The organism is Paraburkholderia nodosa DSM 21604 (genome assembly GCF_000519185.1).
Classification (GTDB): domain Bacteria; phylum Pseudomonadota; class Gammaproteobacteria; order Burkholderiales; family Burkholderiaceae; genus Paraburkholderia; species Paraburkholderia nodosa.
The window spans coordinates 285,196-341,948 of sequence record NZ_JAFA01000004.1; the positions used below are offsets into that span (position 1 = coordinate 285,196).

The window sequence follows — 56,753 nt, forward strand, 5'->3', positions numbered from 1 at the left end:
ACAACCTGCTCAAGACGGGTGCGGGCAGCAATGTGGCGGTCGGGCCGTTCCTGCTGGGCGTGAATGCGCCGGTGAACGTGCTGACGTCGAGCTCGACGGTGCGACGCATCATTAACATGGCCGCCTTGACCGTGTTGCAGGCGAACCGCGACTGAGTGCAGGCACCGGACGCACGCAGTGCGTCCCGATGAAAAACGCGCGATGGCTTCTGGCTGTCGCGCGTTTTTTCTTTTCGGTCAGGCCGGCGTATCGGCGAGCTGTTCGTCGATCAGGCGGCAGGCCGCGCTGTAGCCGCCCATCAAGGCGTCGATATCGGAGTGGAAGGGCAGCCCGGCGGCGTTGTCGATTTTCAGGGGCGAGGGCGAGGCGCGCTCGTCGATCGCCGCGATGCTTACCAACGCTGCATAGCGAGGCCGTTCGATTTCCAGGCGCTCGAGCGGGATCGTGCCATTCGCTTCGACGCCAACGCGGATTGCGTAGCCGCGATATTCATAAGTGCGATTCATGACTGCATTGCCGTACGGATTACAACCTTCAAGCGTACGGCGCGCGAGCTTAAGTCAACCTTACGTAAGCACGGTATGAACGGGAAGAGACCTTGTCATATTGCGCACGAATCGAGGCAAGACGAAAGGTGCTGAAAGGTGTTGGTTGGCAGGGTGCGCAAAGGATTATCGTCCGACGAATAAAGCGTGTTCGCAGGCGCCTTCCCTTAAGGTTCTCTTCAGCTTGGAGCAGGCACGATCTCATACCTCTGCCCAGCGTCGCGCATTGCCATGCGCTTGACATTCTCGAGGCGTAGGGTGGACCCAGCCAGACTGGATATCGTTGTCCGCGCAACTTTCTGGAGTGCAGCCCCATGAAGCCGCCGACCGATCGCCTGCACGCCTACCTGTTCGTCGCTTCGCTTTCGGCGATCCTCATTCAGGTCGCCGTGTTCATTTCGATTCTCCTGCTGCACGTTCCGGAACGCGCCTTCGAGTCGTCGCCGTTTCGCGTGGCCGTGGTCGCGGCAATAGGCTGCGTGCTGCTCGTCGTGCGCAGGCAGGCGCGGCGCGCCACGCGCGAGGCCGAGTCCCGCAACCGCAGTCAGGCGAAGCTGCGTGCCACGCGCGCAGCGTGCGCTTCGAAGCGCGCGGCCCGTGCACCGCTGCGAGCGCGCCATATCCGCGGTGCCATGACGGCGGCTGCGGCCCGCTCGAGCGCACGTTGAGGCGCCGGGCGCGCGCGCCTCAGCCGTCCACCGGCGGGGCGGGCATCGCCAGATTGAGCTGGTAAAACGCGGCGTCGAGCCAGCGTCCGAACTTGAATCCCGCTTCCTTGATCGTGCCCGAGTGCGTGAAGCCCAGCTTGGCGTGCAGCGCGATGCTGCCGGCATTGGTGGCGTCGATGCAGCCCACGAGCACGTGAATCTGTTCCTCGCGGGCGCGGCGGATCAACTCCAGCAGCAGGCGCTCGCCAAGGCCACGGCCGCGCTGGTCGCGGTGCACGTAGACGCTGTGCTCGACCGTGTACTTGTTGGCGGGAAACGCGCGAAACGTGCCCCAGCTCGCGAAGCCGAGCAGCGTGCCGGCCTCGTCTACGGCGCCCACGACCGGAAAGCCGTTCGTGCGCTTGGTGCCGAACCACGTGGCCATTGCCTCGGGCGGACGCGGCTTGTAGTCGTAGAGCGCCGTTGAATTGACGATCGCGTCGTTGAGGATCTCGAGAATCGCCGACGCATGGTCCGCTTCGTTGCAATCGATGAAGCGCACGCCATCGCTCTGTGAGTTCGAATTCATAGGGAATCCTCTTTAAATGAACAAGGTGGAAGATCGGCGAATGACGCGGGTTCAGATACCGCTCACGTCGCAAATCGCGACGACGTAGTGCGCGGCCTGCGAGCCTGGATTGCTGAAGATGAGCGGCTGATCGAGCCGCATGGCGAGGCAATCGCCTGCATGAAGCGAATGTCGTTGATTGCCCAGCTCCACGTCGATCCGTCCTTCCATCACCCAGACCTGCTGGTGAATCACAGTCTCGCGGCTGCCCGTTTCGTAGGCTACGCGCGCGCCGGCCGGGAAATCCACTTCGACCAGCTGGATCGGCGAAGGCCAGTTGGGCGGCGACACGCTCCGGCGCGTATAGCCCGACTGCGGGTCGCGCCACTGCGCCTGCTGCGCGCGGCGCACCAGCGGCTCGGCGGGCGCGCTCTCGCCGCTTGCGCCGAACAGGCTCGCCATCGAAACCGACAGCCCCGCCGCGAGCTTTTCGAGCACCACGGCCGTGGGGCTGGCGGCGCCGCGCTCGATCATCGAGATCATCGAACGGCTCACGCCGCTGCGCGTGGCCAACGCGTCGAGCGTCAGGCCGCGTGTGGCGCGCAGGTCGCGCACGCAGCGGGCAATGCGCTCGTTGATGCCGGCGTCGGTCGGGGTGTCCATTGAGCCTGTTTCCAAGATGATGGAGTCATTATCCAGTAAATTGGAAATCATGGTCAATGAAAAAGCGTGCGGTCCGGTATCGGGGCCACACGCCCGGCAGGGTTACGGCTTTTCCGGCAGGAACCAGTTCATCACGAGCGCGCAGATGCCGCCCGTTGCAACGCCCGACTCCAGCACGTTCTTGAGCGCATGCGGCAGGCTGGTCAGAATCTCCGGCACCTGCGAGACGCCCAGGCCCAGCGCCAGCGACACCGCGATGATGAGCAGCGCGCGGCGGTCGAGACGCGTGCCCGCGAGGATGTTGATGCCGGAAGCGGCCACCGCGCCGAACATCACCATGGCCGCGCCGCCCAGCACGGGTTCGGGCACGGCCTGCAGCACGCCGGCCACGGGCGGGAAGAGGCCCAGCACGACGAGCATGCCCGCGATCCAGAGGCCCACGTGGCGGCTGGCAATGCCGGTGAGCTGGATGACGCCGTTGTTCTGCGCGAACACGGAGCTGGGAAACGTGTTGAAAAAGCCCGCGATCAGCGAGTTGAAGCCGTTCACGAGCACGCCGCCCTTGATGCGACGCATCCACACGGGACCTTCCACCGGCTCTTTCGACACCTTGCTGGTGGCGGTGACGTCGCCGATCGCTTCGAGCGAGGTCACGAGGTAGATGATCAGCATGGGGACGAAGAGCGACCACGAGAAGCCCAGACCGAAATGCAGCGGGGTCGGAATCTGGAACAGCGCGGCTTCGCGCGCGCCGGTGAAGTCGAGCCGACCCATTGCGCCCGCAACGATGTAGCCGATGGCGAGCGCAATGACGAGCGCCGTGCTGCGCACCCAGACGACGGGCACGCGGTTGAGCACGATGATGGTGCCGAGCACGAGGCCCGAAAGCGTGAGGTTCTGGACGCTCGCGAAGTTGCCTTTGGCGATGGCGCCATAGCCGCCGCCCATGCTGATGAGGCCGACCTTGATGAGCGTGAGACCGATCAGCAGCACGACGATGCCGGTGACGAGCGGCGTGATGAGGCGCTTGATGAAGGGCAGGATGCGCGACACCGCCATTTCGACGAACGAGCCCGCAATGACGACGCCGAAGATGGCGGCCATCACGGTTTCGACGGGCGTGCCCTGCTTGACCATCAGGCTGCCGCCCGCGATCAGCGGGCCGACGAAGTTGAAGCTCGTGCCCTGCACGATGAGCAGCCCCGCGCCGAGCGGCCCGACGCGCTTGCATTGCAGGAACGTGGCGATGCCGGAAATCACCAGCGACATCGAGACGATCAGCGTGGTGTCGCGGCTGGAGACGCCCAGCGCCTGGCAGATCAGGAGCCCCGGCGTGACGATCGGCACGAGGATCGCGAGCAGATGCTGAAGCGCGGCCACGAAGGCGATGGTGGGCGCGGGGCGGTCGTTGGGGCCGTAGACGAGGTCGTGGGTGAGTTCGGTGTCGTGCGCGCCGCGGGTGGCGGCGGGCGAGGTCGATGAGGCGGATTGCATCGGGCGCGGCGGGTGAAAAGGGAAAGCGCAGCATTTTAACGGAAGCTACGGGGGAGCCCTGGGGGCGCCCGCGGCCCGTGAATCCCTCGCGCTCCCTTGCCCGCCATCACCGGCCGCTATTTGCCGTTGCGCGCTCGCGCCTGCTCGGCGAGCGCCTTGTAGTCGTAGGTCGGATAAAACTCCGTGCGATAGCCGCCCCACGCGGTTTGCTCGATCGCGCGGTTCACCTCGCGCAGCCGGTCGGCGGGCACACGCAGCGTCACGACCTGGCCGATCCCCATCATCACGTACCACGAGACCACTTCGATGCCGGGCGGCGGAAAGGCCTTGTAGAAGCCCTGCTCCGCGAGTTGCTGATTGATCTTCGGCAGCGGCTTCGACTCGTCGTGCTTCAGGAAGATCGTCAGGAGGAAGGTGCCGTCGCCAGCGGGTGTGGCGGAGGCGGCGGGCGCAGCGGGGGGCGTCGCGCCGGGGTTCGTTTGCGCGGCGGCGGGCAGGGGGGCCAGCAGCGGGGCCAGCATGGCGGTCACGGCGATCACGGCGGCGCCTGCTATCCATTTGCGTACGGCATGCATCGGCTTTCTCCTGAATCGGGTGGGCAAGCCCTTACAATAGGTCGGTCCTCACTTGCATGCCAAACGAGCCAATGACACGAGATCCTCGCCTCACCCTGAACGCGCGCCAGCAGGCAATGCTCGAATGGGTGCAACGCGACGGCTTCGTCACGGTCGACGATCTCGCCTCGCATTTCGACGTCACGCCGCAAACCATTCGCCGCGACGTGAACTGGCTCGCCGACATGAATCTGCTGCGCCGCTATCACGGCGGCGCGAGCCTGCCCACGAGTTCGGAGAACGTCTCGTACAGTGCGCGGCAGCACATGTTCCATGATGAGAAGCGCCGCATCGCGGCCCTTGCAGCCCAGCACATTCCCGATCAGGCATCGCTCTTCATCAACCTCGGCACGACGACCGAGGAAGTCGCGCGCGCACTCAATCATCATCAGGGCCTGCGCGTCGTCACGAACAACCTCAACGTAGCGAGCGTGATGAGCGGCTACCCCGACTGCGAAGTGATGATCACGGGCGGCGTCGTGCGGCCCTGGGACAAAGGGATCGTCGGCGAGCACACCATCGACTTCATCCGCCAGTTCAAGGTGGATTACGCGATCATCGGCACCTCGGCCATCGAGACCGACGGCACGCTGCGCGACTTCGACACGCGCGAAGTCCGCGTGGCGCAGGCCATCATCGAGCATGCGCGCACGGTCTACCTCGTGGCCGACCATTCGAAGGTCGGCCGCCCGGCGCTCGTGCGCCAGGGGCATTTGAGCCAGATTCACGCGCTCTTCACCGACCAGCCGCTGCCCGAGGAAATGAACGAGGCGGTGCTCGCAGCGGGTACGCAGGTTCACATCGCCGCGTAAGCCGCGGGATTGTCGTCCGCGCTTGTTCTGAGCGCGTCGTCCGCGCGGTCTCTCTATTTCCGATCTGAAGTCCGGCGCGCTTCGCGCGTGGGCGGGACGTTGTCTGGCCCGGAACGCGCTCGCGCCCCGTTTTCATTCGCACCTGCCGAACGTTCGAAACATGTTCGATGAATGTTCGTTTACGCACTGCTTTCGATCAATTCCCCTTAAATCGAACCTTTACTTTTTCGTTCGTGTTCGATAAATTTCGAATTCGAACATTTCGAGGTTCGTTTTTCTTTCAGGGACACAGCAGGGTGACTCAACAGAACCGGTACGATCTGCTCGTCGTGGGCGGCGGGATCAACGGCGCGGGCATCGCGCGCGACGCGGCCGGCCGCGGGTTGTCGGTGCTCCTTTGCGAGCAGGACGATCTCGCCTCGCATACCTCGTCGTGCAGCACCAAGCTGATTCACGGCGGGCTGCGCTATCTCGAGTACAAGGAATTCGGGCTCGTGCGCAAGGCGCTGCAGGAGCGCGAAACGCTGCTGCGCGCCGCGCCCCACATCATGTGGCCGCTGCGTTTCGTCATGCCGCACATGCCGAATCTGCGTCCCGCCTGGCTCATTCGCATGGGCCTGTTTCTCTACGACCATCTTGCGAAGCGCGAATTGCTGCCGGGCTCGCGCGGCATCGACATGCGCCGCCATGCGGCGGGTGAGCCGCTCATCGACTCGATCCAGCGCGGCTTCGTGTATTCGGACGGCTGGGTCGACGACGCGCGCCTCGTCGTGCTCAACGCGCTCGACGCGCAAGAGCGCGGCGCGCAAATCCTCACGCGCACGAAGCTCGTTTCCGCCGTGCGCACGAATGCCACGAACGGCGCGGATGGCGAATGGCAGGCGCTCCTGCGCCGCCCGGACGGCAGCACCTTCGACGTGCGCGCTCGCGCCATCGCCAACGCGGCCGGCCCGTGGGTGGGCGAGGTGCTGCATGGTGCGCTCGGGCGCGGTGCGCAGCACAGCGTGCGGCTCGTGAAGGGCAGCCATATCGTCACGAAGCGCCTGTTCGATCACGACCACGCGTACATCTTCCAGAACCCGGACAAGCGCATCATTTTCGCGATTCCGTACGAGCACGACTTCACGCTCATTGGCACGACCGACGTGGAGTATCACAACGATCCCGCGAAGGTCTCGATCGACGGCGACGAAACGCGCTATCTGTGCGAGTCGATCAATCATTATTTCAAGCGCAAGATCTCTCCCGCCGACGTGCGATGGACCTACTCGGGCGTGCGTCCGCTGCTCGAGGAAGAGGGCGCGGAGAATGCGTCCGCCGTCACGCGCGACTACAAGCTCGAACTCGACGAAACCGCTGGCGCGCCGCTGCTTTCGGTGTTCGGCGGCAAGATCACGACCTTCCGCAAGCTTGCGGAAGAAGCTTCGGACATGCTGTGCCGCGTGCTCGACCACGCCGCGCCTTCGTGGACGGCGGGCGCGCCGCTGCCCGGCGGCGATATCGCGAACGCGCGTTTCGAGCCCTTTGCACAGGACTTCGCCAGACGCCATGCGTGGCTTCCCGCCGCGCTTGCGCGCCGCTACGCACGCGCATACGGCACGCGCGCCGAGCGACTTCTCGGTAATGCGCAATCGCTCGCGGACCTCGGCGCCGAAGTCGCGCCGGGCATTTACGAGGCCGAATTGCGCTACCTGCGCAACGCCGAATGGGCCACGCGCGCCGAAGACGTGCTGTGGCGCCGCTCGAAGCTGGGCCTCCATGTCGCGCCGGGCACGCTCAATGGCGTGGCCGCCGCAATCGATCACTGGTTTGCCGCAACAAGCGCGATGGCGACCGCGCAGCACTGAAGTTCGCCGGCATCACGCAAGGTAAGGTACGTACCCCCACGCGCCGTCCCCGCGGCGCGTTATCACAACTAGTACAGACGGAGATGAGAGACATGCAGGAACAGTACATTCTTGCGCTCGACCAGGGCACCACGAGTTCGCGCGCCATGCTATTCGATCGTCAGGGCAACATCGTTTCGGTTGCCCAGAAGGAGTTCGAACAGATTTATCCGCAGCCGGGCTGGGTCGAGCACGATCCCCAGGAAATCTGGTCGACCCAGGCGGGCGTCGCTGCCGAGGCCGTGACGCGGGCCGGCATGAACGGCACCAACATCGCCGCGATCGGCATTACGAACCAGCGCGAGACGACGATCGTCTGGGACCGCGAGACGGGCCATCCCGTCTATAACGCCATCGTGTGGCAGGACCGCCGCACAGCCGACTTCTGCGATTCGCTCAAGGCGCGCGGCCTCGAAGAGAAAGTGCGTGCGAAGACGGGGTTGCCGATCGATTCGTACTTCTCGGCAACCAAGATTCGCTGGATTCTGGACAACGTGCCCGGCGCACGCGAAAAAGCGCGTCAAGGCAAGCTCGCGTTCGGCACCGTCGACAGCTGGCTCGTTTGGAACTTCACGAAGCACGAACTGCACGTGACCGACGTGACGAATGCGTCGCGCACCATGCTCTTCAATATTCACACGCGCCAATGGGACGACGAGTTGCTCGACGCCCTCGAAATTCCGCGCAGCATGCTGCCCGAAGTCCGTTCGTCATCCGAAATTTACGGTCCGACCAAGACCACGGTGTTCGCCTCGAAGATTCCGCTGGCCGGCATCGCGGGCGACCAGCAGGCCGCGATGTTCGGCCAGATGTGCACGAGCACGGGCATGGTGAAGAACACCTACGGCACGGGCTGCTTCCTGATGATGAACACGGGCACGCAGCCCATCGAGTCGAAGAACAACCTCGTCACGACGATCGCGTGGCAGATCGGCGACGAAGTCAACTATGCGCTCGAAGGCAGCATCTTCATCGCCGGCGCGGTGGTGCAGTGGCTGCGCGACGGCATGGGCATCATCAAGAGCGCGCCGGAAATCGAAGCGCTCGCCGCGAGCGTGCCGCACACGGACGGCGTGTACCTCGTGCCGGCGTTTGCGGGCCTCGGCGCGCCGCACTGGAACGCGCACGCACGCGGCACGCTGTTCGGCGTGACGCGCGGCACGACCTCGGCCCATCTCGCACGCGCGGCGCTCGACTCGATCGCGTACCAGTCGCTCGACGTGCTGGCGGCCATGGAGGCGGATTCGGGCATCAGCGTGGGCGAGCTGCGCGTGGACGGCGGCGCGAGCGCGAACAATCTGCTCATGCAGTTCCAGGCGGATCTGCTCGGCGTGGATGCGGTGCGCCCGAAGATCACCGAAACCACGGCGCTCGGTGCGGCCTACCTCGCAGGCCTCGCAACCGGCTACTGGCAGAACGTGGGCGAACTGCAGAGCCAGTGGAAGCTCGACCGCCGTTTCTCCCCGTCGATGCAGGCCGCGCAGGTCGACGCCTGTCGCGCGGGCTGGCAGCGTGCGGTGCGTGCGGCCAAGGCCTGGGCGGACGACTCGCACTGAGCAACGCAGTCAGCTTTTCAACAAACAAGCATAACTAATTAACATAACCCGCAGCGGGATGGCATGCGCTTCGTGCGCATGCACCGCGCGGGCAGAGAGAGACTACGACAATCATGTCACCCTATATTGCGGAGTTCATCGGCACGGCCATTCTCGTGCTGCTCGGTAACGGCGCCGTTGCAAACGTGCTGCTGGCAAAAACGAAGGGCAAGGGCGCCGACCTCATCGTCATCGTGATGGGTTGGGCCATGGCCGTGTTCGTGGCGGTCTACGTGACTGCCTCGTTCAGCGGCGCGCACCTCAACCCGATCGTCACGATCAGCCTCGCGCTCGCGGGCAAGTTCGCGTGGTCGAAGGTCGGCGGCTATATCGCGGCGCAGATGCTCGGCGGCATGGCGGGCGCGCTGCTCGTTTGGCTTGCCTATCGACAGCACTTCGCGAACGAAGCCGACCCGGATATCAAGCTCGCGGTGTTTTGCACGGCGCCCGCTATTCGCAGCAAGCGCCACAACGTGTTGACGGAAGCAATCTGCACCTTCGTGCTGATCCTCGGCGTGCTCTATCTGGCGTCGCCGCAGGTGGGACTCGGCGCACTCGACGCGCTGCCCGTGGGCCTGCTCGTGCTCGGCATCGGCATTTCGCTCGGCGGCCCGACCGGCTACGCGATGAGCCCGGCGCGCGATCTCTCGCCGCGCATCATGCATGCGTTGCTGCCGATTCCGGGCAAGCGCGACAGCGACTGGCGCTATGCGTGGATTCCGGTGTTCGGTCCGCTTGCCGGCGGTGCGGCTGCGGCCGGTCTCTATCACTACCTGCACGCCATGCACTGACTGCGCTGACCCATACCGCGCCTGCGAGACAGGTGCGTTGCAGTGCACCAAGCCCGCGTACGCCATGGCGTTCGCGGGCTTTTGTTCGTCTGTATACCCACGGCGCATAACACTGCAAAGGGCGCGATCCGGTTTCGCTATCGCCTCATGCGGCTTTCGGATTGTTCGGCTATCGCGGCACACCTATATTGGCTGTCAACGATCCATTCCAATATCAGGAGACGCCGCATGAAGCTGGTCCGCTGGGGCAGTAAGGGAGCTGAAAAGCCGGGTGTGATCGATAACGAGGAGCGCGTGCGCGATCTCTCCGGCGTCACGCCGGACGTGGCGGGCAAAGGTCTGGGCGCGGCCGCGCTGCGCCAGCTTGCCGGATACGATCTCGCCACCTTGCCGCTCGTCCCCGCCAACACCCGCCTCGGCCCCTGCGTGGGCAGCGTCGGCAAGATCGTCTGCGTGGGCCTCAATTATTCCGACCACGCCGCCGAATCGAACATGCCTGTGCCCACGGAGCCCGTGCTCTTCCTCAAGGCAACGAGTTCCATCACCGGCCCCAACGACGACGTGCTGATTCCCCCGGGCGCGAAGAAGGTCGACTGGGAAGTCGAGCTGGGCGTGGTGATCGGCGAAGCAGCGCGCAACGTACCGCGCGAGCGCGCGCTCGACTACGTGGCCGGCTATTGCGTGGTCAACGATGTTTCCGAGCGCGCATGGCAGATCGAGCGCGGCGGCCAGTGGGACAAGGGCAAGGGCTACGACACCTTCGCGCCGCTCGGCCCCTGGCTCGTCACGCGCGACGAAGTCGCCGACCCGCAGGCGCTCGACATGTGGCTCGAAGTCGACGGCAAGCGCTACCAGAACGGCAACACGCGCACGATGATCTTCGACGTGGCCACGCTCGTTTCCTATATCAGCCAGTTCATGAGCCTGCAGCCCGGCGACGTGATCTCGACCGGCACGCCGCCGGGCGTGGGCATGGGGCAGAAGCCGGAGCCCATCTATTTGCGCGCGGGACAGACCATGCGGCTGGGCGTGAGCGGCCTGGGCGAACAACAGCAACGCCTCGTGGCGGAACAAGGAGGGCAGGCGCAATGAATCAACTGGATCTGAACAATCGCGTGATGGTCGTGACGGGCGGCGCGCGCGGTCTGGGTTATGCCGTGGCGCAGCGGGCACTGCGCTCGGGAGCGGCGGTCGCGCTCTGGGACATCGACGCCGAACGGCTCGAACGCGCGCGCACCGAGTTGGCGGAGTTGGGCAACGTCTCGGTGGTGAAGGTCGAATTGACCGACGAAGCCTCGGTCGAGGCAGCCGCACAGCAAACCGTGAAAACGCACGGCGCGATTCACGCACTCGTGAACAGCGCGGGCATTACGGGCGGCAATGGCCTCACGTGGGAGTTGCCCGTGGACGTGTGGCGCCGCGTGATCGAAGTGAATCTGATCGGCAGCTACCTGACCTGCCGCGCCGTGGTGCCGCGCATGATCGAGCAAGGCTACGGGCGCATCGTCAATATCGCCTCCGTGGCGGGCAAGGAAGGCAATCCGAATGCTTCGCACTACAGTGCATCGAAGGCCGGGCTCATCGGCCTGACCAAGTCGCTCGGCAAGGAGCTTGCCACGAAGGGCGTGCTCGTCAACGCCGTGACGCCGGCGGCGGCCAAGACCGAGATCTTCGATTCGATGTCGCAGCAGCATATCGACTACATGCTCGCGAAGATCCCGATGAACCGCTTCCTGATGCCGGACGAGGCGGCTTCGATGATCGTGTGGCTCACGACGGAAGACTGCGCGTTCAGTACCGGCTCGGTGTTCGATCTTTCGGGCGGGCGCGCGACGTACTGAGGCGGGAAGCACGACCCGCGCGCATCGGCCGGACAGCGCGCGCGGGATCACGATAACGGCGCGGTGGTAATAGAAGAGCGCCGACAGGAGACATCGATGTCGATCGAGGCACCTACCCTGGAACCTGAGCTGGCACCTATGCTGGCAGAAGCCGCGGGCCGCAAGGCCATGCGCCGCCTCTTGCCTTTCCTGCTCTTGATGTACGTGCTCGCGTTTCTCGACCGCGCGAACATCGGCTTCGCGCAAAAGGCGCTGTTGCACGATACGGGTCTTTCGGACGCGGCATTCGCGTTCGGCGCGGGCGTGTTCTTTGTCGGCTACGCGCTCTTCGAAGTGCCGAGCAATCTCGCGCTGCACCGCGTGGGCGCGCGGATCTGGATGTGCCGCATCATGGTCACGTGGGGCTTGATTTCCGCGGCGATGGCGTGGGTCCAGTCGCCCACTTCGTTCTATGTGCTGCGCTTCCTGCTGGGCGTGGCCGAAGCGGGTTTCTTCCCCGGCATCATCTATTACCTCACGCAGTGGTTTCCGCAGTCCTCGCGGGCGCGCGCCATCGGCGTGTTCTATTTCGGCGCGCCGTTGGCGTTCATCTTCGGCGGCCCGTTGTCAGGACTTCTGCTCGAGATGCACGGCACCTTCGGGCTGGCGGGCTGGAAGTGGCTCTTTCTCGTGGAAGGGAGCCTGGCCTCGGCCGTGGGCGTGTGGGCCTTCTGGTACCTCGTCGACAAGCCCGAGGACGCGCGCTGGCTCTCCCCCGACGAGCGCCGCGCGCTCACCGGCGCGATCCAGCTCGACGCGCGTGAAGCTGCCGCACACGGCCCGCGCGATGCGCTCGCGGCATTGCTCGACCGCCGCGTGCTTGCCTATGCCGGCATCTATGCGCTGATCCAGATGAGCGTGTACGGCGTGATCTTCTTTCTGCCGCAACAGGTGGCCTCGCTCGTGGGCGCATCCGTGGGCTTGAAGGTGGGCCTGCTCGCGGCCGTGCCCTGGCTGTGCGCCGTGGCGCTCACGTGGATCGTGCCGCGCCGTGCGGACCGCCTCGGAGGCCATCGCGCATGGGCTGCGCGCCTGCTCGTGATGTCGGGTGTCGGCATCGCCGTCTCGGGCCTGGCGGGAGGCCTTGGCGGCAGCGCGGGCGCGATCGTCGCGATGCTCGGCCTGTGCTGCGCGGCGAGCGGCTTCATCGCGGCGCAGCCGCTCTTCTGGACCTTCCCGGCGCGCGATCTCGCGGGCGCGGCCTCGGCCAGCGGCATTGCGCTCATCAATTCGCTCGGCGGTCTGGGCGGCTTCGTCGCGCCGCTGCTGCGCGCCGCCGCCGACCGTAACTTTGCTTCCCACGCGGCGGGCCTCGAACTGCTCGGCCTTGCGAGCATTGCCGCCGCGCTGCTCATTCTTGTCGTCGCGCCGCGCGCCGTGACGCCGACGGCTCGCTCGTTCGAGCCGCCCGTGCGGCGCGCGCGCTAATCCTTTACCCAGGAGCTACGTAACATGGCCATGCCAACCATCAAACACGTGCGAGCCTTCACCGTGCGCGGCGGCGGCGCCGACTATCACGATCAACCCGACGGCCACTGGATCGACGACCATATTTCCACGCCGATGGCGCGCTATCCCGAGTATCGCCAGAGCCGCCGCTCGTTCGGCATCGACGTGCTCGGCACGCTCGTCGTGGAGGTGGAGGCGAGCGACGGTACCGTGGGTTTTGCCGTGACCACGGGCGGCGAGATTGGTGCGTTCATCGTCGAGAAGCATCTCGCGCGCTTTCTCGAAGGGCAGCGTGTGACCGACATCGAGAAGATGTGGGATCAGATGTACTACGCCACGCTCTACTACGGCCGCAAGGGTGTCGTGCTCAACACCATCTCGGGCGTCGATCTCGCGCTGTGGGACCTGCTCGGGCAGATCCGCAAGGAACCGGTGTATCAGCTGCTCGGCGGCCCCGTGCGCGACGAGCTGATGTTCTACGCCACCGGCGCGCGCCCCGATCTCGCGAAGGAAATGGGCTTCATCGGCGGCAAGCTGCCGCTGCTGCATGGTCCGGCCGAAGGTGAGGAGGGCCTCAGAAAGAACATCGAACTGCTCGCCACGATGCGCGAGCGCGTGGGCGACGACTTCTGGCTCATGTACGACTGCTGGATGAGCCTCGACGTGCGCTATGCCACGCGCCTCGCCCAGGCCGCGAAAGAGTACGACCTCAAGTGGATCGAGGAATGCCTGCCGCCCGACGACTACTGGGGCTATGCCGAACTGCGCCGCAACGTGCCGCGCGGCATGATGGTTTCTACCGGCGAGCACGAGGCCACGCGCTGGGGCTTTCGCATGCTGCTGGAAATGGGCTGCTGCGACCTGATCCAGCCCGACGTGAACTGGTGCGGCGGCATGACCGAACTCATCAAGATCTCGGCGCTCGCCGACGCGCACAACGTGCTGGTCGTGCCGCACGGCTCCTCGGTGTACAGCTACCACTTCGTCGTGACGCGCCATAACTCGCCGTTCGCGGAATTTCTCATGATGGCGCCGAAGGCCGACAAGGTGGTGCCGATGTTCACGCCGCTGCTGCTCGACGAACCGGTGCCGGTGAAAGGACGGCTCAAGGTGCCGGACGCGCCGGGCTTCGGCGTGCGGCTCAATCCGGACTGCAAACTTTCGCGGCCATACACGCACTGAGCGCGCCGAACGCGCACCAATCGAGGCTCATCACAAGCGACGAGGAGAAACACGTGCTGCTCAAGGACAAGGTGGTGATCGTCACCGGCGGTTCGCGCGGTATTGGCCGCGCCATTGCGATTGCGAGCGCCCGCGAGGGCGCCGATATCGCGATCAACTACTGGGGTGACAACGACGCCTCGTACGGCCGCCGCTCGGCGATCGACGAGGTGCTGGACGAGATCGAGCGGCTAGGGCGCCGCGCGATCGCGCTGGAAGGCAACGTGGCCGCGCCGCAAACGGGCGTGGATCTCGTGCGCCAGACGGTGGAGCGCTTCGGCAAGGTCGATGTGCTCGCCAGCAATGCGGGTATCTGCCCGTTCCACTCGTTTCTCGACATGCCGCCCGCCGTGCTCGAACGCACGATAGGCGTGAACCTGAACGGCGCGTTCTACGTGACCCAGGCCGTTGCGCGGCAAATGAAGGAGCAGGGCACGGGCGGCGCGATCGTGGCGACGAGTTCGATCAGCGCGCTCGTGGGCGGCGGCATGCAGACGCACTACACGCCCACCAAGGCCGGCGTGCATTCGCTCATGCAGTCGTGCGCGATTGCGCTTGGGCCCTATGGCATACGCTGCAATTCGGTGATGCCGGGCACCATCGCCACCGACCTGAACGCCGAAGACCTGAGCGACGAAGGCAAGCGCGCCTACTTCGAAAAGCGTATTCCGCTCGGGCGGCTGGGCGCGCCCGAAGACGTGGCCGAATGCGTGGTGTTTCTCGCCTCGGACCGCGCGCGCTACGTGACGGGTGCCGCGCTGCTCGTGGACGGCGGGCTATTCGTGAATCTGCAGTGAGCCATGGGCCACGCGTTTCAATGAGGAGCGAGCACGGCCGCGTGCGAACCATCGTGAGCGATATCGTCCATCTTGAAGGGCTGCGAAAAGCGCCGCAGCAAGCCGACGAAATGCTCGGCGGGCTCGGCAAGCGGCTCGTTCTTGCGCGTGAGCACGCCGTAGCCCGGCAGGCTCTTGCCGATTTCGAGCGGCAGCACGACGAGCAGCTTGCCGCGCACATGGTCGCGCACGACCGGCTCGGGCAGCATGGCCACGGCGTCGAAGCTTTCGAGCAGTTGCAGCGTGGCGAAGATCGAGGCCGACTCGGTGAGATTGGCGGGCGTGCCGAGACCGGCGCGCGCGAGTTCGCCTTCGAACAACTCGCGCGCGGGACTCGTGATGGGCTGCGCCACCCATGGCCAGTTCATCAGTTCCGCGAGCGTGACCTGTTCGCGCCGCGCAAGCGGATGGCGCGCGCGCACCACCAGCACGAGGGTTTCCCGCGCGATCGGCTCGAAGCTGAAATCGTTGTGCTGCAGCGGCGTGGTGAGGCGCCCGAGGGCGAGATCGACTTCGCGGCGATGCAGCAACTGCACGACCTGGTCGCTCGTTTCGCCGAGGATGCGCACGTGCAGCAGCGGCCGTTCGGTCTTGAGCGTGGCGACGGCTTGCGCGAGCAAGTCGGGCGCGGCGCCCATGATCGCGCCCACGGTGAGCTGGCCGTGACCGCCGCGACGCTTCACGTCGAGGTCTTCGGCAAAGCGCGTGAGTTCGGCGAGCGCGCGGCGCGCGTAGGCGAGCGTGACGACGCCGAGCGCGGTGGGCTGCATGCCGCGCGCGTTGCGCTCGAAGAGCCGGAAGCCGAACGCTTCCTCGATGTCGCTCAGCATGCGGCTCGCGCTGGGCTGGGCCACGTTGATGGCGTCGGCGGCCTGATGAACGTTGCGCGCGTCGTCGAGCGCGACGAGCAGGGCAAGGTGCTTGAATCTGAGCCGGTTGACGAGTGCGACGACGGAAGTGTGATGGTTCATGGAGCGATCCGGTTTGTGCATCGCCCGATCCCAACATCGGATTGGTTGGCTATCGATGCGGGAATTATAGTCGGATCACAACGCAGCTAACCACGTAAAAAACGCGTGCCCTTTAGCCCCTTTGGGCCGCCGCGAAGCCAGGGCAAATACCGAGGCAACGCGTGCCCCTGGTCACAAAAGCGGCATAAGCGCACGACGTAACAAGGCTGGACGGAGACACGATCATGGAGACAATGGCGTTTCGCATGCAGCTCGATCCCGGCAAGCGGGACGAATACGAGCGGCGTCACCGCCAAATCTGGCCCGAGCTGGCGAGCGCGCTGCGCGATGCGGGCGTCGAAAATTACCGCATCTTTCTCGACGAAGCGACGCATCACCTCTTTGCCGTGCTCGAACGCCGCGACGATCACACCATGGACGCGCTGCCCGAGCTGCCCATCATGCGCAAATGGTGGGATTGCATGGCCGACATCATGCAGACGGATGCACACAACGTGCCGCTGCAACAGCCGCTCGTGCAGGTCTTTCATTTGCCTTGAGCTCACGCGAGGAACATGCCATGCAGGTCGTCGATCCGCACGTCCACTTCTGGAATCTCGATACGCATCACTACCCGTGGCTCGCGAATCCGGGCACGTCATTCGTCGGTGACGCGCGCGAACTCAAGCACAACTATCTGCCCGCCGACTTGTTGCGCGAGGCCGGCGACATCGACGTGCTCAAGGTCGTACACGTCGAAGCAAACCACGATCCGGACGATCCGGTGGAGGAAACGCGCTGGCTGGAAGGGCTCGCAGACATTGCCGCGAACGCGGGGGAGGCGCATGCGTGGCCCGACGCGATCGTCGCGGCCTGCGATCTCAGCTCGTCCAATGCGCCCGCGGTGCTGGAGGCGCATGCGGCGTTTGCGCGTACGCGCGGCATTCGCCAGATTCTCAACGTTCACGAGAACAAGCTCTACGACTACGTGGGGCGGCATTACATGCGAGAGGCCACGTGGCGCGAGAACTTCGCGCTGCTGGAGAAGCACGGTCTTTCGTTCGACCTGCAGCTTTATCCCTCGCAGATGGAGGAGGCCGCCGCACTCGCGCGTATGCATCCCGGCATTCAGCTCGTGATCAACCACGCGGGCATGTTCGTCGACCGCAACAGCGTGGCGGGCTACCGCGCATGGCGCGACGGCCTGCGCCTGCTCGCGGCATGCCCGAACGTGGCCGTGAAGATCAGCGGACTGGCGATGTTCGATCACGCGTGGAGCGTCGAAAGCCTGCGCCCATATGTACTGGAAACGATCGACGCATTCGGCGCGGACCGCGCGATGTTCGCCTCGAACTTTCCGGTCGACCGCCTGTTCGGCAGCTATTCGAAGCTTTGGCATGCGTACGCGTCGATCGTGAGCGGCGCGAGCGAGAGCGAACACATGGCGCTATTTCGCGGCAACGCGGAACGTATCTACCGCATTTGAGCGTGCGCGCAACGACATGGAGACAGGCGTGGAAGCAGAAGCAAAAATCAGGGCCGATGACACTCCGCGGCTCGAACTGCGTAACGCGAGCAAGTCGTTCGGGCGCGTGCGCGCGCTCATCGACGGCAGCTTGAGGCTCATGCCCGGCGAGGTGCACGCGCTGCTCGGCGAAAACGGCGCGGGCAAGTCGACGCTCGTGAAGATCCTCGCGGGCGTGTATCAGCCCGATGGCGGCGAAATGCGCATCGACGGCGTGGAGCGCGAGTTCGCGACGCCCGCCCAGGCGCGCGACGCCGGTATCGCGGTAATTTATCAGGAGCCCACACTGTTCTTCGATCTTTCGATTGCGGAGAACATCTACATGGGGCGTCAGCCCGTGGATCGCGTGGGCCGCATCGACTACGACACGATGCATCGCGAGGTCGCGGCCCTGCTCCAGTCGCTCGGCGTCGAACTGAAGCCCGAGCGGCTCGTGCGCGGCCTTTCGATTGCGGACCAGCAGGTGATCGAAATTGCGAAGGCGCTGTCGCTCAACGCGAACGTGCTCATCATGGACGAGCCCACGGCCGCACTCTCGCTGCCCGAGGTCGAGCGGCTCTTCACGATCGCGCGCACGCTGCGCGACCGCGGCGTGGCGATTCTCTTCATCACGCACCGGCTCGAAGAAGTCTTCGCGCTCACGCAGCACGTGACGATCATGCGCGACGGCGCCAAGGTGTTCGACGCGCCCACGGCCACGCTCAAGACCCAGGACATCGTCGCGAAGATGGTGGGGCGCGACCTCGCCACGTTCTACCCGAAGGCGGACATGCAACCGGGCGAAGTCATGCTGCGCGTGCGCGGCCTCACGCGTCGCGGCGTATTCAAGGACATTTCGTTAGACGTGCGCGCGGGTGAGATCGTCGCGCTCGCGGGACTCGTGGGCGCGGGGCGAAGCGAGGTGGCGCGCGCGATATTCGGCATCGATCCGTGCGACGCGGGGCAGGTTCAGATCGCGGGCAAGCCGCTGGCGTCCGGCATGCCCGCTGCCGCCGTGAAGGCAGGCCTCGCGCTCGTGCCCGAGGACCGGCGTCAGCAAGGTCTCGCGCTCGAACTGAGCATTGCGCGCAACGCCTCGCTCACGGTGCTCGGGCGACTCGTGCGCTTCGGCCTCATTTCCACGGGGCGCGAAGTGCAGCTGGCCGGGCAGTGGGGCAAGCGCCTGCGCCTGAAGGCGAGCGATCTGAACGCGCCGGTGGGCACGCTATCGGGCGGCAACCAGCAGAAGGTGGTGCTCGGCAAGTGGCTCGCCACCGGGCCGAAGGTGCTCATCATCGACGAACCGACGCGCGGCATTGACGTGGGCGCGAAGGCCGAAGTCTACGGCGCGCTCGCGGAACTCGTGAAAGAGGGCATGGCCGTGCTGATGATTTCGAGCGAACTCCCCGAAGTGATCGGCATGGCCGACCGCGTGCTCGTCATGCACGAAGGCCGCATCACCGCCGACATCGCCCGTGCCGACGCCAACGAAGAGCGCATCATGAGCGCCGCGCTCGGCGAAACCAACATTCATCTGGGGCACGCCGCATGATGCGCCATTCCACTTCTCCTCATCCCCTGCACGGCGGCGAGCCGCGCCCGCAGCGGCGCAACGCGGGGGCGTTGGCCGAAGCGCTGGCGCGCAGCCGCGAGACCACGCTTTTCGTGGTGCTGCTGCTGATCGTGGGCGGCACGGCGCTCGCGCGGCCGCAATTCCTCAACCTGCAGAATCTGCGCGATGTGCTGCTCAACGTCTCCATCGTGAGCTTGCTCACGGCGGGCATGACGATCGTGATCCTGATGCGCCATATCGATCTTTCGATCGGTTCGACGGTCGGCATCAGCGCCTATGGCGTGGGCAGTCTCTACGTGGCGTTCCCGCACATGCCCGTGCTCGTGGCGCTGGTCGCGGGGCTCGCCATCGGACTCGTGGCGGGCGCGATCAACGCGCTGCTCGTGGCCGTGGGGCGCGTGCCGTCGCTCGTCGCGACGCTCTCGACGCTCTACATCTTCCGCGGCGCCGACTACGCGTGGGTGCATGGCGGCCAGATCAACGCCACGAGCCTGCCCGACGCGTTTTCACGGCTCGCCACAGGCACGGTGCTCGGCATTCCGGTGCTGGCGCTCATTGCGATCGTGCTGCTTGCCGCGCTCTCCGTGTATCTCAAGCAGTTCCGGCCGGGCCGCGAGTACTACGCGATCGGCTCGAACCCGGAAGCGGCGCGCCTTGCCGGCATCAACGTGGAGCGCCGCGTCGCGACGGGCTTCTTGATCAGCGGCGCGATTGCGGGCCTGGCGGGCGCGCTGTGGCTCGCGCGCTTCGGCACCGTGGACGCGAGCACCGCGAAGGGCATCGAGCTACAGGTGGTCGCGGCCGCCGTGGTCGGCAGCGTGGCGATCACGGGCGGCGTGGGCACGATACTCGGCGCGACGCTCGGTGCGCTCGTGCTGGGCGTGATCAGCATCGCGCTCGTGGTGCTGCACGTCTCGCCGTTCTGGGAACAGGCGATTCAAGGCGCGCTGATCGTGGCCGCCATCGCCGCCGATACGCTGCTCGCCCGCTCCGTGGCAAAACGCATGATGAGGAAACGCGACCATGGCTAAGAACGCCCCGAAACCCGACGCCGCGCTGCTCACGCGCAAGCCCGGCTTGCCGCTCAGCTGGGAAGCGCTGCTTGTCGTCATTCTCATTGCATCGCTGGTGGTGGGGCGCGTGCTCTCGCCCGTGTTCCTCACGGGCGCGAACATCAGCAACGTGCTTGCGGACCTCACCGAAGTCGCGCTCATGGCCTTGCCGATGACGCTCATCATCGTCGCCGCCGAAATCGATCTTTCGGTGGCCTCGGTGCTCGGCGCTTCGAGCGCGTTGCTGGGCGTGCTCTGGCACATGGGCTTGCCGATGCCGGTCGCCATGGCGCTCGTGCTCGTGGCGGGCGGCCTCGCGGGCCTCTTCAACGGGCTCGTGATCGTGAAGCTCAATCTGCCTTCGCTCGCCGTGACGATCGGCACGCTCGCGCTCTTTCGCGGGCTGGCTTACGTGTTGCTCGGCGACCAGGCGATTGCCGACTTCCCGCCGGGTTATACGCTCTTCGGCATGAGCAACCTGGGCAGCACGTTTATCCCGTTGCCGTTCCTGATCGTCGCGGCGTGCGCCATCGTATTCACGATATGGCTGCAGGCCACGGCGTTCGGCCGCAGCCTCTTCGCGATCGGTGCGAACAGCACGGCCGCTTCGTTCTCGGGCATCGACGTGCCGAAGATCAAGCTGCGCCTCTTCGTGCTCTCGGGCGTCATGAGCGCGCTCGCGGGCATCGTCTATACGCTGCGCTTCACGAGCGCGCGCGGCGACAACGGCGAGGGCTTCGAGCTTTCGGTGATCGCGGCGGTGCTGCTTGGCGGCGTGAGTATTTTCGGCGGGCGCGGGTCGATGTATGGCGTGCTGCTCTCGCTCCTGATCGTCGGTGTGCTGAAGAACGCGCTCACGCTCGTCGATGTGTCGAGCGAAACGCTCACGATCGTGACCGGGGCGCTGCTGCTGGCTTCGGTGCTGATCCCGAATCTCGCCGCGCGCTGGCGCTCGATGCGCGACCGGCGTGCGCTGGCACGGACGGCGTGAACGTGGTGTGAAGAAAGGCAAAGAAGTAAAGAGGCAGTCAATCAGCCGGACGCGTCCGGTACCCATCGAGGAGACGATTCATGAGAAAGCCAGTACGTCACGTGTGCACGGCCTTGCTGTGCGCGATGCTAGTGGGAGGCGGTGTCGCGGCGCATGCGGCCGGCATCAAGGAGGGGTTGAAGATCGCGTTCGTGCCCAAGCAGATCAACAACCCCTACGAGGTGATCGCCGATAACGGCGGTCTGGACGCGATCAAGGAGTTCAAGGGCGAGGGCAAGGCGGTCGGGCCTTCGGACGCGGGCGCGTCCTCGCAGGTCTCGTACATCAATACGCTCACCACGCAGCATCAGGACGCGATCGTCATCGCGGCCAACGATGCGAATGCGCTCGTGCCGTATTTGAAGCGCGCGATGGATCAAGGCATCAAGGTCGTCACGTTCGACTCGGACACCGCGCCCGAAGGACGGCAGATCTTCGTGAACCAGGCGAACGCGGAGAGCATTGGCCGCGGCCAGATCCAGCTCGTTTCAAAGCTGATGGGCGGCGAGGGCGAGTTCGCGATTCTTTCGGCCACGCCCAACGCGACGAACCAGAATACCTGGATCAAGTGGATGCAGGAAGAGCTGAAGAAGCCCGAGTATTCGAAGATGAAGCTCGTGAAGATCGCCTACGGCAACGACGACGACCAGAAGTCCTTCGTCGAGACGCAAGGATTGCTGCAGGCGTATCCGAACCTGAAGGCAATCGTTGCGCCAACATCGGTCGGCATCGCGGCGGCGGCGCGTTATATCTCTTCGTCGCCGAGCAAGGGCAAGGTGGCGGTGACGGGCCTCGGCACACCTAACCAGATGCGCGCGTTCGTGAAGAACGGCACCGTGAAGGCGTTCCAGCTTTGGGATCCGGGTGCACTCGGCTATCTCGCCGCGTATGCGGCGGCCAATCTTGCTTCGGGCACGATCACGGGCAAGGAAGGCGAGTCGTTTGACGCGGGCAAGCTGGGCAAGCGCACGATCGGCAAGAGCGGTGAGGTGATTCTCGGGCCGCCCACGACGTTCGATGCTTCGAATATCGATAACTTCAACTTCTGATTCACGCTGCTGGTTTGATTGACGAGGAATGCCAAACGACCCGGTTTTTCCGGGTCGTTTGCTATTGGCCGTTCGAATCGGGCTTCGGGGTCGCGCGCGGGGGCAGGGGCTGGGGCTCGGCCGCCATCCCCTCCACCGGATAAAGATTGAGAAACGACCTCGCCTCATCCATCGAACGGCTCGCCAACCAGTTCTCATACTCCGGAGGCGGCACGATCACCACGGAACGTTTCTCGTCCCCGGGCTTGTGGAAACGCTTCATGAGCGGATGATCGTTCGCATTGACGGTGAGCATCGTGAACGAGTACGCCTTGCCGGCCTCGCCTTCGTCCCACTCGCGCCATATGCCGGCAATGGCAAACGGCGCGCCATCGGCAAGACCAATGCGCCAGCGCACCGCCTTGCCGGTCTCGTAGCTCGGCTCGAAAAACGCCTCGCACGGAATCAGGCACAGCTGCAGGTTCTTCCACGCGCCGTTGAAGCTGCGCCTCTCACCCACCGATTCGGCGCGCGCGTTCATCGTGTCGAACACTTTCACGCCGGGCGGAATCTGTTTGCGCGGCACCATGCCGAACGTCGCAAGCAGGGCTTCGCGTGCATCGGGCGCATTGTGCGTCGCGCTCGCACGGCGGATCACCGGCGCGGCATAGTCCTTGAAGATCTCGTCGCGCCACGGGTCGTCCGGCGGCAGGACGCCGTAGTGCCGGAAGAGGTAGTCACGGCGTGCGGCGGCGTAGTTCGTGCACATGGTCGTCTCTCCGTCCCGTCCTTCAAGAATCATTCTGACATGTGATAGGCTGTATAAATATACAGTGTTTTGGGGCGGAAAATGGGACGGGATCATCGTCACTTCCCTCCGCTCACGGCGGCGGAACTGGCTGAAATCTACGACCGGAATCCCTTGCCCGTCGTATTGCGGTTGCTATGGGAAATCCACCGGTTGCGCTCCACCATCAGCAGGGCGAACCAGATCCGGCTCACGATCGGCACGCGCGTCGGCACGGCGAATACGCCTGCGGGCATGTGGGAGCGTTTCGAACAGGAACTCGACGCGGAGCCGTGTTTGACCGATCCGCTCACGGCGCGTCAAAAGGGTTTGCTGCATGAGGGCGAGCCTGAGGGACGGCTGCGGCGCAGGCGGCGCAATGGCGATTGATCGTTGGCCTGCGCAGCGGAGTCTGCGCAGCGGACTCAGTGAGATAGAGGGCTCTCTCGAAAATGCGGCGCGCGGGGTTTCATCTCCCACCATATGGGTTCTCACACGCTCGCCAGCCATTCGTATGGCACGCTGAAATTTGGCTGTAAGTGGCCCTTGTTAGAGTCCACGAAAGCAGTTGTCTTTCGTGGCAGTCAACACAAGAGCGACTTCTCATGGCTATTGTCCGCGCATGCTGGTTCGTTCTGGCGCTGCTTCTCAGTGCTCCCGTCTGGGCCTACCAGACGCGTGTCGTTTCGATTCCCAGCGCCGCGATGCAGCGCTCGTTCGACGCGACCGTCGTCTTGCCCGACGACTACGCGCGCGGCAACCACGCCGCGCGCTTTCCGGTGATCTACGTGCTGCACGGCTCGGGCGGCAGTTATGCCGACTGGACCTCCAACACCCGCATCGGCAAGCTCGCCGACCGTTATCACGTGGTGCTCGTGATGCCGGACGGCGGTCACGAGAGCTGGTATATCGACAGCCCGTTCGATCGGGGCAGCCGTTACGAAACATATGTGGGCAGCGAAGTCGTGTCGTATATCGACACGCATTTCCGCACGATCGCCGCGCGCGATCACGGGTTTGAGCATGGGCGGTTTCGGCGCGCTGCGCATCGCGCTGGACCGGCAGGAGACGTTCGGCGCGGCCGGCAGCATTAGCGGCGCCGTCGATCCGCGCAACTGCGAAGACGAGCCGGGCATCGATCACGTGTTCGGCGATCCTGCGCGGCACGCGTCGTTCTGGAACAGCAATGCGATCGTGGATAGCGCGCAGGACTTCGAACACGCCCATATCGCGCTCACCATCGACTGCGGCGTGAGCGACTTCTTCGTGCAATCGAATCGGACGCTGCACGAAAAGCTCGTTGAATTAGGCGTGCCTCACGATTACGCGGAACGTCCAGGTGGCCATACGTGGTCCTATTGGTCGAACTCGATCCGCTACCAGGTGCTCTTCTTCGCCACGGCGTTCCAGCGCGCCGGCTGGCATCCGCAAGTGGCGTAACGCATCACGGCGCGCGCGTTTCCAGCGCGCGCGTGTTTGCCAACATCCTTCCAACGTCATTCCGTCACACGATTTCCGGGGATACCTGCCCGGTCTCGGGCACCGCGCTTGCTGTAATGATCCTGCAGGGGCGGGCACGTAGATCCGTCCTGCTCAACCCAGATGCCGGGCATCAGGCGACCGCACGCGGCGCCGGGGCGCGGCGACCACCCTTGAGCCGGTTCGCAACGGATGCAGGAGGACGTCATGCTTCAATACGCTGTCATTTTCTTTATCATCGCGATCATCGCGGCCGTGTTCGGTTTTGGCGGCATCGCGGCGGGTGCGGCATCGATCGCCAAGATCCTGTTCTTCATCTTCCTCGTGATTTTCCTCGTCACGTTGCTGCTTGGCGTCGTGAGAAGGGGTTAATTGGCGAGCCACGCTGGTTGCAGTCGAATCGCAGCCCGCCCGCGCGGGCTGCATTTTTGTATTCGACAGCAGTGTTCCAGTCATTCGTATTGCGAATTAAATAAGCAGGCTTGCAGCCGGGGGCATCACGCGATCGTATCCACCACGCCGCCGTCCACGCGCAAGGCCGCGCCCGTGGTTGCGGAAGCCTCTTTCGAGCACGCGTAGACGATCATGTTCGCCACTTCCTCCACGCTCGCCGCGCGCCGGATGATGGAAGAGGCGCGATGCGTCTGCACGAACTGAGCGGCGACTTCCTCGACGGTTTTGCCCGAAGCGGCCACTTCGTCCTTGAGCATGTGCGTCACGCCATCGGAGAGTGTCGGGCCCGGCAGCACCGAATTGACCGTGACGCCCGTACCCGCAAGTCGCTTGGCGAGGCCGCGTGCGAGCGCGAGTTGCGCGGTTTTCGTCATGCCGTAGTGGATCATGTCGGCGGGAATGTTCAAGCCCGATTCCGACGAGATGAACACGATACGCCCCCAGCCGCGCTTGACCATGGCATTCGCATAGGCGCGCGAGAGACGTACGCCCGACATCACATTCGTTTCGAAGAAACGCAGCCACTCGGCGTCGGGAATCTCGAAGAAGTCCTGCTGCTGAAACACGCCGAGATTGTTCACGAGAATGTCCACCTGCGGATGCGCCTTCACGAGGGCGTCGCATCCCTGCGCACTGGAAAGATCGCCGACGAAGCCCTGCACCCGCGCGCCGGGCGCAGCGGTGCGCAGCGCAGCCTCGGCTTCGTGCACGTTTTCGGTGTGACGGCTACTGACGATCACGTCGGCGCCCGCGAGCGCGACGCCTTTGGCCGCGGCAAGACCGATGCCCGCAGCCGAGCCGGTGACGAGCGCGAGTTTTCCAGTCAGATCGATTTTCATGCGGGCTCCTTGAGGGGGGAAGGCTGGCCGCGCTTCCGAACGCGTGTTGAACGTGTGTTGAGCGTTCCGGACGCAGCGTCGCGCGCGGCCATCGTGAAGGGAACGGGCAGTGTACTGCGCAGGCGCTCCGGATGTTTCTCAGGCGCCTCACGCACCCATTGCCGGATCGCTCACGCTGTCCTTGCCGGTTTCCACACGGCCCGCGAAGCGCCGGATCACACCGTTCTCCGCGCTCAGCGTGAAGTCGTACCAGCCGCCCGAATCCGCGACCGCCCAGTTCGACTGCACCTGTTCGCCGGCGCGCAACGCGTAAGTCCAGGGCCCGTCGCTGCGGTAGGCATTGGCCGCCACGCTCACGTTCGAAGCCGCGCTCGCGCGATTCGCGATGCTCAGCTCGAGTGCATTGCTCGCGGTGTCGTAGCGCACGCGCACTTCGGGATTGGGGCCATGCGCCGCCGCGCGCACGTTGCCCTCGAAGGCGCGATGAAAGCCGTTCGGGCCAAGCACCCACAGGCGGTACGCACCACCGTCGGCGGCGCTGGGCGTCCACGTGTCGCGCAGTGTCTTGCCGGCTTCGACGGTGTAGCGGCGCGGCGACCGGTCGAGGTGAAGCGCGTCGTACACGTGAAAGACGGCGCCGGCTTTCCCTTCGTTGCCGAACGCCAGTTGAACCTTGTGATGACGCCCGTCGACGCTCGCATCCACGTTGAGGCGGTACGGCAGGGCGCGCGAAGGACGCGCCCGGCGCGCCTGCTGCGGCATGGTCTGCGTGTCGGGCTGTGGCACGGGCACGGGCTTGAGCGCGTTCTGCTGCTTGTTCAGCGCATCGGCCTCCCCCTTCGTCGGTGCGGAAAACGCCTGTACCGGCTTTTCATTCGGTGTGCTGAAGTTGAATGCCGAGGTGAGATCGCCGAATACCGCACGCCGCCACGGGCTGATATTCGGTTCGCGCACGCCGAAGCGCGTTTCGATGAAGCGCAGCACCGACGTGTGATCGAAGACTTCGGAGTTTACATAGCCCCCCGTGCTCCACGGCGAGACGACGATCATAGGCACGCGCGGCCCGGGCCCGAACGGCAAGCCGTCTGGCGCGACCGGCTTGCCGTCGCCGGGAGGGTTCCGCATGGTGAAGTATTCGTGGCGCGTAGTGGCCGTGGATTTGCCTGCGTACTTGCCGTCCTTGACGGGCGAGGGCGGGCAAGGCGGCGGCATGTGATCGAAGAAGCAATCGTTCTCGTCGAAGTTCACGAAGAGCACGGTCTTGCTCCAGATGTCCGGGTTGCGCGTCAGCGCTTCGAGCAGCTTCTGCAGGTAGTACGCGCCCTGGCCTGGCGTCGAAACGGCGGGGTGTTCGGAATAGGCTTGCGGCGCGATGATCCAGCTCACCTGAGGCAACTGGTTCGCCGCAATGTCGTCATTGAGCGCCTGCAGGAAGCCGCCATCGGGCATCGTATTGCCGACGCCCTTATAGAGCGGCTCGCGTGCGTCGAGCGCCTGGGTCCACGGCACGTTGGGCGAGCCTTCGATCGCTTCGAGCACCTTGCGATAGCTCGCGAACCCGACGAGCGGATTGTCCGTGTAGTTATCGGGCTGGTTTTCGTACACCTTCCACGTCACGCCTGCGGCCTGCAGGCGTTCGGGATAGGTGGTCCATTTCAGGCCCGTGGATGGCGCGCCGATGTTGTCCCAGCCATTGTTGTCGACCACGGCATAAGGCGAGGCCGTGGGGCCGTTCGTGCCGGTGAACAGAAAGAGCCGATTCGAATTGGTGCCGCCGTGCAGCGAGCAATAGTAGGCGTCGCAGATCGTGAAGGCGTTGGCGAGCGCGAAATGAAACGGCAGGTCGGAGGCCTGAAAATAGCCCATCGACGCGTCGCCCTTGAACTTGGGCCAATGCGTCATGCGGCCATGGTCCCAGGCCTCGTGGGCGTCGGCCCAGTTGTGCGCGCCGCCCGCGAGCAACGCGTTGCCCTTGCGGCTGTCGAGGTAGAACGGCAGCAGCGTGCGTGTGCCGTCGCTCTGTTGCCACACGTCGGCGCCGTCGGGCAGGGGAATCGTGATGCGGTCCGAGAAGCCGCGCACGCCGGGCAGCGTGCCGAAGTAGTGGTCGAACGCGCGGTTTTCCTGCATGAAGACGACGATATGCTGCACGTCTTCAATCGTTCCGGTTGCGTTGTTTGCGGGAATGGCCAGCGCCCGCTGGATGGCGGGCGAAGCCAGGCTGAGCGTCGCGCCCGCGGCGGCGGCGCGAAGGAAATCACGGCGGTCCATCGAAGTCATGGTGTGTTCGCGTTGTTGTCGTTGTGCTCGCGACCATTAGCATGACACGTTGGCGCCGCCGCGGGCGCCCGATGAACGGTTGTGGATGCGCACGCGCGCTCGTCAGAGCTTCACGCCGCCGGCCTCCGGCGGCTCGCGCCCCGGCTGGTCCAGCGGCAGGCTCGCGGCGTCGTCGCTCCAGTACGGCTCCCGGCCGTAGTACTGGTGCACGGAGCTGGCCCAGGTGCGATCGGCCATCGAAGGCCACTCGTCTTTGTCGAAGCCCGGCGCGTTCTTCACGCGCTCGGAATTGAGTGCGATGACGAAGCATTTGCGTGCCGCGTCGAGCGTGAGGGCACTCCACGGCACCGCGAGCAGTTTGTCGCCAATGCCGAGAAAGCCGCCGCTCGACATCACCATGTAGGCAACGCAGCCGCTTTCCACGTCGAGCATGATCTCCTTGACCTTGCCGACTTCGTCGCCGTCCGAACTCAGCACGCGGTCGCCGTCCAGCGTACTGGCCGCCATCACGTCGGGGCCGGGACCACGCTTGGCCGCCTGGTCGCGGCCGACAATACGTGCACCGTCGCGTGCACCTTCGCCGCCGGGCGACGCTGAACCGATTGGGGTTTGCGAGTAGGTCATGATGTTCTCCTTGTTCATGATGAAATACGCACGCCGGGGGTCTCCCGCGCGCGACGCGCGCCGGTTATCCAGAAGCTTGCAGAAGTTGAGGGCGCAACCATGCGCCCTGGCGGTCGAGGTGGCGTGAAGGAAGATTCAGTTGCTCTTTCCGCCGCCGTCCAGGCCCGCGCCTTTGCGCCACACTTCCTTGCCTTGCTCCGAGAGTTCGCCGCTGCTGTGGGTGGCGTCGGGCTCGGTGCCGTGCACGGCCATATCGCCGCCCGGCGGCTCCGTGGCCCCCTTCTTCTCGCGCTTGCGTTGCGCCACGCGCTCGTCGTGCGAGCGGCCTGCGTATTCGCTCATTTCGACCTCCCTTGAATATGCGCATCGCATCACGGCGCGGTGCGGCTTGAGGGTTCGATCCCATGCCGGCCCGAAATGGACCGGCCACGCCGATTCCACAGCATCGGTCATGCCGTGGCGTGCCTCGGCTATCGATCGGGAACCGGTCAGGATCCCGAATCAAGGAAGCGCCCACGAATGGGCGCGTTGCGCGCCCCGGAGTCGCGTCAGTCGCTACAACGACGATGTAAATCGTTCATGCCGTGTAGGAGGCAGGAGGCTCGAGCTTGTCAGGGCGTGGCGACCCGGTGGAGGATGTCGAGCAGTTGCGAAACCGCGAAGGGCTTGCGCAGGAAGCCCACGACGTCGGCGTCGGGGGGCAGGGTGACGAGCGCGGAGACGAGCACGAGCGGCACGCCCGCGAGCTTGCTGCTGCGCCTCATTTCGCGCATGAGGGAGAGACCGTCCATGCGCGGCATCATGCAGTCGGAGATCACGACATCGGGAGGGTCGGCGAGCGCGCTTTGCAGCGCATCCGAACCGTCTGCGGCGGTTCTGACCCGATAACCTTCCTGCCCGACCAGTTCCTTGAGCGCGTCGAGCGCGTTGCTGTCGTCGTCGACTAGTAATACGGTTGCCATACGTTTCTTGCGTGAGCGGCCCGGCCGATCGTGGCGGCTGTGCCTTTGTTCTTCGCGAACGCGTCGCGACGGGCCGAGGATGTCCGACGGCCGTCCCGCAAAGTGCAATTTCTGTTCCCGTGCCGCGCAATCGAGCTCCGCGACCGGCATCGTTTCGGTTTCGGTCGTCATCCTGGCGTCGCCGTGCCCCGTTGGGCGGCGGAGTCGTGCGCGCCCAGTTGCGCCGCGACGATGAGCGCCGAGACTTCGGGAAAGCTGCCGAACGCCTCGTCGGGCAGGTGGCGCAAGGCGTCGATCACGTCGCGCGGCGCGCCGCTGCGCTCGGCGCTTTCGATCAGCGTGGCGGGGTGCGCAGGCCAGGTGACGCGTTCGAGGGCGTGCAGCACCCGCTCGCTCAGCGCCTCTGCGTTCGAACGCGCCTGGTCCGGGGTGTCAGCTCGTGTTGTCTCGCAAGCGGAAGCAGGCTTCATCGGCTTCTCCTTCGAAGATCACGACCCCTCCCGCAGATGCCGTTCCTGGCGCCTTTTACCTGTGCGTGCGCCATTTACGGGCAGGCAAGGACGTGGACGCGCGCACGTTCGCTTGGGCAATCTGGCGGCCGTTCAGGCGGGAAGCTTGTCGGCGAGCACGTCGGCGCGGCGGATCTGGGGCGGCGCGGCCAGCAGGTCGCCCGCGCGCGCCATCAATGCCGCGGCCACCTGGCCGTTCAGATGCGCGTTGCGGCCGGCTTCGTCGTCGAATGCATCGAAGATCGCAAACGTCGTGGCGTCGAAGCGCACGCCGAACCAGGCCGGCGTGCCGGGCTCTGCATCGACCAGCGGCTTCGCGCTCGCGAGAAATGCCGCCAGTTCCTCTTCCTTGCCGGGCTGCGCGTGCAGCTCGACATACAACGCATGTTGGGTCATGACATGGCTCCTGTTACGTCGTGGCGTCTCAGGCATGGTCGCGGTGCTTTGGGGCGTTCGTCAAGCGCCGGGAGGGCGCGGCGGGTTTTTCCTGCTTGCCGCGAGAAAGTTACGATTCGTAGTCCAGATAGAGTCGGGAGGATTCAGGGTTTTGTCTGACTACGCGGGGTCACAGCCGCGCTTCGGCCGGCCAGCCATCCGGTCTTGAATAAAACCTCTACACGGGGCCAGGGCGAATGTTTTTCATATTGATGCCGTAAACTCAGGCATATCTTCAGACCACGCCGTACATGCTAGATCCGGTCAATATCCTTCTCGTCACGGTGCTGTCGAGCATCATGAGCCTGGCCATTCTCGGCTCGCTGCGGCCTGCGGGTATTCCCGGCGTAGGGCGGTGGATCGGCGCCTATTTGATGGCGAGCGTGGCGCTCCTGCTTGCGGGCCTGCAACGGCTTGGCTTGCCCATCCTGACCGTGTTCGTTTCGAATACCTTGCTGGCGCTCGCCGTGGTGCGCCTGCTCGAGGGCTGCCGCCAGTTCTTCGGGCTCAAGCCGCGTGTGCCGCTCGCCTACGCGGGAACCGTTGCGCTAGCAACGGGTATTGTGTGGTGGTATTGGGTGACGCCCAGTCTCGGCGCGCGCGTGGCCGTCGTCTCCGCATTTCATGCGGCCATCTACGCGTCGCTCGGCTGGCTCTCACTGCGTTGCCGCCCGCCTGAGCGCCCCGTCTACAGCTACCGGTTCGTGACCCTGGCCGCCTGGCTGGGCGCGTTCGCGCACGCGCTGCGCGGGGTGATGTACGGCAGCGGCTTCGTGAAGCAGTACGGGCTGCTCGACTTCACGCCGCTCAACGTCGCATGGCTCGCACTCGGCATTCTCGTGTTGCCTTCGCTTTCGATCGGCATGGTTCTGCTCGCGCACGATCGCATGGCCGAACGGCTCGAACGCCTCGCGAACCAGGACGAGCTGACCGGCGCGCTCACGCGCCGCGCCTTTCTCGCCCAAGCGAACGCGTCGCTCGAAGCTGCGCGCGAGAAGGGCCAGCGGGTCGCGTTCGCGATTGTCGATATCGATCACTTCAAGTCGATCAACGACCGCTACGGGCACGCCACAGGCGACCGCGTGCTCGCGCAGTTCTGCCGCGTCGTGAAGGGCGGCGTGCGCCCGGAGGACGTGTTTGGCCGCCTCGGCGGCGAGGAGTTCGCGTTGCTCTTTGTGGGCATGAGCCGCGACGATGTCGTGACGCGTCTCGATGAACTGCGCGTGCTGACGCTCTCCGTGCGCCGCAGCGCCGACGCGCACGCCCGCGAATCTGGCCAGGAGGCCCACGACGGCCTGACGTTCAGCGCCGGCGTGGACGAACTCCAGGCGCAAGACTCGCTCGCCACGTTGATGGCGCGCGCCGACGCCGCGCTCTATGTCGCCAAGTCACGCGGGCGCGACCGCGTCGTGGCCATCTGACGATCCTTTCGGTCTCCTTCGCGCAATCTATGCGTGGTGAATCAACGCTCGCGCTCATGCGCGGCGCGACGGAAAAACCTTATCGAAACTCCATGCGCTACGCATAGTTGCGCACTGCGAAAGCCTTAACAGCGCTGTTTTTAAACGATAATTATCAATGGCGCGACTGACGTTGCGTGCAGCGTGAAGGCGCTTTCGCTGCATGACGTGCATGGTCCAGGTGGCTTGCGTGGCGCGCCTCAAAAATTTTCGGGCGGGCGTTTCTTCCCTTGTAACCAGTGGCGATCACGCGAAGCGGGATTCGTGCGGATAGGAAGGCGCCTGCTCCCGGCGCCCCGCGCCCGCATTGGTTTTCGAATTCGCTCCGCTCTCAAGCGCGCTCTGGCGCCGCCGGCCGTGACCGCTCCCCGCCGCGCGCCGCGACTCACGCGCTCGCCTGTCATTGCATCACCCACATTCAAAAGTCCGCTGCCGGAATGCGCACGTCAGGCCTCATCGCGCGTGTCGTTTCGCTGCGGGCACATTACGGGCCTGCCTTTCGGAATCCTCCCTGACCAGACAAGTCGCCTCCGGGGCCGGCCTTTAACCACAAGGAGCCTGAGATGAAAGTTGGCAGCAACTGGCGTAACGCACATAACAACGACGCGGCATTGCCCGCATTCCTCGCCGCACGTGTCGATCGCTACTACACCGAGCGCGTGCAGGAAAGCTGGGCCGGGGGCCACATCATGAAGGGCCGTGTTGCCGATGCGGATGCCTTGCACCTTTCGAGTAACGACTACCTTTCGATTGCGCGCCATCCCGAGATTCTCGATGCAATGTGCATGAGTATCCGCTCGGAGGGCAACGGGCTCCTGATGTCGGGTGTATTCCTCCACGGCGACGACTGCCCGCAACTCGCGCTCGAAGACCGCTTCGCGTCGTACATGGGGGCCGAAGCGAGTGTGTTGTGCCAGTCGGGTTTTGCCGCGAATACGGGGCTGATCCAGTCGATCGCCAATGCGCAGACGCCGGTGTACGTCGACATGATGGCGCATATGTCGCTGTGGGAAGGCATCCGCAGCGCCGGCGCGCGTGCGATTAGTTTCTTCCACAACGATGTCGATCACCTCGAGCAGCGCATCCAGCGCTACGGGGCCGGGATCGTGATCGTCGATTCGGTGTACAGCACCAACGGCAGCGTGGCGCCGCTCGCGGCGATCGCCGAGGTGTGCGCCGAGCACGACTGCGTGCTGGTCGTCGACGAATCGCACTCGCTCGGCACGCACGGTCCCCATGGCGCAGGCATGGTGGCCGAGCTCGGGCTCATCGACCGCGTGCATTTCCGCACCGCGAGTCTTGCGAAGGCGTTTGCCGGGCGCGCGGGCATCATCAGCTGTTCGCGCCGTTTTCAGGAGTATTTCAAATGCGAGGCGCTGCCCGCCATTTTCAGCTCGACGCTGCTGCCGCACGAAACGGCGGGTCTCGCGGCCACGCTCGACGTGATCGAGCGCGAAGACTGGCGGCGCGCGCGCGTCGCGGCCAACGCGCGGTACGTACGCTCACGGCTGGCCGAGCTTGGCTACAACCTGAACGGCAGCGAAACGCAGATCATCGCGCTCGAAGCCGGGCCGGAGCCGCAGACGATCGTATTGCGCGACGCGCTCGAAGCGCGCGGCATTTTCGGTTCGGTGTTCTGTGCGCCCGCCACGGCGCAGAACCGCTCGCTCGTGCGGCTCTCGCTCAATGCGGCGCTGTGCGAGGAGGAACTGGAGCGCCTCGTCGAAGTGTGCGCGGAGATTCGCGACGAGGTGCAGATGTGGAACTGGCCGTCCACGCGCCGCAACGAACGCAACGCGGGCCGTGCGCGCGTACGTCTGCCGCAGGCCGTGGTGAACATGCCGATGGTGGCCGTGGCGGCCTGAACCGCGCGCGGTTGAGGTGGCGTGGAGCGAGGCAGGGAGAGCGTGGGGCACACCCGACTATCAGGGCGAGTCCCACGCCGCCTGGATCTCGCGGTCCAGCTGGTCGAGATGCCGGTCGTAGGGCAGCACGTTGTCGAGCGCGAGCCCCGCCGGCTTCTTCACGACTGCGTAGAGATAGCGGCGGTCGCCGTGAAATTCCGATGCGGGGTGCATATACGTCTGCCATTCCGCGCACTGTGACGGGTAATAGCCTTCCGTGCGCCAGAAATAAGGCAGGCTGCGACGGCTGTCGAGCTCCGCGAGGAAGCTTGTGGGCGCACCTTGTTCGACGGCGATCTCGCGCACGCCGCGCAGCGATTCGTCGGTGTGAATGACGAGCAGATACGCGGTGCCGACACCGTCGAACATCAGGAGTCCATGCGGTTGGTACGAGAGATAGTGCTCGACGATGCCCAATGAATCGGCAATGCCCTTCACGTGCGCGGCGAGCGCATGATCCTTGAGGAATGCATATTCGGAAACGGCGAGTGCGTCGAGCACCGTGCTGCAGCAGCGGTCGAAATACGCGCGCTGCATATCGTCGATCGCCTGGTTCAGCGTTTCCACCGCATCGACTTCGTGCTTGCGGATGAAGCGGTCGATCAGCCCTTCGTTGAAGCTCTTTACGGCCACGTGCTCGTCGGCTTTGCCGGTCAGCACGATTTTTCTGATCGACGGGTCGGTAATGCGGCGGCAAAACTCCATGCCGTTGAGTTCGGGCATGTCGTAATCGACCACCACGACCGAAACCGACTCGAAGCGCGAAGCGTTATGTACCAGACTACGTATCGCGTCGACGCGCATGGCGATGACCTGGTGCGCATCGTTTTCTTCAGTACGGTCCAGATAGGGGCTGAAGATAGGCTCCGCCGCGCGGTCGTGCGGCGTACGGCCATTGAGAAATTTCAGCGCCTCGGAGGGCGAACTGAACAGGCGGAAGGCCAGGTCGGGGTCGAGTTGCAGGCTCAGGTTCGAAAGGAACGCGGCGCTGTCGTCGACGAAGGCGACGGTGGTCGGATAGGAGAACGGCTGAATGGCTTTCGTCATGGCGCAGGGAATGTCAAAACGAACTCGGTGTATTCGCCTTTTACGGAAGAGCAGGTAATTGCTCCACCCATCGCTTGCATGACATCGCGGCAGAATGCCAGCCCGATTCCTGCTCCGAGCGTCACGTCATCGGTGGCGGTTGTCGAAGTATAAAAGCGCGTGAAGATGTGCGGCAATACCTCAGGGGAAATACCGGTGCCCGTATCGCTGAAAATCAACCGATTGGCCCGTTGCCCTGATTCAAGACGAATCGAAATCTGCGCGCCTTCGATGCTGCCCATGTGCCGGAAGGCATTTTTGAGCAGATTGAAGAGCACATGAACGGTAAGCATTTCAGATCCGTGGAATTCGAAATCGGGGCGCAGGTTGCAGATTACCCGACGCCGGTCGCCTTCGCGAAACGGAAAACGCGCCAGCGCGGTTTCCACGCAATGTACGATCGAACACAACGTTGCGTTTTGCATGTTGCCGCCCGTGAAGCGCGCGGTGGCGAGCAGCATGTCGATGATCGCATTCGAATGCAGGGCTTCCTGTTCAATGCGGCCTACCACGCCTTGCAGGGAATGCAGATGCGCCACGCGTATTTTGGGCACGGGCAGGCGGCTGCGCTGGGCGAGTTGATAGGTGTCGAGCAGCGCGGGCAAATAGCGCATGAGGCCCGCGGCGCCCACGCGTATCGCCACGAGCGGCGTGCGCAGTTCGTGCGCCACGCTGCCCGCCGTGGCCAGCATGGCGCGCTCCTGTTCGATCTGAATGCGATCCTGATCGTAATTGGCCACCGCGCCGATCGCCACCGCAAACGAAAAGATCGCCAGATGCGTGAGGTAGTTCGGCCCGAGCACGATGGGATAGGTGGTGAGGCAGTACGCGATCACCGCGAGGCTGATGCCCACGAGGAACTGCAGCACGAGCATGAGCCAGTCGAGCAGCAGCACCATCACGAACGCCGCGATCAGCGCGCTTTCCACCCACACTTCGTTGCCGTTGTTCTTGAGCAGCATGAACGTAAAAAAGAACGGCAGTGCGTAGAGCGTGCAGAAGTACCAGTACCACGGCAGCAGCTTTTTCAGTGCAGCGGGCCAGCGCTCGAACGCCAGGATCGGCACGAACAGCAACGAGCCGATCAGGCGCAGCGTGAGATTTTCATACGGCTGAGGAAAGAGGTCTTTCCAGACGTAGTAGTAAAGCGGGAAGCCTACGCTCGCCACCACGGCGAGCGGCCGCATGCGGCGCTTCACGTATTGCAGGTTGCGCAGCGCGGGCGCGAAGGCGCGCACGAAGCGCGGACGCATCGACGCCCAGGCTCGCCTCAGTCGCACCGAGGTTCTTGAAACGTTCATCAGGATGGAATCGCTCATCGTTCTGGCCGGCGCGCGTGATCCGGCCGGTCTTCTTGCGTCTCGCTTTTTTTGGTACCCCGTTTCGCCGTTGGGTTCGCGTGGTCGGACCCCGTCTCCACCCCGCAAAGAAAGACAATATCACCAAAGGATTGCAGCGATGAGGCGGGTTTGGCCCTTAGTTTGGCCTTCGATGGGCTTCGGTGCTGCGTTGGCGGGGGAGTGTTATGCGCGGCGCATCGATTCGCCCCTGTTTGAAGGCATTCGATGGGTACGGGAGGGGCTTGCGGGGGCGCTGAGGTCTGCCTGTGCGGCCTTCAGTTTGCGGGCTTCCGATGTGCGCAAACGAATTGCTCGACGGCGTCGTCCAGCGGCTGCGGCGCGTCGCGATGCGGAGAATGGCCGCCGTGCGCGAGCGCGTGGACGCGCGCGTGCGGCGCGGCCGTGCCAATCGCCTCGACTTGCGCCATGGTGCCGTAGTGGTCGTCGAGCGCCTGTACGGCGAGCAACGGCGCGCGAATCGACGCCAGTTCGCCGACGATGTTCCAGGACCGGAAGGCGGGATCGAGCCAGATATCGTTCCAGCCATAGAACGCGGAATCGACATCGTCGTGATAGCGCGCGAGTTTTTCGCGCAGGCGGGTCGTTTCGTACGCAACCTTCGCCTCGCCGATGCTGTCGACCGAAATGCCTTCGACGAACACGTGCGGCGCAATCGCCACTGCGCCTGCGAGTGCTGTGGGGAAAGCGGCGGCGTAAAGCAGGGCGATGGAGGCGCCGTCGCTATGACCGATCAACCACATGCGCGCGCGTTCGGCCGCGCTCACGCCAAGCGTGTCGAGCAGAGCGGGCAAGACATCGCGCGCCTGCGCCGACATGAAATCGACCGGCCATTTCACGCCTTGCGCGCGCGGTGTGGAACGGCCGTAACCCGGGCGCGAATAAACGAGCCCGCGCATGCCGAGGCGTTCGCAAAGCGCGGCGGGCCAGTCTCTCCACATCGCGATCGAGCCGAGACCCTCGTGCAGGAACACGGCGAGCGGCGCATCGCTGGCGGCCGTGCCGATCCAGCGATATTCGATGCGCAGTGCATCGCGCGTGGACGTGGCGGGCAGATCGGCGAATTCGCTTTGGTTCATGGCGTGTGTCACTGTCACGACTGAAACTGCTGACGCAGCCGGAAACGCTGGATCTTGCCGGTCGCCGTCTTAGGCAGATCGTCGACGAACAGAATGTCGCGCGGATACTTGTGCGGCGCGAGCCGCGTTTTCACGAACGCCTTCAACTGCTCGGCCAACGCGTCGTGCGAGGTTTCCACTGCCGGTTGCTTGAGGACGACGAACGCGCAAGTCTTCACGAGCCCGCCCTGATCGACGCCGATCACGGCCGCTTCGAGCACCGCGTCGTGCTGCATGAGCACCATTTCCACTTCGATGGGCGAAACATACTGGCCGCTCACCTTGAGCATGTCGTCGCTGCGGCCCGCATAGACATAGGCGCCGCCCGGCAGGCGCCGGTACTTGTCGCCGCTCCTCACCCAGTCGCCGAGGAAGGTCGCGCGCGACTTCTCGCGATTGCACCAGTACATCACGGCCGCGCTCGGCCCGCGGATGAAGAGGTCGCCGATTTCGCCGTCGGGCACGAGCGCACCGGTCTCGTCGCGCAGTTCGATTTCGTAGCCGGGCACGGGGCGTCCGGTGGTGCCGTATTCGACCGCGTCTGGCCGGTTCGAGAGGAAGATGTGCAGCATTTCCGTGGAGCCGAGGCCGTCGAGAATGTCGCTGCCGAAGTGCTCCCTGAAGCGCTCGCCCAGTTCGCGCGGCAACGCTTCGCCCGCGGACGTGCACACGCGCAGCGCGACGTCGGCGCGTGCCGGGAGGTTGGATGAGGCCATCATGCTCGCATACAGTGTGGGCACGCCGTAGAACACCGTCGGCCGATGCTGCACGAGCCGTGTGAATACGGCACTGGCGGTGGGGCGTTCGGCCATCAGGATCGTGGTCGCGCCTACCGAGAGCGGAAACGAAAGGCCGTTGCCGAGGCCGTAGGCGAAGAACAGCTTGGCCGCCGAAAACACGATGTCGCTTTCGCGTATGCCGAGAATGGGCTTCGCGTAAGTCTCGACGGTCCAGTAGAGATTGGCGTGCGTATGCACCGTGCCTTTGGGTTTGCCCGTCGATCCCGACGAGTAGAGCCAGAACGCGATGTCGTCACAGCCCGTTTGAGCGGGGCGCGGGGCAGGCTCGGCGTGTGCGATCAGATCGGCGAGGACGCTTTGCGGTTCATGAGGAACCGACTGTGAAGCAGGCTGCGAAACGATTAACTGGCAGTCCTCACATTGTGCTTCGGCCAGCGCAGCGCTCACGGTGGGCAGCACCGCGCCCGACGCGATCACCACGCGCGCGCGGCTGTGCGTGAGCATATACACATAGTCGGCCGGCGTGAGCAGCGTATTGACGACTACCGGCACGACTCCGGCATAGAGCGCGCCGAGAAATGCAATGGGCAGCTCGACGGTGTCGAGCATCACGAGCAGAACGCGCTCTTCCGTATGGACGCCCAGCGCCCGCATGGCGGCCGCGAAGCGGCGGGCCTGCATTTCGAGTTCGCCGTAGCTCAGCGTGAGCGTGTCGTCGATATAAGCGGTCTTCGCGGCGCGCGCGGCGTTGAGCGAGAACAGGTGCGTGGCGAAGTTGAATAGCGCGGGCGGCGGCACGGCCGCGGCATGTTCTGGCGACGCTGCTGGGATTGGCACGGTGTTGTCTCCGCTCAGTCTGTCTCGATCGGATTTGTCGTCGATCAACCTTTTCGCGGAAAATTAGCCGTTAGCAAAGTGCGTGTCAAGCACTATAGTACATAAACACGGGTTCAGGGATTCCCTAAGATGAAGCAAACTTACATTGCCGAGCTTCCAGCGGAAGCCGCCGACGACGCCTCGCGCGGCGAGCGCGCCGAACGCGATCCGTTTCTGACCGCCATGGGCGAGCGCGTACGCATGCTGCGCGCGCGGCGCGGCATGACGCGCAAGACGCTGGCGGCGGAAACCGGGCTCTCGGAGCGGCATCTGGCGAATCTGGAGTCCGGCGTGGGGAACGCCTCCGTGCTGGTGCTGCGGCAGATCGCGAGCACGCTGAACTGCCCGCTCGCCGAGGTGATCGGCGACGTCACGACCTCGTCGGCGGAATGGCTCCTGATCCGCGAATTGCTGCAGGGGCGCGATCCGGCGGCCTTGCAGCGTGCGCGCGTGGCGCTCGCCGAGATGTTCTCGCACACGAGCGCCGATCCGCACCGCAACGAGCGCATCGCGCTCATCGGCCTGCGCGGCGCGGGCAAGTCCACGCTCGGGCGCATGCTCGCGCAGGAGCTGAAGGTGCCGTTCGTCGAGTTGACGCGGGTGATCGAGCAGCTGGCGGGCTGTCCGCCTTCTGAAATCCATTCACTCTATGGCGCAAGCGCTTATCGCCGCTACGAGCACCGGGCGCTGGAGGCCGTAATCGCGGAACACCCGCGCGCCGTGATCGCCTCGCCGGGCGGCCTCGTTTCCGAGCCCGCCACGTTCAATGTGCTGCTCGCGCATTGCTTCACCGTCTGGCTGCAGGCCGCGCCCGACGAGCACATGCGCCGCGTCGTGGCGCAGGGCGACCTGCGGCCCATGTCGGGCAATTCGGGCAATAGCGAGGCGATGGATGACCTCAAGCGCATCCTGGCTGGCCGCAGCGAACTGTATGGCCGAGCCGACATGACCTTCGACACCAGCGAAAAGACGCTCGCCGACGCCTACCTGCAACTACGTGACCGGCTCGCCGCCCGGCTGGCCGCGGAGGCGCCCCGCATCGAGTGAGCAGCGGGAGTGAACTGCGCATCGCGGGTTTACCCCTTTCATGCATTAAAATGCATTAATGTGCTTTACATGAGCAATCCATTGCACTATCGTTCATTGAAACGAAGTGTAGACAGGAGACGCTCATGGCCCCAGCCGAAACCGCCGTCGCCCCGCAGCGGGTCGATTACCGCACCGACCCCTCGCAGTACCGGCACTGGAAGCTTTCGTTCGACGGTGCCGTAGCGACGCTCGGTATGGATATCGCCGAGGACGGCGGCATTCGCGACGGCTACAAGCTGAAGCTGAACTCGTACGACCTCGGCGTCGATATCGAACTGCACGATGCCCTCCAGCGCATCCGCTTCGAGCATCCGGAAGTGCGCACTGTCGTGCTGACCAGCCTGAAGGACCGCGTGTTCTGCTCGGGCGCCAACATCTTCATGCTCGGCCTTTCCACGCACGCCTGGAAGGTCAACTTCTGCAAGTTCACCAACGAAACGCGCAACGGCATGGAAGACTCGTCGCGCCATTCGGGCCTGAAGTTCATTGCGGCCGTGAACGGCGCGTGTGCCGGCGGCGGCTACGAACTCGCGCTCGCCTGTGACGAGATCATGCTCGTGGACGACCGGTCGTCGTCGGTGGCACTGCCGGAGGTGCCGCTGCTCGGCGTGCTGCCTGGCACGGGCGGCCTCACGCGCCTCACCGACAAGCGCAAGGTGCGCCACGACCGCGCCGATATCTTCTGCACCGTGGTGGAGGGCATTCGCGGCGAGCGTGCGAAGGCCTGGCGTCTCGTGGACGAAGTCGTGAAGCCGAATCAGTTCGGTCAGGCCGTGCAGGCGCGCGCGCTCGAACTGGCCGCCGCGAGCGATCGTCCCGCAGACGCCAAGGGCATTGCGCTCCCGCGCATCGAACGCGTGGAGCACGACGGCGGCCTGAGCTATGCCACTGTCGAGGTGGCGATCGACCGCGCGAAGCGCACCGCGACGTTCACGGCGAAAGCGTCCGCCGCGGCGCCTGTTTCGGATCTCGAATCGATCGTCGCCGCCGGGGCATCGTGGTGGCCGCTGCAGTTCGCGCGCGAGCTGGACGACGCGATTCTCTCCATGCGCACCAACGAACTCGACATCGGCACGTGGATTCTCAAGACCGCAGGTGACGCGCGCACCGTGCTCGCCGCCGACGCCGCGCTGCTCGCGCACCGCGACCACTGGTTCGTGCGCGAGACCATCGGCATGCTGCGCCGCACGCTGGCGCGCATCGATGTCTCTTCGCGTTCGCTGTTCGCGCTGATCGAGCCGGGCTCATGCTTCGCCGGCACCTTCGCCGAACTCGCGTTCGCCGCGGACCGCACGTACATGGCCGCGCTGCCCGCGAACGAAGACGAAGAACCGGCCATTACGCTCTCGGAAGCGAACTTCGGCCTCTACCCGATGGTTACGCATCAATCGCGCCTCGCGCGGCGCTTCTATGAGGAAACCGAACCTCTCGATGCCGTGCGCGCGAAGATAGGCGAAGCAGTCAAGCCGGTCGAGGCGGAGCGCCTGGGCCTCGTGACGGCCTCGCCCGACGACATCGACTGGGCCGACGAAATCCGCCTCGCGCTGGAAGAGCGCGCGGTCATGTCTCCCGACGCGCTCACGGGCCTGGAAGCGAATCTGCGCTTCAACGGGCCGGAGACCATGGAAACGCGCATCTTCGGGCGGCTCTCCGCGTGGCAGAACTGGATCTTCAACCGGCCCAACGCCGTGGGCGAGAAAGGCGCGCTCAAGGTGTACGGCAAGGGCAGCAAGGCGCAGTTCGACGTCGCCCGCGTTTGATAACCGTCTCCGCCGCCGCGTTTGCCGCGTCTGTCGAATTTGCCGCAAGGAACCGCAATGTCCACGATCAACTCTACGATTAACTACGGCGAAAAGATCCCGAACAACGTCAACCTCGCCGACGACCGCGCACTGCAGCGCGCCCTCGAACAGTGGCAGCCGAACTTCCTCTCGTGGTGGGGCGACATGGGCCCGGACGGCTCGCATGGCTACGATGTGTATCTGCGCACGGCGGTGAGCGTCGACGCGGGCGGCTGGGCGCACTTCGACCACGTGAAGATGCCTGACTATCGCTGGGGCATCTTCCTCACGCCGGGCGAAGCGGATCGCAAGATCCATTTCGGCGCGCAAAAGGGCGAGGCGGCGTGGCAGGACGTGCCGGGCGAGCACCGCGCGAACCTGCGCCGCATCATCGTCACGCAGGGCGACACGGAGCCCGCCTCCGTCGAGCAGCAGCGCCATCTCGGCCTCACCGCGCCCTCCATGTACGACCTGCGCAACCTGTTCCAGGTGAATGTGGAGGAAGGCCGGCACCTGTGGGCGATGGTGTATCTGCTGCATCGCTACTTCGGCCGCGATGGTCGTGAGGAAGCCGAAGCATTGCTGGAACGCCGCTCGGGCGACGACGACAACCCGCGCATTCTCGGCGCGTTCAACGAGAAAACGCCCGACTGGCTGGCGTTCTTCATGTTCACGTACTTCACCGACCGCGACGGCAAGTTCCAGCTTTCGGCGCTATCCGAATCCGGCTTCGACCCGCTCGCGCGCACGACGAAATTCATGTTGACCGAAGAAGCGCATCACATGTTCGTCGGCGAATCGGGCATCTCGCGCGTCGTGCAACGCACCGCGCAGGTCATGAACGAGCTGAAGACCGGCGACGTGAACCGCTTGCGCGCCGCGGGCGTGATCGACCTCGAAACGATCCAGCGGTACCTGAATTTTCACTACTCGGTGACGATCGACCTGTTCGGCGCGGACCACTCGTCGAATGCCGCGACCTTCTACAGCTCGGGGCTGAAGGGCCGCTACGAGGAGACCAAACGCGACGACGACCACCAGCTCGAAGGCCAGCAATACCGCTTGCTCGACGTGCAGGACGGCAAGCTCGTGGAGCGCGAAGTGCCGATGCTCAATGCCATGAACGAAGTGCTGCGCGACGACTACATCAAGGACTCGATTGCGGGCGTGAACCGCTGGAACAAGGTGCTGGAAAAGGCTGGCATCGATGTCCGCCTCACCGTGCCGCACAAGGCCTTCAACCGCCAGATCGGCACGTTCGCGGGCGTGCGCGTGTCGCCGGACGGCCGCGTGATCGGCGAGACCGAGTGGGCCGCGAACGAAGCGAAATGGCTGCCCACCGTGGAAGACCGCGCCTACGTGGCGTCGCTCATGGGCCGCGTGATCGAGCCGGGCAAGTTCGCCAACTGGATCGCGCCGCCGGCCATGGGCATCAACCGGCAGCCCGTCGATTTCGAATACGTGCGCTTTAACTGAGGGGGCGGCGGCGCGCAGCCACGCGTTCGCGCGCCGCGGTGGGAGACAATCATGAACGGTCCGCTACCCGTGGAAATTCTCAGGCAACACCTGATCGATCCCGAAATCTGCATACGCTGCAATACGTGCGAGGAAACGTGCCCTGTCGACGCGATCACGCACGACGGCACCAACTATGTGGTGAAGGCCGACGTCTGCAACGCCTGCATGGCGTGTGTGCCGCCGTGCCCGACCGGCGCGATCGACAACTGGCGCAACGTGCTCAAGGCCGAGACGTACACCATTGACGAGCAGTACACGTGGGATGAACTGCCCGCGCAGAATCCATCGATGGGAACGCCGGTCGTTGCGCCGGAAGCGGGCGATGGGGCGAGCATTGCGCAAGCGGCGCCGAATGCCGCCGATGCACCCGTCGGCGGCTCCGACATGGTGCGTGGCTCGACCGTGCCGCCGTGGTCGGCGGCGCGCCCCTATGTCCAGCTCTACACGCACAAGGCGCCCACTACGGCGACCGTGGTCGGCAACTATCGCCTCACCGGCGATGCCACCGAAAGCGACATCCATCACATCGTGCTCGACTTCGGCGCCATGCCGTTCCCGGTGCTGGAAGGCCAGTCTATCGGCGTCCTGCCGCCCGGTGCGAGCGCGGAAGGCCGGGCCAATCACGCGCGCCAGTATTCGATTGCGAGCCCACGCGACGGCGAGCGCCCCGGCTACAACAACGTTTCGCTCACGGTGAAGCGCGTGACGCGCGATCACAGCGGCAACGCAACCGACGGCGTGTGCTCGAACTATCTCTGCGATCTGAAGAAGGGCGACGTGGTGACCGTGATCGGGCCGTTCGGCAATACCTTCCTCATGCCGAACCATCCGAACTCGCATCTGCTGATGATCTGCACGGGCACCGGCTCCGCGCCCATGCGCGCGATGACCGAATATCGCCGCCGCCGCAGGCTCAAGGGCGCGACCGGCAAGCTCATGCTCTTCTTCGGCGCGCGCACTCAGCAGGAATTGCCCTACTTCGGACCCCTGATGAATCTGCCGAAGGATTTCATCGACACGAACCTCGCTTTCTCACGCACGCCGGGCCAGCCCCGCCGCTATGTGCAGGACGCCATGCGCGAGCGCGCCGTGGACGTCGCGCAACTGCTCAAGGATGGCAACACGCATGTCTATGTCTGCGGGTTGAAGGGCATGGAAGACGGTGTGCTGCAGGCGCTTCAGGAGATTGCAGAAAAGCACGGCATGGGCTGGGAGGCATTGTGGGAGCGCCTCAAGCGGGAAGGGCGGCTGCATCTCGAGACGTATTGAAACGTCCGCTGGAATGAATCGAGGCCTGAATCGAAACGCGTGAGAAGCTCGTGATAATTTAAGCACGATCGTGCTAAAAGCGTTACGATGGCGAATCGAACAGGCGCGCACAGTCGCGAACAGACGCGCGCCATAGACGGAGATCGCCTCGATGAACCTCGTTGCTGAAATGCCCGCCGGCCTGACCGGCGTCGAACAATTGCAGCGCATGCTGCACGGCAGCCGTGGCCCGGCCATTGGCGAAACACTCGGCTTCAGGCTGGTCGAAGTCGAGGAGGGCCGCGTCGTGTTCGAGGGCACGCCCGGCCTGCACGTGTACAACCCCATCGGCACGGTGCACGGCGGTTATGCGGCCACGTTGCTCGATTCCGCGTGCGGGTGCGCTGCGCATTCGCGGCTCGGCACAAATCAGGGCTATACCACGCTGGAACTGAAGGTCGCGTACCACCGGCCCATGACCGCCGACACCGGCACCGTGCGCGCAGAAGGGCGCGTGCTCAGCATTGGCCGCCGTGCGGCCTTCACGGAGGCCAGCATCACGGATGCGCAGGGCAAGCTCTACGCATCCGCCACCTCTACCTTGCTCGTGTTCGACCGCTGAGGCAGCGTGACCGGCGCGCGCGCTAGATCGCCGCGCGCGCCTTGTCCTCGATGAGCCGCACGAGCGTTTGCAGCATCCGGTTCGCAGGCGTGGGCACGCCAAGCGCCGCGCCGCGCTGCACGACATAGCCGTTGAGGTGATCGATCTCGCTGAGCTTGCCGCGCGCGAGATCCTGCGCCGTGGACGAGTATTGGCCCGGCATGGTCTGCGCGATGCGCGTCACCGCGCTGTCCATGTCCGGCGGCAGCGTCACGCCGTCGGCCTGTGCGACGGCCATGCATTCGCCTACGATGTCACGCATCGTGTCGCTCACGCCCGCACCCTTCACGAGACGCCCATAAGGCAATTGCGTGATCGCCGAGAGCGCGTTGTACGCGCAGTTCACGATCAGCTTCGCCCAGAGGGCGCCGCGCACATTGGGTGAGATTTCCGTGGGCACGCCCGCTTCGATGAGCGTGCGCGCAACCGCGTCGCTCGTGCGCGAAGGCTCGATCACCAGCTCGCCGCGGCCGTGATGGCGTACGTGGCCGGGCCCCGCCATCTCCGTGGCGACATAGACCACGGCGACCGCCACGTCTTGCGGGATCACGGTGCGCAGACGTTCCGCGTTATCCGCGCCGTTCTGCAGCGTGAGCACGAGCGTGTCGGCGCCCAGATGCGGTTTGATCGCGGCGCCCGCGCTTTCGGTGTCGGTCGACTTCACGCAGAACAGCACGAGGTCCGCGCCCGCCACGGCGGCGGCTTCGGTGCTGGCCGTGAGATGCGGCGCGCCGATGCGCTCGTCGAACTGCTGCGCTTCGAGGCGCAGCCCGTCGCGCGTAATGGCCTCGACATGCTGGGGCCGGCCGATCAAGACCACATCGTGTCCCGCGCGCGCGAGCATGCCGCCGTAAAAGCAGCCTACTGCGCCTGCGCCCATGACGGCGACTTTCATTTGCGTCTCTCCTGTGTGGCGTGCGTGCTTCGTTGCCTGAAATGTCCCGCGGCGTGCCGGTGCGTTCAGCGCAGCTCGAAGCCGAGCGCGCTGAGCGCGTCGCGCAGGCGGTCGCGGCCGTGCAGCGACTCGCGGCTGCGCCAGCGCGCGAGCGAACGCACGGTCCAGCCCGCCGCGCTCAATCCCTGGCCGGTCTGGAAGCCGCCCATGACTTCGTCGTACTGGGCAATCGCGGCCGCCTGCGAAGGCGCGTCGTATTGCTCGCGATGGAGCACGACCTCCTGGGGCAAGCGCGGCTTCACATCCGCAGGTCGTGTTTCGTCGGGATAGCCCACGCACAGGCCGAACACGGGGAGCACGCGCGGCGGCAGACCGAGTTCTGCGGCCACCTGTTCAGGCTGATTGCGGATGCCGCCGATATACACGGCGCTCATGCCGAGCGATTCGAGTGCGATCACGGCGTTTTGCGCGGCGAGCGCCGCGTCGATCATGCCGACGACCAGCGTCTCCATGTAATGCAGACCTTCGACGCTCGCCCCGCTACGCGCGCCGGCCGCTTCGAGGCGCGAGAGGTCCGCGAGCCACACGAGAAAGAGCGGCGCTGCGCGTACGTGCGACTGGCCGCCCGCAAGCTCGGCGAGGCGCGCCCGGCGCTCGGGGTTTTCGATGGCAACCACGCTCCACGTTTGCAGGTTCGACGAGGTCGAGGCCGACTGCGCCGCGGCGATCAACGTTTCGAGCGTGCCATCCGGCAGCGGACGGTCCGCGTAGTTGCGCACCGAGCGGTGCGCGAGCAGCGTGTCGAGCGTATCGTTCCAGGCCGGCAGCGGCGCGGACCACGGCGTGCCATAGCGCGCTTCGAGGGCGCGCATGGCATCGGCGATATCGGCAGCGGGTTGTGCGGGCGCGGTGACGGTGGACATCGGGTTTCTTCTCCGGCAAATGACAGTTGATTCGTGGCGCTGAAATTCGGGGCACCAGGCGCCGTATGGTACATGGCTCGGGCGATCGGCGCAGGCGTTCAGCGGCGCGGGTTCAAGGGCGTGCCAGCAGAGTTCGCGCGTGACCGGTATCATCGGAGGCTGCGCATGCGTTCGAACGGGCTCAGCGACCTCTTCGTTACCTGCTTCGTGCGGCGGCGCCATCTTCCGTTTTCCCCTGTCTTCGGCAGCCTTGTCTGCCCCCTTCTTCCGGGAGGCCTTCCCATGTCCGTTGATTCCCCGAATGCGTCGCCGGTCTGGTTCGTGACCGGCTGTTCGACCGGCTTTGGCCGCGAGCTGGCCCGCGCGGTGCTCGCGCGCGGCTGGCGTTGTGTCGCGACCGCGCGCAACAAGGCGTCGCTCGACGATCTCGCGCCCGAGGCCGGCGATCGCCTGCTGCCCGTCTCGCTCGACGTGACCGACGCCGCGCAAATCGACGCCGCCGTCGCGGCCGCGCAAAAGCAGTTCGGCGCGATCGACGTGCTCGTCAACAATGCGGGCTATGGCTATCAGAGTTCGATCGAGGAGGGCGAGGAGCGCGAGATCCGCGCGCAGTTCGATGCCAACGCGTTCGGCCTGTTCGCGCTCACGCGCGCGGTGCTGCCGGGCATGCGTGCGCGCCGCAAGGGTCACGTCATCAACATTACGTCGGTGGCGGGGCTCGCGGGCTTTCCGGGTTCTGGCTACTATGCGGCCTCGAAACACGCCGTGGAGGGATTCTCCGATTCGCTGCTGGCGGAAGTCGCCCCGCTTGGCATCAAGGTGACCTGCGTGGAGCCGGGGCCGTTTCGCACGGACTGGGCGGGCCGCTCGCTCGTGCAAACGGCGAGCCGTATCGATGACTACGCCGAAACGGCGGGCGCGCGGATGCAGCGCACGGCGCAAGGCAGCGGGCATCAGCCGGGCGATCCGGTGCGCGCGGCGCAGGCGATGATACGCATCACGGAAACCGAAAAGCCGCCGCGGCATCTCGTGCTGGGCGCGTTCGGTGTCGATGCGGTGGCGAACCGCTTGCGCGCGGCGCTTGCCGATATCGAGGCGTGGCGCGAGTTGAGCCTTGGAACGGACTATCCGGCGGGGAGTTGAGCCGGCGGCTCACGCCGTTGCGATCATCAGCGTGCCGGTCGCCACGAGCGCGCCGCGCCAGAGCCAGTCGAAGTTGATCCAGCCTCGCCGCAGCACGCCAAGACCGAGATACTCGTAGGCGAGCAGCGCGATGACGGCCGTGGTGGCGAGCGTCGTGACGGTATGCAGCGCGGTGAACGCAAACGAAAGCGCAAGCGGGTTCGCAAGGCCCGCTGCGCCGCCCGCTCCACCGCACAGCGGCAGCATGGCGGGCATCAGCATGAGTCCCGCGCCGTGCAACGTGGCCATCAACGCGGACCACGCCGCAAGCCCGGCAAAGCCCACGGTCATCCCCACGCGCACGCGGTGCCGGTGCCCGTACGCGTACTGCCACGCGGCCCACGCGATCAGCAGCGCGCCCAGGCACCCATGCAGCGCGGCGCCAGGCAGGTGCGCGCCCAGCGCCGCGGTGGAACTCGTGAACAGCAGAATGGACGCGGCGTGACCGAGCGCGATGGGCGGCAAGGCGAGCAGCAGCGCCGTGCGGCTGCCGCGCTGCAGCCCGAGAGCGGTCGCGAAGAGCCAGCCCATCGCCGGATTCACGCCGTGAAAGACGCCGCTGCCCACCACGGCTGCCCAGGCGCCCCAGTGCGCGCCGAAGACTTCCTCCATATCATGCCCCGCACTTATGGGTAGCAGTACGAATCGGATGAGCAATCACCGCCTTCGAGCCGGATCTGGTGCGGCCGGTGCGACTTCGGCCATTCGACGAAGAAGCGTTCGTCGAAATCGAGGCCGCCTCCGGGCGCGGCGTCGAGCTTCACCATCCAGCCGTCGATGCCTTCGGGATAGAACTGCGCGTCGATCGCACCATACAGCGAGTTGCTGAAATAGACGCGCCGGCCGTCGCGGCTCACTTCCACCATTTGCGGGCCGCCGTTGAGCGCGCGCCCGGGAGCAAACGGATGCGCCGCGCGCGCCGCGATGCCGCCGATGCGCACGCAACCCGTCAGGCGCGCATGTTCGGGGTCCGATACATCGTACTGGCGCAAATCGCCCGTTCCCCAGCAAGCCGCGTAGAGGAAGCGGTCGTCGAGCGAGAGCGCGATATCGGTGACGAGCGGCGGTACGGCCGCAAATCCCTTGAGCATGGGCGGCAGATGCTCGGGATCGGCCGGCTCGGCCGGGATTTCGATGATCTTGCGTGCGGCCCACTGGTCGCCGTCGAGATACCACTGCCAGATCGAGGCCGAGAGGTCCTTCAGGCTGATCACGGAGTTCACGAAACCGTAGGGGCGCGTGGGGTTGTGCGCGGGGCGTAGCTCGAACACGAGCTGGTTTTCCGCGCCGAAGTCGAGCACCTGCTTGTGCTGGCGCGTGTGCAGATCCCAGAAGTGCAGGCGATGGCCATACTGGCCGCCCAGCAGGACCTCGGGCACGAGGCCGTTCTCGAAGGTCGCGGGCAGTCCCCACTCGCTCGTCACGAGCGTGTCATAGCCGAGGTGCCACCAGCCGTCGTAGGCGAGCTGTTGCGGGCCGCGGTCGATCTCCCACTGGCCGAGAATATCGAAACTCTCGTGGTCCATCAGGAAGACCCCGCCGGGCGCCTCGCCCTGCGCATTCGCAAGCGACGTCACATAAATGCCATCCGGCCCGCAATGCACGGTGTGCGGACGCGTGTAGCCCGCGCGCTGTGCGACGCTCTCGGGCTCGTGCACGCGTGCGATATGCGGGCGGCGCGCGTCGGGCCTCGTGTCGACAATATGGATGCGCGAGGAGCGCAGCCCGGGCACGACGAGATAACGGCGCTCGGTATGCGCGTGGGGGGCATTGGGGCACAGGCACGAACTGCAGGCATTCCAGCCGAAATGGTGGAGCTCGTCGCCGACGTTGGGCATAGCGAGACGATGCACGATGCGTCCGAATTCCGGCGAGCGCGGGTCCAGATCGACCACGTCGAGCGAATCGGGCACGCTGCGCGTGGGGTCGAAGCTGGCGACGTATGCCAGTGTCTCCGGCGGGGCTTCGCCTGCCATGCGCGCAGACGGGTAGAAGGTCGGGTCCGGTTGCCACGTCGCCATTGCTGCCCCCTCATCGAAGATTCGGAAGAGCCCCTATCATGCATCAGAGTGGCACAGTGCGTTGCACACATGTTCCATATTCCATCCAGATAGAAGCTTATGCATTCGAGCAATGAAAGCCGATTAGGTGCGCTGCGGGAATAGTAAATTCGCTTTTGCAGCATTTATTCGCGAGGCCAACCTTCCTAGACTTGTACTCAACGGATGCAGACAAGCCGCTGCACCGATTCAATCAAGTTACTGGAGGTTAGTCATGAGAACGCTCATCAAGGCCGTTGCGATCGCTGCCGTGCTTGCAGTGCCGGCCATTTCGTTTGCACAGTCGCAAGGCAGCAATGGTCCTGTGACGCGTGCCCAGGTGCGTAGTGAGCTGAGGCAGCTCGAAGCCGCGGGTTATCGTCCTTCGGTGAACGACCTGTATTACCCCGCGGATCTGCAACAAGCCCAGGCGCGCGTGAACGCGCAAAGCGGTGGGGCCGTTGCGCAGGCAACCGGCTATGGCCCGGCCACGAGTGGCTCGTCGCAAAGCGGTGCGCGTACCGATGGCGCGGTGAGCAGCTATTCGCCGCCGGTGTACAACGCACAATAAGTTTTGCGGCGGTAGGAAGCCGATTCATGTCGCATGATGAATATCAGCCCGCGATGGCGCCAAAGCGCATCGCGGGCTGATTCATTTTCCCCCTGGGCAGACGGCACGTCGAAGCCGCCCGGTCCGCAATGTTCGCGAACTTCTGCGAGTCGCAGCCGGCGTCGCGGTATCGCGAAGCCATCTAGTCCGATGTAGTGCGGGCGGCCAGTGGCCGCTCGCGGTCCATGGCGAGCCGCGAAGCGCGGCAGCCGTCACTTGCGCACCTTCACTACGCCTTCATCTGATCTCTCACCGGCTCGCGTCCGCGAGTCCGGCTAGCCTCTTCCCCGCGGTCCTCGCTTCGCCTTAGCCCGTTCGCAAATTCAGCGTTTTCCGATGTCGCGAGTTCCCGATTCGCGGCAAGCTGCGCGCCGGCGCTCGCGTTCTTCGCGAGCCGCCCGCATGTGCGCGTGGCCGGCCATTCCCGGCGCGCGAGCGCGCGGCGCCCTGTACCATTCACCGCACGCCGCCCGGCAATGGCCACGCGGCGCGCGCGCAAACGAGGACCGGTCGATGCAGCGAATAACACGAACAACTCGCGGGTGGGGGACGTTGGCGCTCGCCCTGGTTCTAGGCTTGAGCATGGCGTGGGCGTGGCGCGCCTATGCCGCGCGCGCGGTGAGCGTGTCGCCGCAGGGGACCGTGGCGCAGGTGCGCCAGGTGGTGGTGAAGTTCGACGAGGCGATGGTGGCGTTCGGCGCGCCCGATGCGAAGGACCCCGCGCGCCTGCAATGCAGCAACGCGGCTGCCGGCGCGGGCCAGGGTCGCTGGATCGACGGGAAAACGTGGGCGTATGATTTCGCCGCCGATCTGCCGCCCGACGTGCAATGCAGCGTCACGCTCGTCGACGCTCTCAAATCGCAGGCGGGCAACGCAGTGACGGGCGTGCGCCGCTTCACGTTCTCCACGGGCGGCCCGTTCCCGCTGAGCGTGCGTCCCTACGGTGGCGAAATAGAGGAAAACCAGGCATTCGTGCTGAAGCTCAATGGGCCCGCCACGCCGGCTTCCGTGCGCGAACACGTGTGGTGCGAGTCGGGTGGACTCGGCAACCGCATTCCGGTGCAGCCTGTCGATGCGTCCACGCGCGCCGCGCTGCTCAAGCATTTCCGGCTCGAAAAGGACAGCGCGAGCGTGCTCACGCTCACGTGCCAGCAAACGCTGCCCTCCAGCGCGAAGATGCAGCTCGTGTACGGCAAGGGCGTGCTTGGACCGAACGGCACGCCCAACGACGTGGAGCGCCGCTTCGATTTCACGGTGCGCGAGCCGTTCACCGCGAGCATGAGTTGCGAGCGCGAGAATGCGAAGGCGCCATGTACGCCGCTGCGGCCGGTGCGCATCGATCTGAGCGCGCCGATTACGCGCGCCGACGCGCAGAAGTTCCGTCTGCAAGGGCCGAAGGGGGAAGTCGCGCCGACGTTCCGCCCAGATGACAAGAGCGACGAAGTCAGCTCGATCTCGTTCTCCGCGCCCTTGCCCGAGCGCGCGACGCTCACGATCACCGCACCCGCCGGCCTCAAGGACGTAAGCGGGCGAGCGCTAGCGAACGCCGATCTGTTCCCGCTGCATACGGCGACCGCGCCGATGCCGCCGCTCGCGAAATTTCCGTCCTCGACCTTCGGCATCATCGAGCGCTATGCGGAGCCGGGCACGCCGCCGCTCGTGCCGGTCACGCTGCGCAACGTCGAAGCGGACCTGCACGTGCAGGGGCTCAACGCGGGCGAGGCGAAGTTCGCGAAGCTCGCTGTGCAGTCCGACACCGACATGCGCCGCTGGATGCGCCTCGTCGACCAGTTCGACAATTTCGGCATGAGCGAAACGTCGATCGACAAGCTGATGCCGGGGCTGCTCGCGCGCGCGAAGTCGCCCGTGGTGATTCCGCGCACGACGGGCGAGGGGGACGAAGACGCGAAGGCGCGCATCATCGACGTGCGCTCGCTCTCGCTGCTCGAGGGCCAGCCCGGCGTAGAGACGCTCACGCTGCCCAAGGCCGATCCGAAGGCGTTGCGGCCGTTCGAAGTGGTGGGCATTCCCGTGCCGAAGCCGGGCTTCTACGTGATCGAACTCGCTTCGCCTTCGCTCGGCGCCTCCCTGCTCGGCAAGCCGGCGCCCATGTACGTGCGCACGGCCGTGCTCGTCACCAATCTGGGCGTGCACTTCAAGCAAGGTCGCGAGAATAGCGTGGTGTGGGTCACGTCGCTCGACAAGGGCGAGCCGGTCGCGGGCGCCGACGTGCACGTATCGGATTGCAATGGCGAGACGCTCGCCACGGGAAAGACGGATTCCCATGGACTCCTGACGATAGACGGACCGCTGTCGAATCGTCGCGACTGCGGCGAAAACAGCTATAGCGGGCTGTTCGTTTCCGCGCGCATCGACGACCCGAAAACGGGCCCCGACATGGCCTTCGTGCAATCGGACTGGAATCGCGGCATCGAGTCGTGGCGCTTCAATGTGCCGACCGACACGAGCGTGCAGCCCACGGTGCGCGCGCATACCGTGTTCGACCGCACGCTGCTGCGCGCGGGCGAGACGGTGTCGATGAAACACTTCATCCGCGCCCAGACGATGCATGGCTTCGCGCTCCCGCAGCAGTACCCCACGCGCGTGACGATACGCCATGCCGGCAGCGGGCAGACGTGGCATCTGCCGCTCAAGTGGGCCGCCGACCATACGGCGGACTCGACCTTCGTGCTGCCGCCCGAAGCGAAGCTCGGCGAATACGACGTCTCGCTCGACGACGGCGACGCGAACGCGAGCACGGCAAGCGACGGCAACGACGAAGCCGACAACAGCGCGGACGCCATTCATATGAGCTACGACAGTGGCAGCTTCCGCGTGGAAGCCTTCCGCTTGCCGGTGCTCAAGGGCACGATCGCCGTGCAGAACGAGAAAACGTCGCCGCTCGTCGCTACCACGCAGGCGAGCGTGGCGGTGCAGATCGATTACGTGTCGGGCGGCGCGGCGTCGAATCTGCCCGTGCAGGTTTCGGCGCTCGTGAAGGACACGACGCCGTCCTTCGCCAGCACGTACGGCGATTTCAGTTTCGCGCCGTATGTGAGCGCGAGCCAGGCCGACAACACGTCCGAAGACGAGGACAGCGGCCCACGGGAGGACAACGAGGTCGCGAAACTCGTGGCCGACAAGGAGCCGCTCACGCTCGACCGCAACGGTGCGGGCACGCTCGTGATGAAGAATCTGCCGGCCGTGGACGCGCCGAAGCGCCTCGCGCTCGAAGCGACCTTCGCGGACCCGAACGGCGAAGTGCAGACCATCAGCGGCGCGGCCACGCTTTGGCCCGCTGCCGTGGTGGCGGGCATCAAGTCGGGGCATTGGGTCTCTGTCGGCAGGACGGTGCCGGTCACTGCGCTCGCGCTCGACCTGCAGGGCAAGCCGCACGCGGGCGTGAAGCTCGAAGTGCGCGGCGTGGCGAAGATCACGACGACTTCGCGCAAGCGCATGGTGGGCGGTTTCTACGCCTACGACAACCACACGGAAACGCGCGATCTCGGCACGCTGTGCAGCGGCACGAGCGACGATCACGGCTTGCTCACATGCGACGCGAAGCTCAAGGAAGCGGGCAATATCCAGCTCGTGGCCACGGCGCGCGACGGCGATGGTCATGCCTCCACGGCCACGACCTCGGTATGGGTCACGCGCGAGGATGAACTCTGGTTCGGCAGCGAGAACACGGACCGCATCGACGTGCTGCCCGAAAAGACGAGCTACGAACCCGGCGAGACCGCGCGCTTCCAGGTGCGTATGCCGTTCCGCTTCGCGACGGCGCTCGTCGCCGTGGAGCGCGAGGGCATCATCGAAACGCACGTGGTGCAACTCGACGGGCGCGACCCGACCGTCGAGTTGAAAGTGAGCGACACGTGGGGGCCCAACGTCTACGTTTCGGTGCTCGCGCTGCGTGGACGCATTCACGAAGTGCCGTGGTATTCGTTCTTCACCTGGGGGTGGAAAGCGCCGCTCGAATGGGCGCGCGCGTTCTGGTACGAGGGCCGCCAGTACGAGGCGCCCACGCCGCTCGTCGATCTGTCGAAGCCGGCTTTCCGTTACGGGCTCGCGCAAATCCGCGTGGGCGACGCCGCGCACCGCCTCGCGGTGAGCGTGACGCCCGACGCGAAACGCTACGCGGTCCGCGCGACGTCGCACGTCCAGTTGCGCGTGCAGCTTCCTGGCGGCCAGCCGGTGCCGGCGGGTACGCAGATCGCCGTGGCGGCCGTGGATGAAGCGCTGCTCGAACTCATGCCCAACCGCAGTTGGGATCTGCTCGACGCCATGCTGCAGCAACGCGCCTATGGCGTCGAGACGGCGACGGCGCAAATGGAGATCGTCGGGCGGCGGCACTTCGGGCGCAAGGCGGTGCCGGCGGGCGGCGGCGGCGGGCATGGCGCAACGCGCGAACTCTTCGACACGCTGCTCTACTGGAACCCGCGCGTCACGCTCGATGCGAAGGGCGAGGCGCAAGTGAGTGTGCCGCTGAACGACTCGATCACGCGTTTTCGTATTGTCGCGATTGCGGCAAGCGGGGTGGCGCGCTTCGGCACGGGTAGCGCGACCATCGAGAGCACGCAGGACCTGCAGCTGATCTCCGGCTTGCCGCCACAAGTGCGCGAGGGCGACACCTTCCGCGCGCAGTTCACGCTGCGCAATACGACCGCGCGCGCGATGAAAGTGCTGGTCACGCCAAACGTGCCGCCGCTCGCGCTTGCGGCGCAGACCGTGGACCTCGCGCCCAATTCGTCGCGTGAGATTGCGTGGACGGTCGCGGTTCCCGACGATCTCGCCGAAGCTGAACGGCCCGCGCTCGCGTGGAACGTGAGCGCGGCGGAGCAGGGCGGCGCGCATGCGGCCGACGCGGTGAAGCTCGCGCAGCAGGTGAGCGCGGCGATCCCCGTGACGGTGCAGCAGGCCACGCTCGCGCAAGTGGACGGCACGCTTTCGATTCCCATTGCGCCGCCGGCCAACGCGAGCATGACGCGTGCAGGCGTGGTGCGCGGCGGCATTGCGGTGTCGCTGCAGCCGAAGCTCGCGGACGGTCTGCCCGGCGTGCGCCGCTGGTTCACGCGCTACCCGTATTCCTGCCTCGAGCAGCAGACGTCGATAGCGATCGGCCTGCGGGACCCCGCGCGCTGGCAAGCGGAGCTAGCGCGCCTGCCGGTCTATCTGGACCGCGACGGCCTCGCGAACTACTTCCCGGCCGCCGATGACAGCGCGAGCCGCGGCAGCACCGCGCTCACCGCGTATCTGCTCACGGTGAGCGACGAGGCGTCGAAGCTCGACCCGCGCTTCGCGCTTCCCGACGCCCTGCGCAGCAAGATGGTGGAGGGCCTCACGCGCTTCGTGGAAGGCCGCATCGAGCGCAATTCGTGGGCGCCGCGCCGCGATCTCGATCTGCGCAAGCTCGCCGCCATCGACGCGCTGTCGCGCTACGGCGCGGCGAACGCACGCCAGTTCGGCTCGATCGAGATCGCGCCGAACCAGTGGCCTACGTCGGCGGTGATCGACTATGCGGAGAGTCTCGCGCGCATGCGCGATGTGCCGGATCGCGCGGAAAAACTGGCGCAGCTCGAGCAGATCCTGCGCTCGCGTCTCACGTGGCAGGGCACGCAGCTGACGTTCTCCACGGCCGCCGAAGACGACTTGTGGTGGCTCATGACGGGCGCGGAGGTCAACGCGGCGCGCCTCGCGCTGGCCTTTGTCGATAACCCCGCGTGGAAGGAAGAAATGCCGCGGCTCGTGGCGGGCCTGCT

General features: G+C 65.3%; 51 protein-coding genes and 1 pseudogene (2 of these 52 only partly in view). 30 read left to right on the forward strand and 22 right to left on the reverse strand.

Annotated elements, in window-relative coordinates; genetic code table 11:
• Nucleotides 1-155 carry the 3' end of an NADP-dependent malic enzyme gene (locus tag A3CW_RS0107730; RefSeq protein WP_028203052.1) on the forward strand. The gene continues 2,131 nt to the left of window position 1, outside the view, so the window shows 155 of its 2,286 coding nt (coding positions 2,132-2,286); the start codon falls outside the window, past its left edge; it ends in the stop codon at nt 153-155.
• Nucleotides 156-236: 81 nt separating this feature from the next.
• On the opposite strand, the gene A3CW_RS0107735 is transcribed toward A3CW_RS0107730, so the two are convergent.
• Nucleotides 237-506: a hypothetical protein gene (locus A3CW_RS0107735; protein ID WP_028203053.1), complete on the reverse strand. Its 270-nt coding sequence runs from the start codon at nt 504-506 to the stop codon at nt 237-239.
• 353 nt (nt 507-859) lie between these two features.
• Here A3CW_RS0107735 and A3CW_RS50105 point away from each other — a divergent pair, with 353 nt between their 5' ends.
• Nucleotides 860-1,213 carry a hypothetical protein gene (locus tag A3CW_RS50105; protein ID WP_051481300.1) on the forward strand — a complete coding sequence of 118 codons (354 nt, stop codon included), beginning with the start codon at nt 860-862 and terminating at the stop codon, nt 1,211-1,213.
• A gap of 19 nt (nt 1,214-1,232) precedes the next feature.
• Here the strand turns inward: A3CW_RS50105 and A3CW_RS0107745 are convergent, their stop codons facing one another.
• The 4 genes from A3CW_RS0107745 to A3CW_RS0107760 form a co-directional block, all read right to left on the reverse strand.
• The gene (locus A3CW_RS0107745; protein ID WP_028203054.1) at nt 1,233-1,781 is read right to left on the reverse strand and encodes a GNAT family N-acetyltransferase; all 549 of its coding nucleotides are present in this window, start codon (nt 1,779-1,781) and stop codon (nt 1,233-1,235) included.
• Nucleotides 1,782-1,832: 51 nt separating this feature from the next.
• Entirely contained in the window at nt 1,833-2,423 is a 591-nt protein-coding gene (locus A3CW_RS0107750) for a helix-turn-helix domain-containing protein (protein WP_035512518.1), read from the reverse strand.
• Nucleotides 2,424-2,525: 102 nt separating this feature from the next.
• A complete protein-coding gene (locus tag A3CW_RS0107755; protein WP_028203056.1) occupies nt 2,526-3,917 on the reverse strand; it encodes a uracil-xanthine permease family protein in 1,392 nt (463 codons plus the stop codon).
• Between the two features lie 116 nt (nt 3,918-4,033).
• Nucleotides 4,034-4,492: a hypothetical protein gene (locus A3CW_RS0107760; protein ID WP_028203057.1), complete on the reverse strand. Its 459-nt coding sequence runs from the start codon at nt 4,490-4,492 to the stop codon at nt 4,034-4,036.
• Between the two features lie 71 nt (nt 4,493-4,563).
• On the opposite strand from A3CW_RS0107760, the gene A3CW_RS0107765 reads away from it, so the two are divergent.
• The 9 genes from A3CW_RS0107765 (at nt 4,564) to A3CW_RS0107805 (ending at nt 14,962) form a co-directional block, all read left to right on the forward strand.
• Entirely contained in the window at nt 4,564-5,343 is a 780-nt protein-coding gene (locus A3CW_RS0107765) for a DeoR/GlpR family DNA-binding transcription regulator (RefSeq protein ID WP_028203058.1), read from the forward strand.
• Nucleotides 5,344-5,639: 296 nt separating this feature from the next.
• Nucleotides 5,640-7,190 (forward strand): glycerol-3-phosphate dehydrogenase, encoded by a 1,551-nt coding sequence (gene glpD, locus A3CW_RS0107770; RefSeq protein WP_028203059.1) that lies wholly within the window; start codon nt 5,640-5,642, stop codon nt 7,188-7,190.
• A 92-nt stretch (nt 7,191-7,282) separates the two neighbouring features.
• Complete coding sequence (gene glpK / locus A3CW_RS0107775; RefSeq protein WP_028203060.1) at nt 7,283-8,785, forward strand: glycerol kinase GlpK; 1,503 nt, start codon at nt 7,283-7,285, stop codon at nt 8,783-8,785.
• Between the two features lie 113 nt (nt 8,786-8,898).
• Nucleotides 8,899-9,615 carry an MIP/aquaporin family protein gene (locus tag A3CW_RS0107780; protein WP_028203061.1) on the forward strand — a complete coding sequence of 239 codons (717 nt, stop codon included), beginning with the start codon at nt 8,899-8,901 and terminating at the stop codon, nt 9,613-9,615.
• A 228-nt stretch (nt 9,616-9,843) separates the two neighbouring features.
• Nucleotides 9,844-10,707, forward strand: a complete 864-nt coding sequence (locus A3CW_RS0107785) for a fumarylacetoacetate hydrolase family protein (RefSeq protein WP_028203062.1) — start codon at nt 9,844-9,846, stop codon at nt 10,705-10,707.
• Nucleotides 10,704-11,456: an SDR family NAD(P)-dependent oxidoreductase gene (locus A3CW_RS0107790; protein ID WP_028203063.1), complete on the forward strand. Its 753-nt coding sequence runs from the start codon at nt 10,704-10,706 to the stop codon at nt 11,454-11,456. Before A3CW_RS0107785 ends, A3CW_RS0107790 begins: the two co-directional genes overlap by 4 nt.
• A gap of 117 nt (nt 11,457-11,573) precedes the next feature.
• Nucleotides 11,574-12,923, forward strand: a complete 1,350-nt coding sequence (locus tag A3CW_RS0107795; RefSeq protein WP_028203064.1) for an MFS transporter — start codon at nt 11,574-11,576, stop codon at nt 12,921-12,923.
• 24 nt (nt 12,924-12,947) lie between these two features.
• Nucleotides 12,948-14,126 (forward strand): L-rhamnonate dehydratase, encoded by a 1,179-nt coding sequence (rhmD, locus tag A3CW_RS0107800; protein WP_028203065.1) that lies wholly within the window; start codon nt 12,948-12,950, stop codon nt 14,124-14,126.
• A gap of 53 nt (nt 14,127-14,179) precedes the next feature.
• Nucleotides 14,180-14,962: an SDR family NAD(P)-dependent oxidoreductase gene (locus tag A3CW_RS0107805; protein WP_028203066.1), complete on the forward strand. Its 783-nt coding sequence runs from the start codon at nt 14,180-14,182 to the stop codon at nt 14,960-14,962.
• A 17-nt stretch (nt 14,963-14,979) separates the two neighbouring features.
• Here the strand turns inward: A3CW_RS0107805 and A3CW_RS0107810 are convergent, their stop codons facing one another.
• Nucleotides 14,980-15,972 (reverse strand): LysR family transcriptional regulator, encoded by a 993-nt coding sequence (locus A3CW_RS0107810; RefSeq protein ID WP_028203067.1) that lies wholly within the window; start codon nt 15,970-15,972, stop codon nt 14,980-14,982.
• Between the two features lie 224 nt (nt 15,973-16,196).
• On the opposite strand from A3CW_RS0107810, the gene rhaM reads away from it, so the two are divergent.
• The 6 genes from rhaM (at nt 16,197) to rhaS (ending at nt 22,159) form a co-directional block, all read left to right on the forward strand.
• Nucleotides 16,197-16,511: an L-rhamnose mutarotase gene (rhaM, locus tag A3CW_RS0107815; RefSeq protein ID WP_028203068.1), complete on the forward strand. Its 315-nt coding sequence runs from the start codon at nt 16,197-16,199 to the stop codon at nt 16,509-16,511.
• A gap of 20 nt (nt 16,512-16,531) precedes the next feature.
• Nucleotides 16,532-17,437 (forward strand): amidohydrolase family protein, encoded by a 906-nt coding sequence (locus A3CW_RS0107820; RefSeq protein WP_028203069.1) that lies wholly within the window; start codon nt 16,532-16,534, stop codon nt 17,435-17,437.
• A 28-nt stretch (nt 17,438-17,465) separates the two neighbouring features.
• On the forward strand, nt 17,466-19,007 hold the full coding sequence (locus A3CW_RS0107825; RefSeq protein ID WP_407669714.1) for a sugar ABC transporter ATP-binding protein: 1,542 nt from the start codon (nt 17,466-17,468) through the stop codon (nt 19,005-19,007).
• Entirely contained in the window at nt 19,004-20,059 is a 1,056-nt protein-coding gene (locus A3CW_RS0107830) for an ABC transporter permease (RefSeq protein ID WP_028203071.1), read from the forward strand. Before A3CW_RS0107825 ends, A3CW_RS0107830 begins: the two co-directional genes overlap by 4 nt.
• A complete protein-coding gene (locus tag A3CW_RS0107835; RefSeq protein WP_028203072.1) occupies nt 20,052-21,071 on the forward strand; it encodes an ABC transporter permease in 1,020 nt (339 codons plus the stop codon). Before A3CW_RS0107830 ends, A3CW_RS0107835 begins: the two co-directional genes overlap by 8 nt.
• Nucleotides 21,072-21,151: 80 nt before the next feature.
• Nucleotides 21,152-22,159 carry a rhamnose ABC transporter substrate-binding protein gene (gene rhaS, locus A3CW_RS0107840; protein ID WP_028203073.1) on the forward strand — a complete coding sequence of 336 codons (1,008 nt, stop codon included), beginning with the start codon at nt 21,152-21,154 and terminating at the stop codon, nt 22,157-22,159.
• 61 nt (nt 22,160-22,220) lie between these two features.
• Here rhaS and A3CW_RS0107845 read toward each other — a convergent pair whose 3' ends face one another.
• Nucleotides 22,221-22,907 carry an SOS response-associated peptidase gene (locus A3CW_RS0107845; protein WP_028203074.1) on the reverse strand — a complete coding sequence of 229 codons (687 nt, stop codon included), beginning with the start codon at nt 22,905-22,907 and terminating at the stop codon, nt 22,221-22,223.
• Nucleotides 22,908-22,988: 81 nt separating this feature from the next.
• Here A3CW_RS0107845 and A3CW_RS0107850 point away from each other — a divergent pair, with 81 nt between their 5' ends.
• From A3CW_RS0107850 to A3CW_RS50785, 3 genes and pseudogenes are all read left to right on the forward strand, one after another.
• Nucleotides 22,989-23,315 (forward strand): hypothetical protein, encoded by a 327-nt coding sequence (locus tag A3CW_RS0107850; protein ID WP_154677877.1) that lies wholly within the window; start codon nt 22,989-22,991, stop codon nt 23,313-23,315.
• Nucleotides 23,316-23,530: 215 nt separating this feature from the next.
• Nucleotides 23,531-24,365, forward strand: a pseudogene (locus A3CW_RS45580) (alpha/beta hydrolase).
• A 246-nt stretch (nt 24,366-24,611) separates the two neighbouring features.
• Nucleotides 24,612-24,776 (forward strand): DUF1328 family protein, encoded by a 165-nt coding sequence (locus tag A3CW_RS50785; protein ID WP_028203076.1) that lies wholly within the window; start codon nt 24,612-24,614, stop codon nt 24,774-24,776.
• A 125-nt stretch (nt 24,777-24,901) separates the two neighbouring features.
• Here A3CW_RS50785 and A3CW_RS0107865 read toward each other — a convergent pair whose 3' ends face one another.
• The 7 genes from A3CW_RS0107865 to A3CW_RS0107895 form a co-directional block, all read right to left on the reverse strand.
• On the reverse strand, nt 24,902-25,696 hold the full coding sequence (locus tag A3CW_RS0107865) for an SDR family NAD(P)-dependent oxidoreductase (protein WP_028203077.1): 795 nt from the start codon (nt 25,694-25,696) through the stop codon (nt 24,902-24,904).
• Between the two features lie 147 nt (nt 25,697-25,843).
• On the reverse strand, nt 25,844-27,976 hold the full coding sequence (locus A3CW_RS0107870; RefSeq protein ID WP_028203078.1) for a phosphocholine-specific phospholipase C: 2,133 nt from the start codon (nt 27,974-27,976) through the stop codon (nt 25,844-25,846).
• Between the two features lie 102 nt (nt 27,977-28,078).
• Nucleotides 28,079-28,600 (reverse strand): PRC-barrel domain-containing protein, encoded by a 522-nt coding sequence (locus tag A3CW_RS0107875; RefSeq protein WP_051481302.1) that lies wholly within the window; start codon nt 28,598-28,600, stop codon nt 28,079-28,081.
• 135 nt (nt 28,601-28,735) lie between these two features.
• Nucleotides 28,736-28,942, reverse strand: coding sequence for a hypothetical protein (locus A3CW_RS0107880; RefSeq protein ID WP_028203080.1), 207 nt, complete (start codon nt 28,940-28,942; stop codon nt 28,736-28,738).
• Between the two features lie 269 nt (nt 28,943-29,211).
• Nucleotides 29,212-29,562, reverse strand: coding sequence for a response regulator (locus A3CW_RS0107885; RefSeq protein ID WP_028203081.1), 351 nt, complete (start codon nt 29,560-29,562; stop codon nt 29,212-29,214).
• 167 nt (nt 29,563-29,729) lie between these two features.
• A complete protein-coding gene (locus A3CW_RS45585; protein WP_035512521.1) occupies nt 29,730-30,032 on the reverse strand; it encodes a DUF2795 domain-containing protein in 303 nt (100 codons plus the stop codon).
• A 132-nt stretch (nt 30,033-30,164) separates the two neighbouring features.
• Nucleotides 30,165-30,467, reverse strand: a complete 303-nt coding sequence (locus tag A3CW_RS0107895; protein WP_028203082.1) for a putative quinol monooxygenase — start codon at nt 30,465-30,467, stop codon at nt 30,165-30,167.
• Between the two features lie 290 nt (nt 30,468-30,757).
• Here A3CW_RS0107895 and A3CW_RS0107900 point away from each other — a divergent pair, with 290 nt between their 5' ends.
• Nucleotides 30,758-31,927: a GGDEF domain-containing protein gene (locus tag A3CW_RS0107900; RefSeq protein WP_028203083.1), complete on the forward strand. Its 1,170-nt coding sequence runs from the start codon at nt 30,758-30,760 to the stop codon at nt 31,925-31,927.
• A gap of 602 nt (nt 31,928-32,529) precedes the next feature.
• Entirely contained in the window at nt 32,530-33,831 is a 1,302-nt protein-coding gene (gene cqsA / locus A3CW_RS45590; RefSeq protein WP_051481303.1) for an alpha-hydroxyketone-type quorum-sensing autoinducer synthase, read from the forward strand.
• Nucleotides 33,832-33,891: 60 nt separating this feature from the next.
• Here the strand turns inward: cqsA and A3CW_RS0107910 are convergent, their stop codons facing one another.
• The 4 genes from A3CW_RS0107910 to A3CW_RS0107925 all read right to left on the reverse strand — a co-directional run bounded on the left by A3CW_RS0107910 (nt 33,892) and on the right by A3CW_RS0107925 (nt 39,009).
• On the reverse strand, nt 33,892-34,917 hold the full coding sequence (locus tag A3CW_RS0107910; protein WP_028203084.1) for a response regulator: 1,026 nt from the start codon (nt 34,915-34,917) through the stop codon (nt 33,892-33,894).
• Nucleotides 34,914-36,275, reverse strand: a complete 1,362-nt coding sequence (locus tag A3CW_RS0107915) for a sensor histidine kinase (RefSeq protein ID WP_245623559.1) — start codon at nt 36,273-36,275, stop codon at nt 34,914-34,916. The genes A3CW_RS0107910 and A3CW_RS0107915 overlap by 4 nt, the downstream gene beginning before the upstream one ends.
• Before the next feature lie 296 nt (nt 36,276-36,571).
• Entirely contained in the window at nt 36,572-37,393 is an 822-nt protein-coding gene (locus A3CW_RS0107920; RefSeq protein ID WP_051481304.1) for an alpha/beta fold hydrolase, read from the reverse strand.
• 14 nt (nt 37,394-37,407) lie between these two features.
• Nucleotides 37,408-39,009, reverse strand: a complete 1,602-nt coding sequence (locus A3CW_RS0107925; protein ID WP_035512577.1) for a benzoate-CoA ligase family protein — start codon at nt 39,007-39,009, stop codon at nt 37,408-37,410.
• A 129-nt stretch (nt 39,010-39,138) separates the two neighbouring features.
• On the opposite strand from A3CW_RS0107925, the gene A3CW_RS0107930 reads away from it, so the two are divergent.
• The 5 genes from A3CW_RS0107930 (at nt 39,139) to A3CW_RS0107950 (ending at nt 45,306) form a co-directional block, all read left to right on the forward strand.
• Nucleotides 39,139-40,095, forward strand: coding sequence for a helix-turn-helix transcriptional regulator (locus tag A3CW_RS0107930; RefSeq protein WP_028203088.1), 957 nt, complete (start codon nt 39,139-39,141; stop codon nt 40,093-40,095).
• Between the two features lie 125 nt (nt 40,096-40,220).
• Entirely contained in the window at nt 40,221-41,897 is a 1,677-nt protein-coding gene (boxC, locus tag A3CW_RS0107935; RefSeq protein WP_028203089.1) for a 2,3-epoxybenzoyl-CoA dihydrolase, read from the forward strand.
• A 57-nt stretch (nt 41,898-41,954) separates the two neighbouring features.
• Nucleotides 41,955-43,394, forward strand: coding sequence for a benzoyl-CoA 2,3-epoxidase subunit BoxB (gene boxB / locus A3CW_RS0107940; protein ID WP_028203090.1), 1,440 nt, complete (start codon nt 41,955-41,957; stop codon nt 43,392-43,394).
• A 51-nt stretch (nt 43,395-43,445) separates the two neighbouring features.
• Complete coding sequence (gene boxA, locus A3CW_RS0107945; protein WP_028203091.1) at nt 43,446-44,705, forward strand: benzoyl-CoA 2,3-epoxidase subunit BoxA; 1,260 nt, start codon at nt 43,446-43,448, stop codon at nt 44,703-44,705.
• A gap of 151 nt (nt 44,706-44,856) precedes the next feature.
• Complete coding sequence (locus tag A3CW_RS0107950) at nt 44,857-45,306, forward strand: PaaI family thioesterase (protein WP_028203092.1); 450 nt, start codon at nt 44,857-44,859, stop codon at nt 45,304-45,306.
• Nucleotides 45,307-45,328: 22 nt separating this feature from the next.
• Here A3CW_RS0107950 and A3CW_RS0107955 read toward each other — a convergent pair whose 3' ends face one another.
• Both A3CW_RS0107955 and A3CW_RS0107960 read right to left on the reverse strand, forming a co-directional pair.
• Nucleotides 45,329-46,240, reverse strand: a complete 912-nt coding sequence (locus tag A3CW_RS0107955) for a ketopantoate reductase family protein (protein WP_028203093.1) — start codon at nt 46,238-46,240, stop codon at nt 45,329-45,331.
• 65 nt (nt 46,241-46,305) lie between these two features.
• Nucleotides 46,306-47,163 carry an NADPH-dependent oxidoreductase gene (locus A3CW_RS0107960; RefSeq protein WP_081771559.1) on the reverse strand — a complete coding sequence of 286 codons (858 nt, stop codon included), beginning with the start codon at nt 47,161-47,163 and terminating at the stop codon, nt 46,306-46,308.
• 282 nt (nt 47,164-47,445) lie between these two features.
• Here A3CW_RS0107960 and A3CW_RS0107965 point away from each other — a divergent pair, with 282 nt between their 5' ends.
• Complete coding sequence (locus A3CW_RS0107965) at nt 47,446-48,306, forward strand: oxidoreductase (protein ID WP_028203095.1); 861 nt, start codon at nt 47,446-47,448, stop codon at nt 48,304-48,306.
• A 9-nt stretch (nt 48,307-48,315) separates the two neighbouring features.
• Here the strand turns inward: A3CW_RS0107965 and A3CW_RS0107970 are convergent, their stop codons facing one another.
• Nucleotides 48,316-48,957, reverse strand: a complete 642-nt coding sequence (locus tag A3CW_RS0107970; RefSeq protein ID WP_028203096.1) for a hypothetical protein — start codon at nt 48,955-48,957, stop codon at nt 48,316-48,318.
• A gap of 14 nt (nt 48,958-48,971) precedes the next feature.
• Entirely contained in the window at nt 48,972-50,366 is a 1,395-nt protein-coding gene (locus A3CW_RS0107975; RefSeq protein ID WP_028203097.1) for a selenium-binding family protein, read from the reverse strand.
• 253 nt (nt 50,367-50,619) lie between these two features.
• On the opposite strand from A3CW_RS0107975, the gene A3CW_RS0107980 reads away from it, so the two are divergent.
• Together A3CW_RS0107980 and A3CW_RS0107990 are read left to right on the forward strand one after the other, a co-directional pair.
• Nucleotides 50,620-50,955, forward strand: a complete 336-nt coding sequence (locus A3CW_RS0107980; RefSeq protein ID WP_028203098.1) for a DUF4148 domain-containing protein — start codon at nt 50,620-50,622, stop codon at nt 50,953-50,955.
• A 552-nt stretch (nt 50,956-51,507) separates the two neighbouring features.
• Nucleotides 51,508-56,753, forward strand: the 5' portion of a protein-coding gene (locus A3CW_RS0107990) for an alpha-2-macroglobulin family protein (RefSeq protein ID WP_028203099.1). 793 nt of this gene lie beyond the right edge of the window; the window shows 5,246 of its 6,039 coding nt (coding positions 1-5,246); its start codon is at nt 51,508-51,510; the stop codon falls past the right edge of the window.

Bases quoted from the DNA above. Each gene is read 5' to 3' on its own strand.
- A3CW_RS0107735 (WP_028203053.1), bottom strand. From the start codon at position 506: ATGAATCGCACTTATGAATATCGCGGCTACGCAATCCGCGTTGGCGTC.
- A3CW_RS50105 (WP_051481300.1), top strand. From the start codon at position 860: ATGAAGCCGCCGACCGATCGCCTGCACGCCTACCTGTTCGTCGCTTCG.
- A3CW_RS0107745 (WP_028203054.1), bottom strand. From the start codon at position 1,781: ATGAATTCGAACTCACAGAGCGATGGCGTGCGCTTCATCGATTGCAAC.
- A3CW_RS0107750 (WP_035512518.1), bottom strand. From the start codon at position 2,423: ATGGACACCCCGACCGACGCCGGCATCAACGAGCGCATTGCCCGCTGC.
- A3CW_RS0107755 (WP_028203056.1), bottom strand. From the start codon at position 3,917: ATGCAATCCGCCTCATCGACCTCGCCCGCCGCCACCCGCGGCGCGCAC.
- A3CW_RS0107760 (WP_028203057.1), bottom strand. From the start codon at position 4,492: ATGCATGCCGTACGCAAATGGATAGCAGGCGCCGCCGTGATCGCCGTG.
- A3CW_RS0107765 (WP_028203058.1), top strand. From the start codon at position 4,564: ATGACACGAGATCCTCGCCTCACCCTGAACGCGCGCCAGCAGGCAATG.
- glpK (WP_028203060.1), top strand. From the start codon at position 7,283: ATGCAGGAACAGTACATTCTTGCGCTCGACCAGGGCACCACGAGTTCG.
- A3CW_RS0107780 (WP_028203061.1), top strand. From the start codon at position 8,899: ATGTCACCCTATATTGCGGAGTTCATCGGCACGGCCATTCTCGTGCTG.
- A3CW_RS0107785 (WP_028203062.1), top strand. From the start codon at position 9,844: ATGAAGCTGGTCCGCTGGGGCAGTAAGGGAGCTGAAAAGCCGGGTGTG.
- A3CW_RS0107790 (WP_028203063.1), top strand. From the start codon at position 10,704: ATGAATCAACTGGATCTGAACAATCGCGTGATGGTCGTGACGGGCGGC.
- rhmD (WP_028203065.1), top strand. From the start codon at position 12,948: ATGGCCATGCCAACCATCAAACACGTGCGAGCCTTCACCGTGCGCGGC.
- A3CW_RS0107810 (WP_028203067.1), bottom strand. From the start codon at position 15,972: ATGAACCATCACACTTCCGTCGTCGCACTCGTCAACCGGCTCAGATTC.
- rhaM (WP_028203068.1), top strand. From the start codon at position 16,197: ATGGAGACAATGGCGTTTCGCATGCAGCTCGATCCCGGCAAGCGGGAC.
- A3CW_RS0107820 (WP_028203069.1), top strand. From the start codon at position 16,532: ATGCAGGTCGTCGATCCGCACGTCCACTTCTGGAATCTCGATACGCAT.
- A3CW_RS0107830 (WP_028203071.1), top strand. From the start codon at position 19,004: ATGATGCGCCATTCCACTTCTCCTCATCCCCTGCACGGCGGCGAGCCG.
- A3CW_RS0107835 (WP_028203072.1), top strand. From the start codon at position 20,052: ATGGCTAAGAACGCCCCGAAACCCGACGCCGCGCTGCTCACGCGCAAG.
- rhaS (WP_028203073.1), top strand. From the start codon at position 21,152: ATGAGAAAGCCAGTACGTCACGTGTGCACGGCCTTGCTGTGCGCGATG.
- A3CW_RS0107845 (WP_028203074.1), bottom strand. From the start codon at position 22,907: ATGTGCACGAACTACGCCGCCGCACGCCGTGACTACCTCTTCCGGCAC.
- A3CW_RS0107850 (WP_154677877.1), top strand. From the start codon at position 22,989: ATGGGACGGGATCATCGTCACTTCCCTCCGCTCACGGCGGCGGAACTG.
- A3CW_RS50785 (WP_028203076.1), top strand. From the start codon at position 24,612: ATGCTTCAATACGCTGTCATTTTCTTTATCATCGCGATCATCGCGGCC.
- A3CW_RS0107865 (WP_028203077.1), bottom strand. From the start codon at position 25,696: ATGAAAATCGATCTGACTGGAAAACTCGCGCTCGTCACCGGCTCGGCT.
- A3CW_RS0107870 (WP_028203078.1), bottom strand. From the start codon at position 27,976: ATGACTTCGATGGACCGCCGTGATTTCCTTCGCGCCGCCGCCGCGGGC.
- A3CW_RS0107875 (WP_051481302.1), bottom strand. From the start codon at position 28,600: ATGACCTACTCGCAAACCCCAATCGGTTCAGCGTCGCCCGGCGGCGAA.
- A3CW_RS0107880 (WP_028203080.1), bottom strand. From the start codon at position 28,942: ATGAGCGAATACGCAGGCCGCTCGCACGACGAGCGCGTGGCGCAACGC.
- A3CW_RS0107885 (WP_028203081.1), bottom strand. From the start codon at position 29,562: ATGGCAACCGTATTACTAGTCGACGACGACAGCAACGCGCTCGACGCG.
- A3CW_RS45585 (WP_035512521.1), bottom strand. From the start codon at position 30,032: ATGAAGCCTGCTTCCGCTTGCGAGACAACACGAGCTGACACCCCGGAC.
- A3CW_RS0107895 (WP_028203082.1), bottom strand. From the start codon at position 30,467: ATGACCCAACATGCGTTGTATGTCGAGCTGCACGCGCAGCCCGGCAAG.
- A3CW_RS0107900 (WP_028203083.1), top strand. From the start codon at position 30,758: ATGCTAGATCCGGTCAATATCCTTCTCGTCACGGTGCTGTCGAGCATC.
- cqsA (WP_051481303.1), top strand. From the start codon at position 32,530: ATGAAAGTTGGCAGCAACTGGCGTAACGCACATAACAACGACGCGGCA.
- A3CW_RS0107910 (WP_028203084.1), bottom strand. From the start codon at position 34,917: ATGACGAAAGCCATTCAGCCGTTCTCCTATCCGACCACCGTCGCCTTC.
- A3CW_RS0107915 (WP_245623559.1), bottom strand. From the start codon at position 36,275: ATGAGCGATTCCATCCTGATGAACGTTTCAAGAACCTCGGTGCGACTG.
- A3CW_RS0107920 (WP_051481304.1), bottom strand. From the start codon at position 37,393: ATGAACCAAAGCGAATTCGCCGATCTGCCCGCCACGTCCACGCGCGAT.
- A3CW_RS0107930 (WP_028203088.1), top strand. From the start codon at position 39,139: ATGAAGCAAACTTACATTGCCGAGCTTCCAGCGGAAGCCGCCGACGAC.
- boxC (WP_028203089.1), top strand. From the start codon at position 40,221: ATGGCCCCAGCCGAAACCGCCGTCGCCCCGCAGCGGGTCGATTACCGC.
- boxB (WP_028203090.1), top strand. From the start codon at position 41,955: ATGTCCACGATCAACTCTACGATTAACTACGGCGAAAAGATCCCGAAC.
- boxA (WP_028203091.1), top strand. From the start codon at position 43,446: ATGAACGGTCCGCTACCCGTGGAAATTCTCAGGCAACACCTGATCGAT.
- A3CW_RS0107950 (WP_028203092.1), top strand. From the start codon at position 44,857: ATGAACCTCGTTGCTGAAATGCCCGCCGGCCTGACCGGCGTCGAACAA.
- A3CW_RS0107955 (WP_028203093.1), bottom strand. From the start codon at position 46,240: ATGAAAGTCGCCGTCATGGGCGCAGGCGCAGTAGGCTGCTTTTACGGC.
- A3CW_RS0107960 (WP_081771559.1), bottom strand. From the start codon at position 47,163: ATGTCCACCGTCACCGCGCCCGCACAACCCGCTGCCGATATCGCCGAT.
- A3CW_RS0107965 (WP_028203095.1), top strand. From the start codon at position 47,446: ATGTCCGTTGATTCCCCGAATGCGTCGCCGGTCTGGTTCGTGACCGGC.
- A3CW_RS0107970 (WP_028203096.1), bottom strand. From the start codon at position 48,957: ATGGAGGAAGTCTTCGGCGCGCACTGGGGCGCCTGGGCAGCCGTGGTG.
- A3CW_RS0107975 (WP_028203097.1), bottom strand. From the start codon at position 50,366: ATGGCGACGTGGCAACCGGACCCGACCTTCTACCCGTCTGCGCGCATG.
- A3CW_RS0107980 (WP_028203098.1), top strand. From the start codon at position 50,620: ATGAGAACGCTCATCAAGGCCGTTGCGATCGCTGCCGTGCTTGCAGTG.